A 57,671-nucleotide genomic window follows, 5' to 3' on the forward strand; every position below is an offset into this window, starting at 1 on the left:
TGTAACCGTCGTCCCGTTCAGGGCACGCGCCTTCCGGGTTCCGTCACATTCGCCTACCCTCGTATGGGTTCACTGTGTGTGTTAACGGCTGGAGGTCGGGGTGTCCCGTCGCGTCGTGGGCGTCACGCTGGACAACCTGGAGCATCTCTCCAAGCACAGCAGGACGTGCGTTTTCTGGGAGCTGGCTCCTCACCTGCGCCAACAGGCTGAGGAATACGGCGACACCGAGTTCGAGAAGGAAGCCTGGGTCTCCAGCGTCCTGCTCGAATGGGGTTCCTGCGGCCGGCTCATTTACTGCGATGGCATTCCGGCTGGTTCGGTCTTCTACGCACCACCGGCCGCCGTTCCGCGTAGCGCCGCCTTCCCGACGTCCCCGGTGAGCCCGGACGCGGTCCTCATGACGTCGCTGGACGTTCTCCCGGAGTTCCGAGGGGGAGGACTCGCGCGCGTGCTCGTTCAGGCCGTGGCGAAGGATCTGACGCGTCGTGGCGTGAAGGCCATCGAGGCGTTCGGTGACATGCGCCCGAACGACGAAGAGCCCAGTTGCGTCACGCCCGCGGAGTTCCTCACGAGCGTCGGCTTCAAGACCGTGCGGCCGCACCCGCGCTGGCCCCGGTTGCGGATGGAGCTGCGCAGCTCCATCACCTGGAAGGAAGACGTCGAGGCCGCCCTGGAGCGCCTTCTCAACAGCGTCACCGTCTCCACGGCGGAACCCAGCTTCCGACCGGTCTAAGGCAACAAAAAAGTCCCCTCGCACGGAGCGAGGGGACTTTTTTTGTCAGATCAGCTCTTCGACATCTCGTAGCGCAACAGGTCGTTGAACGTGAAGGTGCCCGTCGGCTGGTCGTCCTTGCCGAGCAGGTAGAGCCGCTTCACCGCCACGAGAATGCCCTCGGCGACGATGTCGCGGAACCCCGGCGTGGCGAGCCGAGCACGGTCCTCGGCGTTCGTCAGATAGCCCACCTCGACGCGGACGGCCGTGCAGCGGGTGAGCCGCAGCAGGTCCCACGTCTTCGGATGCGAACCGCAGTTCGACATCGTCGTGCGGGCCGTGACCTCACGCTGGATGAACCCGGCCAGCGCCTCACCGACGGTCGACGACGTGCCGTTGCCGGTGCCGTAGTGGAACGTCGCCACGCCCTGCGCGTTCGGCGACGAGTTGCCGTCGCTGTGCAACGACAGGATCAGGTCGGCGCCGGCCTCGTTCGCGAACCGGGCGCGTTCCGCCTCGTCCGGGCAGTTGTCCGGACCGCGTGTGAGCAACGCCTCCATGCCGGTGGCGGCCATCTTGCCCTCGAGCCGGCGCGCGAGGTCCAGCATCAGGTCGGCCTCGGACACACCGTCCACGACCACGCCGCGATCCTCACCGCCGTGACCGGGGTCGATGACGATCCGCTTGCCGGACAGGCGCGACCCGGCACTGCGGACCCGCTCCTGCTCGCGCAGCAGCACCGGACGGCCACCGCGGACCTTCGGCTGGAGCTGGCGCAACGCGCGCACGGTGTCCGGGCCGCACATGCCGTCCACGATCAGGCCGTAGTCGCGCTGGAAGTTGCGCAACGCCTGCTCGGTCTGCTGGCCGAACACGCCGTTCGCGCGCCCGGCGTCGTAGCCGAGCTCCAGCAGGCGTTCCTGCAACACCAGCACGTCGTCGCCGGTCGTCTGCTGGGACATCAGGAACGCGAGCGGGCGGTCGCCGAGTGAGAACGTCGCATCGCGCAGCGAGCGGTAGGTCGCCTGGCCCACGATGCCGTCGATGATCAGCCCCCGCTGCTGCTGGAACGCGCGCACGGCGTGCTCGACCTGCTGGTCGAACACCGGCGGCGCCTGTGGGTCGGCCGGCGGAAGCAGTCCAAGCCTGGTCAGAGTCGACCGGATCTCGGCAACATCACTTCCGACGTCCCCGCGGCGGAGCAGCTGCATGCACCCTCGCTCGACTAGGGCGCCGAACTTGGTCGGCGCGTCAGTTGGGAAGCCCTCATTGTGCCCTGCCGCGCTCAGTGATCGATGCAGGGCTACTCACAGTTGTACCGAGATCACGTTCTCGGTACTCGAAACGAACGTGACCCGCCCGTCTTATCGATAGACGGGCGGGTCACGTTGCGCGTTGCAAGGGACTTCTCAGCCCTCGCAACTTTTTCGTCAGGCCAGGACGTCCTGCAGGTCGTTCAGCAGCGCGGCCTTGGGCTTCGCGCCGACGATCTGCTTCACCGGACGGCCGCCCTGGAACAGGATCAGCGTCGGCACGGACATGATCTGGTAGTCACGCGCGATCGACGGGTTGGCGTCGATGTCGACCTTGGCGATGGTGATCTTCTCGCCGTGCTCGGCCGCGATCTCCTCCAGCACCGGCGCAACCATCTTGCACGGGCCGCACCAGGTCGCCCAGAAGTCGACCAGCACGGGCTTCTCGCTGGTCAGCACATCGTCAGCGAACGTCTTGTCGGTCACCGTGACGGTGGCGCCTGCCATGTTGCTCTCCCTAAAAGATCTCGCAGAAGGAACTTCAGTTGCTCTTGCCGTAGCCGCCACCGACGGCCTCGGCGGCGATCTCGGCGTGCTCCTCGCCGTGCTCGGCGAGCCACCGCTCCGCGTCGATCGCAGCGCTGCAACCGGAGCCGGCGGCGGTGATCGCCTGGCGGTACTCGTGGTCGACGAGGTCGCCTGCCGCGAACACGCCGTCCAGGTTCGTGTAGGAGGTCTTGTCCTTCGTCAGGACGTAGCCCTCCTCGTCCAGGTCGACCTGCCCCTTGACCAGCGCCGAGCGCGGGTCGTGGCCGATCGCCAGGAAGAAGCCGGTCACGGGCAGCTCGGACTCGGCACCGGTCTGGGTGTCCCTGACCTTGATCGAGGACACCGTGCCGTCACCCAGCACGTCGGTGACCTGGGTGTTCAGCTGCCACTTGATCTTGTCGTTGGCGCGGGCGCGCTCCAGCATGACCTTGGAGGCGCGGAACTCCTCGCGACGGTGGATGACCGTCACCGACTTCGCGAAGCGGGTGAGGAACGTGGCCTCCTCCATCGCCGTGTCGCCGCCGCCGACCACCGCGATGTCGTGGTCGCGGAAGAAGAAGCCGTCGCACGTCGCACAGGCGGACACGCCGCGGCCGAGCAGCTCCTGCTCGCCGGGGATGTTCAGGTACCTGGCCGCGGCACCCATCGCGAGGATGACGGCCCTGGCCTCGTACTCGACGCCGTTCGCGACGACCTTCTTGACCTCACCGGTCAGCTCGACGGACTCGACGTCCTCGGCACGCAGCTCGGCGCCGAAGCGCTGTGCCTGCTCACGCATCTGCTCCATGAGCTCGGGGCCCATGATGCCGTCGCGGAACCCGGGGTAGTTCTCGACCTCGGTCGTCGTCATCAGGGCGCCGCCGTACTGCGACCCCTCGAAGACCAGGGGTTCCAGCTGAGCGCGTGCCGCGTAGACCGCCGCGGTGTAGCCCGCCGGGCCCGATCCAATGATGATCACGTTGCGCAAGCTCACGGCTCTGCAGCTCCTCGATCTCGTCGTCTGACTCGCTCAACGGATCGTAGGTGCAGCTAATTCCGTGACGTGAGCGACTACCGCGCTCCGATGGTGGTGTTCGCCAGAACACCCTCGGGCTTGTCCGGTCCACAGGTCTTCGGATCGAGCACGACCAGCCGGTACTGCCCGAGACCAGCCGGCAGGATCGCCATCACCGCATCTTTGCCCTCAAGGTCAATCGGGCTGATGCCGAGCGGGTTCCCCGAGCTCGCGATGCCGCCGCCCTTCAGGCACTCGGAAAGGCGGTCCGGGGTCTCCAGCGGGCCGTAGTTCTGCGCCTTGAGCACCTCACCGACCACGGAACCCAGGTCGTCCGACGACACGGCGAGCGGCGGCTCGGCCGACACGCTCGCGCTCGTCGTGGGCCGGTCCTGCGCCGCCGGCGGCGTGTTCGCCTGGTCCCCGCCGGGCGAGACCGCGAACACGATGCCGAACGCGGCGGCCGCGGCGACCAGCACGCCGCCACCGAGGCCGAGCCTGCGGTTGCGGCGCTTGCGGGCCTCGTCCAGCGACACGACCGGTGCGGCGGGACGGGCCTCGGCGGCCAGTGCGGCGTCGATCCTGGCCGCGACGTGGTCGGGCATCGGGATCGGCGGCAACGAACGCAGGTCCTCCAGCGTGGCGTCGAGCGCCTGGAGGATCTCCCTGGCCTCGGCGTCCGCCTCCACCCTCGGGCGCAGCTGTGCGGCGACCTCAGGGGGCAGCACGCCCGCGTGCAGATCCGCGATGAGGTCCACAGACCACGGCGGACCCATCGGCACGCGCTCCATGCCGGTCATCGGCCCTCCCACTGACGTTGCTCTTGCACATTCACACCGTCAGCTGGGACGTTCGCATCTGCGATTCGGTTCCTGAGGTGCCCGAGAACTTTGGCGAGCTTGGCGCGACCCCGCGCGCACCGGCTCTTGACCGTGCCCTCCGCGATGCCCAGGAGCTGCGCCGTTTCCGCGACGGAGTAGCCCTCGACGTCGACCAGCACGATGGGCGCCCTCTGCTCCTCCGGCAGCTCCATCAACGCCTGCTGCACGATGAGGCTCGTCTCCCGGTCGCTCATCGCGTCACGAGGCGCGACGGGCTCGCCGGGGCCTGCCTCGGGCAGCGGCACTGTCGGTCTTGTTTGTCGCCGTCTCATCCGGTCGAGGCACGCGTTCACCACGATCCGGTGAAGCCAGGTGGTGACCTGTGACTCCGCGCGGAACGACGACGCTGCCCGGAAGGCCGAGATGAACGCCTCCTGGAGCGCGTCCGCCGCCTCCTCCGGGTCGCGCAGCGTGCGCAACGCGACGGCCCACATCCGGTCTCGGTGCCGTTTGACCAGCTCCGAGAACGCGTAGGGGTCACCTGCGGCGTGGGCCGAGATGAGATCGGCGTCCGAGCTGGCTGCGGCGGTCACGCTGGGGAGGATAGCGAGAGTGATCACACGTCAGCCGGTCAGGTTCGATCCGGGGGCCGAGCGGGATCGCGAGGTCGCGTCGGTCGTCCGGTCACCCGCTCGTGCCGGAATCGGCGGAGCCCATTTCGGCACGAGCGAGTCGGGCGGACGGCCGACTTCCCGGCGACCTCGCCGCCGCGCCAGCGGCCAATGTCACTGTGCGCGGGTGTAGAGGACCTCTCGGATCTCGGACTGGTTCTTGCCGCCGCCCGCGTTCGACAGCTGCGTGATCCAGATCAGGATGTGCGCGGTCGGCTCGTGGTCGTTGAGCTGGATCTGCGTCTGCCCGTCCGACAGCTCGGCGACCCCGATGACCTTGGTCTCCTCCAGCGGCGCGTCCAGCGAGGACGCGGCCCGGATCTCGACCTTCGTGCCCTTGCTGGGCGACGTGAGGGTGACCGAGGCCAGCTTCACCGGTTCGGCGAACGACGCCATCAGCCCGATGCCCGGCTTCAGGGCCGGGAAGGGCTGGAAGTAGTTCTCGGTCCGCCAGAACGTGTCGGTGTTGGTGTCGACCGCCCGGCTCGCCTGGTTCGCGTTGTCGGGCTGGTTCGTCACGTCGTAGACGCCGATCTGCGCCGGCTGCACCGGACCGGCGGGTGCGGGCGGAGGCGCGGACTGGCCGTTCGACCCCGGCTGGTTGATCACCACGGTCGGGCCGCCGCCCTTGGAGGGCTCGTCGCTGAAGAAGCCGACGATCTGCACGCTCAGCCACACGATCACGGTCAGCGTGGCCACGGCGAGCACCCCGACGCTGATCCACAGCTTCTTCTTCTGCTGCTTGTCCTGCCGTGGACGCTGTGTCGTCCACACGACCTGGTCGTCGTCGTCGCGTGACGCCGCCACGGCCGGGATGAGCGAGGTCTCGGCTTCCTCGGCCGCGATCTGGTCCAGGACCTGCAGGATCGCGGCGGACGTGCGGATGCCGCCCACCGACGTGTCTTCCAGCGACCGCACGGCGACGGACGACAGCTCGTGCGGCAGGTACGGGTGCAACGCGTTCGGTGCGACCACGGTCCCGTCCGGCCCGGTCGGAGCGGCCGGCACGCCGTTCGGACCGCCCGGCAGCGCCCAGCGGCCGGTGAGCAGCAGGTACAGGATCGCGCCGAGACCCTTGACGTCGTCGCGCGCGATCGCGTCCGGCCGGGGACCGGGGAACGCGAGCCGCAGGCGGCCGTCCGACGTGACCCGGATGCGTTGTGGGTGGTCGGCGCCCAGCACGAGACCAGCGTGGTGCGCGCCCTCGATCGCGGCGCCCAGCGGTTCTAGCAGGCGGGTCGCGGCGCCCGCCGGCAGCGGGCCCTCCGCGATCAGGTCCATCAGGTCTGTGCCCTGGGTCCACTCGGCGATGACCATGCCGAGGATGCCCTCGTCGGGCCGGATGCCGGTGCCGGGCGTGAGGACGTCGATCACCCTGGACACGCCGGGGTGCGTGAACGACGCCGCGTGCATCGCGCGTTCGACCGTCCGGCGGGCGCGGGCGGCTGCGTCGTTGTCCGCCAGGTCGCCCAGCAGCACCGTCAGCGCCACGTCCCGGTTGAGCTGACCGTCCCTGCCGCGCCACAGCTCCGCGTTGGACCTGGCGTCCGCCCCGGATTTCGCGAGCAGGCGGTAGCGGCCGTTGCCGATGACGCCGCCGGGAACCAGGGCGGCGTGAACTCCGCTACTCACAGGATCGAGAGTACGGGACGACGGTCACGGGCTGGAGTCATCGCCGCCGCACCAAACGGTTGATCTTCTCGATCGCCGGCTTCATCTCGGGTACCCGGAACGCGGCCAAAAGGCCGAACGCGAGCGGCAGACCGATCAGTGTCACCAGAACGACCTCGAACCAGGCGGCTACAACCGGGTTCGTGAACCCGATCGCGCCCAGGGCCAGCGAGTTCACGCCCTTGGCCACCGCGAAGGCGATCGCGGACGCGACCACCGTGAGGCAGACGGTCCAGATGGTGAAGCCGGTGCGCAGGCGTCCGAGGCGGATGCGCAGCCACACCTGACCGACGACCGCGCCGAAGACGAAGCTGAGCGACATCGCGAGCGACACGCCGACGGCGAGCTGCTCGGGTTCGGACACCGCGAGGAAGAAGTACAACAGGCCGATCCGGACGGCCACGATCAACGCCTGGATCAACGTCGGCGTGCGCGCGTCCTTCATCGCGTAGAAGACCCGCAGCTGCAGCAGCGTGACCGCGTAGGGCACCAGGCCGAACGCGGACAGCGCGAGCGCCAGGCCGACCGCCGTACCGCCGGACACACCCGACCTGCCGAACCCGAAGGCGGCGAGACCGATGGCCACACCGGAGACCGTCATCAGCACGCTGAACGGCATCAGCAGGATCGTCGACATCCGGTTGCCGAACAGCAGGTCGCGCACGATCGAGTCGTTGTCGTTGTTCGCGGCCGCCCGGCTCATCTTCGGCATCAGCGCGGTCAGCAGCGACACGCCGAGCACGCCGTACGGCACCTGGGCGATCAGCCACTGGAAGTTGAACGCCGTCAGCGCGCCGTCGCCGTGCGTCGCCACCTTGGTCAGCACCGTCATGCTCGCGAAACCGAGGATGACGTAGAGCAGCACCCAGAAGGCGAGGCTGCCGAACTCGGCGAGCCGCGAGTCCCAGCCGAACCGCCACTTGAAGCGGAAACCGGTCCTGCGCAGCGCCGGGACCAGCACCAGCGCCTGCACGGCGACTCCGAGCGCGGTGCCGAGGCCGAGCACCAGGACGTGGCTGTCGGTCATGGAGACCGGGTCGAGCGTGATGTCGCCGGGGAGCAGCCAGTAGACGCCCAGGACGAGCATCACGACGAGGTTGTTCAGCACCGGCGCCCAGGTGGGCAGGCCGAACACGTGCCGGGCGTTGAGGACGGCGCCGATCAGCGCGGTCAGGCCGTAGAACACGATGCCCGGCAGCACCAGGTAGGCGAACGCGGTGACCAGGTCGCGGTTCGCGTTCGGCGAGTCCGCGATGAACAGCGAGGTCAGCAGCGGCGCGCAGGCCACCGCGACCACCGTGCCGACGGCCAGGATCGCCGTGCCCATGCTGATCAGCCACTGCGCGTACGACTCACCGCCGTCGCCGTCCTCCTTCTCGGCGCGGACCAGCAGCGGGATCGCCACGCTGGTCAGGATGCCGCCGAGGAGGAGTTCGTTGATCATCGTCGGCAGCGTCGACGCGGCCTGGTAGGAGTCGTTGAGCGTGCCGATGCCCAGCGCCGCCACCAGCAGAACCTTCGACAGCAGGCCGGTGACGCGGCTGACGATGGTCGCGATGGCCATCGAGCCGCTGGCCCTGGCTACCGAGGGGCCTTGCTGCTGCGGAATCTCTGGTTCGGTGGTCGTGGCTGTCTCGCTCACGCGCTCGACTTCTCCGGTGTGACGTTCTCGATGGACGGTGCCGCGCCGTTCTCGCCGTTGCGAGCACGGACCCGCTTGTAGATGCGCCGACCGGAAAGCAGGACGAGCGCGATCCCGGCGATCACGGTGATGATCACCGTGATCGTGCCGTAGGCGGACGACGACACCTCAAGCTTGACAGTGTCACCGAGCGGGACGCCCTCCGGAGTCGTCAGCCGGACGTTGACGGGGAACCGGCCGGAGCGCAGCACCTCGACCGGGACCCGCACGACGCGCTCGCCGCGGGCGGGGAGCACCTGGTCGGCGAGGTCGAGCGCGCGGATGCCGGGGGTGTCGGCGAGCTCGATCCGGACGGTCACGCGGACGTCGAGCTTGTTCGTGATCGTGACCGGGATGGGGCTGTCACCCGAACCGAGCAGGATCGGGCTGTTCGGCTGCGTCACGCCGACCATGCCGGTCAGCGCGTCGATCTCGGCCTGGCTGATCTCGGCCGCGGACCTGGCGCCCTGCTCGTTCGACCGCCAGGCGCCGGACATCGCGCGCAGCAGGCCGAGCCACAGCGGGTCGGCCAGGTCGGCGGGCGAGGCGTGCGCGCTGTCCTCCTGCTGCATGGCCGCGACCAGGCCGTTGAGCTGCACGGTCTGGTTGGTCACCGAGGTCGTGATGATCGACGAGATCTCCCGCGCGCCGGCCTCCGGCGGGTAGGCGACCTTGGCGTTCGTGACCGCCGGGGTGGAGCCGGTCAGCTCCTCGAGCCCGGTCTGGGCCGCGTAGCCGCCGGTCAGCAGCTTCTGGGCGGTGGCGAGGAACTCGGTCATCTCCGACAGTGGCGCGTGCCAGCGGCGGGGCGGCGCGACCAGCACGTTGCGGCCGTCGCCCTGCCACCCGGCGCGGAACACCAGCACCGCCAGCGCGTTCTGCACGGACACCGGCTGGCCCTCGACCGGTGCGGCCACGCCGGACAGCGTGCGCGGGCGTGACTCACTGCCCTGCAGCGCGTCCGAGACCATCGAGTCGATCTTCACCGCGGTCACCGGGTGCTCGCCGCCGATGCCGACGGGAGCGGTGCCCGGCGCGTCGGTCAGGCCGGTCGGGTCGAGCAGGAGCGACTTCACACCGGTGTAGCCCTGGTCCGGCTGCGGGGTGACCAGCTCGTCGAACGTCGACTGGTCCAGCACGCCGTCCTCCGGCCACACCACGTCGGGCAGCGGCCGAACGGACAGGACGTCCTGGATGAGCTTGGGGCCGTCGGTCACCGCGAGCGTGCGCATGGTGCCGAGCTTCGCCCTGTTCAACGCCACAAGGTCGGCGTCGGCGTACGGCAGTGCCACGACGCACCGGCCGGTGACGGCGAGCTTGAGCCGGTCCAGCCACAGCTTGGCCTCGACCATCCCCGTGCCCTCGGCGCCACCGCGCACCTTGTACCCGGTGCTCATGGCCTGCACGGTGCGCAGCAGGTCGGGGTCGATGGCGACGCACATGGCCGTGCTCATCGACGAGATCGCCTGCTCGTAGGCCTGCAACAGGCCGTACAGCCGGCCGTTGACCGAGAGCGACGCCGCGAGCTCGTCGTCGATCAGCTCCGACTGGCCGGCGCCGCCGAGCCGGACGAGCCGGGGGCGGTCCGACATCGGCCACAGCACGGTGAGCTTCGCGGCCGCGCCCGGCTTGGCCTTCGTCTCGCCTCCCGGCACCCCGAGCACGGGCAGCAGCGTGGACAGCGCCGCGAGCCGTGCCTGGCCGCCGTAGTCCGGCTTGCCGTTGACGTTCGCGAGGATCGGGTAGATGCCCGGCTGCTCGATCGCGATGGACGTGGGCTCGGAGCCGCGCAACGGCACCTCGAGCGAGAAGTCCTTCTGCTGGCCGGGCTCGAGCACGGTGGCGACGTTGGTGAACCTGGGCTGCACGGCCTCGGCCGCCGCGGGTTCCCGCAGCGCCTTGCGCAGGTCGTCCTCGGTGTCGAGCGGCTCGCCGCGCTCCAGGCGCAGCACGATGTCGGACACCTTGCGGTCACCGACGTTGACGATCTTGCCGGTGATCTTGACGGTCGACGGCGAGTCGCTCGTGACGAACCGGGGGGTGAGCTGGTCGATGTCGAGCCGCAGGAACTGCTGCTCCTGCTGGCCGGGCTGGGCGGAGAGCGATCTGGTCGCCCACACCTGGGTGGCGGGAGCGGGCAGGAACGGCAGCGCGTCGATCTCGTCCGGCTGGGACTGCTCGACGGCGCCCGCCGGCGGCGTCGCGGTCAGCAGGAACGCGGCTGCAGCGGCTGTGCAGACGAGCTTCTTCAGCCTCACGCCGACTCCGCCCCGTTGCGGCAGCGGCCGGCGAGCAGTTCGACTGCTCGGCGGACCAGGCGGCGCTCGTCGGCATACGCGAGTCGCTCGTCCAGTTCGCCGAGTGGCACCCACGCCACCTCGGTGACCTCCACGTCTTCGTCGGAAAGCTCTCCTCCCAGTGCTTCGAGGAGGAAGTGGTGAACCGTCTTGTGCACCCGGCGGTCGTCCGCGACGAACCAGTAGTCGATCGACCCCAGCGGGCGCAGCACCCTGCTATGAATACCGGTCTCCTCGGCGACCTCGCGCACCGCGGTCTGTTCCGCGGTCTCGCCTGCCTCGATGTGACCCTTGGGCAAAGACCACAGCAACCGGCCTCGCCGGTCAAGTCTGCCGATCACCGCGGCCCGCTGCTCGCCGTCGAGCACCAGGCCACCTGCCGACGTCTCGTCGACGGTCTTGAGCCTCCGGCTCTTGCGCCTCCTCCGGCGGCCCGGCTTCGGGCCTCCTCCGGATCGTGCGGCTGACGGGGGCATACGGCCGATCGTACTTACGAACGTTAAGTACGCTGGTTTCTCGTGTCTCGATCGCTCCAGCAGAATGTGACGGTGGAAGCTCCCGCCATCACTCCAGTCGTCGCTGAGCTCGCCGCTCGGTTCGCAGCCGGCGGCAAGCGCCTCTACCTCGTGGGTGGAAGTGTGCGCGACGCCGTGCTGGGACGCCCGACGAACGACTTCGACTTCACCACGGACGCCCGACCAGCGGAGATCCAGCGGCTGCTGAGCGGCTGGGCCGACGCGCAGTGGGACACCGGCATCGCCTTCGGGACGGTCGGCGCGTCGAAGAAGGGCGAGATCATCGAGATCACGACCTTCCGCGCCGACGTCTACGACGGCGTGACCCGCAACCCCGAGGTGACCTTCGGCGACTCGATCGACGGCGACCTGGTCCGGCGCGACTTCACCGTCAACGCGATGGCGTTCGACGTCGCCGCCCGCGAGTTCGTCGACCCGACCGGAGGCATCCAGGCCGCCAGGGACGGGGTGCTGGACACACCGGCGACCCCGCAGGAGTCGTTCGGCGACGACCCGCTGCGCATGCTGCGTGCCGCCCGGTTCGTCTCGCAGCTCGGCTTCACGGCGGCGCCGCGGGTGGTGGAGGCGATGCGGTCGATGGCAGGCGAGCTCGCCCGCATCACGCCGGAGCGCGTGCAGGTGGAGCTCTCCAAGCTCCTGTGCGGCGCGCACCCGCGCCGCGGCATCGAGCTCATGGTCGAGACCGGGCTGGCCGACATCGTGTTGCCCGAGCTCACGGCCATGAAGCTGGAAATCGACGAGCATCATCAACATAAGGACGTCTTCGACCACTCGCTGGTTGTGCTGGAGCAGGCAATTGATCTTGAAGAAGTTGATCAATCACCCGATCTGGTGCTGAGGATCGCGGCGCTCCTGCACGACATCGGCAAGCCGGCGACCCGGAGGTTCGAGTCCGGCGGCGGAGTCTCGTTCCACCACCACGAGGTCGTGGGCGCGAAGATGGTCCGCAAGCGCTTGCGGGCGTTGCGGTACTCGAAGGAGATCACCGAGGACGTCGCGAAGCTCGTCTACCTGCACCTTCGCTTCCACGGCTACGGCAACGGCGAGTGGACCGACTCGGCCGTGCGCCGGTACGTGACGGACGCGGGCGACCAGTTGACGCGGTTGCACAAGCTCGTCCGTGCCGACTGCACGACGCGGAACAAGCGCAAGGCGAGCCTGTTGCGGCGGACGTACGACTCTCTCGAGGAACGCATCGCGCGTATCGCGGCCGAGGAAGACCTCGCGCGCGTGCGGCCGGACCTCGACGGCAACGAGATCATGAAGCTGCTCGGCCTGCCGCCGGGTCCGCAGGTCGGTGCCGCGTGGAAGTTCCTCAAGGAGCTCCGGCTCGACAAGGGGCCGCTGGACCGCGACGAGGCCGAGGCGGCGTTGCTCGACTGGGCGCGCGACCAGGGGATCACGCCGCCCGCCCCGTGACGCATTGTGAGTGAATGGAATCCCCGCGTTAGCGAAGTGTCAGCGCGGGGAGGCACCATGGGAGTGCGCCAGGGGGGCGCATGGGGGTGGTGCCGATGTTCACTTGGGGACTTTCCACAGGTCCTGCCGTACCTGACCTGGATGAGCTGACCGACTGCCAACGGGTCGTGCTGCGCTGTCTCGCGCGCGGGCACGCCGACCACGAGATCGCGCGGGTGCTCGGCATCGGGCAGCAGCGGGTGGCCGACGAGGTGGCCGACATCCTGCGGCGCCTGGATCTACCCGATCGGGTGGCGGCGGTCGTTTTCGCGCACGAGGCCGGGATGCTGCACCTGCCGTTTCCGCGACAGCAGCGCGAGGTAGGCGGCCACGCCGACCAGGTACAGGGCTGCGGCGGCGAGCATCAGGCCTGGTGAGCGCCCGTCGAGCGGGACGACCATCGCCGTGATGGTCACCGCGGTGACCTGCGCGATGTTGAACAGCGTGTCGTAGAGGGCGAACACGCGGCCGCGCACCTCGTCGCCGATGTCGTGCTGCACCGCGGTGTCCACGCACAGCTTGACGATCTGACCGGCGAAGATGACCACGAAGCTGGCCAGCAAGATCGTCGGCAGCGTCATCGGCAGGCCCAGTCCGACCTGGGCGGCGGCGCTGAGCAGCAGCGCACCGCAGACGGTCCGCGTGGTGCCGAACCTGTCGACGATCCGGTCGGTGAGGATGCCGGCGAGCAGCACACCGGCGCCGCCCGCGACGGCGACCTCGCCGAGCCCGCCGATGCCGGCCTTGAGGATGCCGACGTCCTCCAGGCTGTAGCGCATCAGCAGCAGGGTGAGCATCAGGCTCACGCCGAACGCGGCCCGGTGGGCGAGCACCGCGGCGAGCGCGGCCGTGACGTTCGGGGTGCGCCAGGTGGCCTTCGCTCCGTCGAGCAGACCGCGGGCGACGGCCTTGACCGCGTTGGGCGGCTCGTCGACCTCGTCCGGGCCCAGCACGCCCGCCCTGAACCGGCTGGCGATGAACGCGCTGAGCAGCAGCCCGGCCACGGCGATGCTGGTGGTCAACGCCGACCCGCCGTCCCCGGCGCCGAGGATCGTGCGGAACCCGATCGCGCACGCCGCACCGACCACGGCCATGATCGCGCCGGCCGTCGTGGCCAGCGCGTTCGCCTCGACCAGGTGGTCTTCCGGCACGACGTGCGGCAGTGACGCGCTCAGCCCGGCGCCGACGAACCGGCCGATGCCCATGACGATGAGCGCGGAGACGTAGAGGGGGAGGTCGCTCAGTCCCGCCGCGACCGCCGCGGCGGTGAGCAGGACGAACACGGCCCGCGTGACGTTCGCCACGACGATGACCTTCTTGCGGTCCCACCGGTCGAGTAGCGCGCCGGTGAACGGCCCGATGAGCGAGTACGGCAGCAGCAACACCGCGAACCCGGCCGCGATCGCCACCGGATCGGCCTGGCGCTCGGGGTTGAACAGCACGGCGCCGGCGAGCCCGGCCTGGAAGAGTCCGTCACCCCACTGGGAGGCGAGGCGGGTGGCGAGGAGTCTGCGGTACTCGGGGATGCCGAGGAACCGGCGTGATCCCCAGTGGTGCTTCTCCACCGCAACCGTTCTCACCGTTGCACTGTATGCGCGGGGTCGTGAAAACCACGAAAGCCGGACCTCTCGGTCCGGCTCCCCTGGATCGGATGCCAGGTCGCCTCACGGCGCGGCGCACTACGCGGCTCCAGCCGAACGGTATTCCGCGAAGGCGGTTGTCTGTTGAGCCCGGGGGACACAAAGACATCCGACACTTGAGTCTAACGGGGTGCGGGCCTGAGTTGTTCCGGCGATCACGGGTGATTTCATGGTGACGTGCGTCCCGATGCCGAAGTCGAGCCAGGCTCCCTCTTGGTTGCCGCTCCGAGCCTGAACGACCCGAACTTCATGCGCACCGTGGTCTACATCATCGACCAACGTCCTGAGGGGACCCTCGGCGTCGTCCTGAACCGCCCCTCCGAGGTGGCGGTCCACGACGTACTTCCGCCGTGGGGCACGCACGTCACGAAGCCGCAGTGCATCTACATCGGCGGCCCGGTCGAGCCGAAGACGGCGCTGTGCCTGGCCGCGCTGACGGCGGGCACCGATCCGGCTGCCGTGGAGGGCCTCGTCGGCGTGCAGGGTCCGGTGGCGCTGATCGACCTCGACGCCGAGCCGGACGACCTGATGCCGCTGGTGCGCGGCCTGCGGGTGTTCGCCGGCTACAGCGGCTGGGGCGAGGGGCAGCTCGCGACCGAGATCGAGCGCGGCGACTGGATCGTCGTGACCGGACTCGCCGACGACGTGCTGGTCGGCGCGAACGTCGACCTGTGGGGCCGGGTGCTGCGCCGGCAGGGCATGCCGCTGGCGCTGCTGTCGACCTATCCCAAGGACGTCCGCGAGAACTGATTCACGTGAAACGTCGGGTTACAGCCCGGCGAGCGGGGAGCAGCCACCGCCACCGCAGGCGCAGCCACCGCAGCCCTTGGGCTTGACCGGCTCGGGCAGCGCCTCGGCCGCGCGGGTCCCCACGATTCCGCCGGCGAAGGCGATCGCGAACGCGCCGACCAGTCCGATGATCCCAGCGGTGACGGCCAGGTCGGTCATGACGAACGCCATCGCGCCCGACACGATCGCCACGGCGCCCGCCGCGAGGTTCGGCACCCCGGCGACGCGGTTGGCCAGCGCGAACGTCTCCTCGTCACGCAGCGCGGCGGCCGTGCGCACGCCGGCGAAACGGTTGCGGCGCAGCTTGCCCTGCAGGCCCAGCAGACCGACCGCGCCGAGAGCGACGCCGAGTACACCCAGGACGACCGACAGCACGATGTTCACCCCATGAGGGTAGGACGAATCCTCAGTTCACCTGGCAGTCACCCCGGTCAGGTGTGCTGTGCGCCATGCTCAGACGCCTCCTGCTCGTCCCCGTGCTGCTCGGTCTGTGCGCGACGCCCGCGCAGGCGCATTCCCCCGAAGTCCGGTTCCTCGCCCACCACGTCGTGCCGAAAGGCCTGGTCGTGGGTGGTACGACGGTCGGCGGCATCTCCGGCCTCGACTACGACCGGCGCTCGAGGAAATGGGTGCTGATCAGCGACGACCGGGTGGCGCCCCGGTTCTACGAAGGCAAGCTCTCGCGCAAGGGCGTCGAGTTCACCGAAGTGCACTCTCTCGTGGGACCCAACGGCCCGTACGCACCCGGCACGGTCGACCCGGAAGACGTTCGTGTCGACGCGTGGACCGGTGACCTGCTGTGGAGCCAGGAGGGCGACCGCACGCCGACGACGCTCATCGACCCGTCGGTGCAGTTCAGCCGTCACGACGGTTCCTTCAAGCGCGGACTGCCCACGCCTGAGGACCTGAAGATGAAGCCCGAGTCCGGTCCGCGGCAGAACCAGGCGCTGGAAGGTCTCACGTTCGCGCTCGGCGGCAGCCTCGTCGTCACCGCTCTCGAAGGCCCGCTCCTGCAGGACGGACCGCCCGCGGACGAGAAGAAGGGCGCGGTCTCCCGGATCGTCGTCCAGACGCGCACCGGTCAGGTCGTCGCCCAGTACCGCTACCAGCAGGAGCCGTTGTTCGCCCCGGACGCGAGCACCGGCGTCACGGCGGTCCTGGAGAAGTCCCCCGGCGTCTACCTCGTGCTGGAGCGGTCGTTCAGCCCGACGCTCGGCAACAAGGTTCGCCTGTTCGAGTACCGCCCGTCGCAGCACAAGAAGCGCCTGCTGGCCGACATCGGCACGTTCACCAAGCCCGACAACCTCGAAGGCATGGCCTGGGGTCCGGACGGCACGTTGTGGCTGGTCTCGGACGACAACTTCTCCCCTGCCCAGGTCACCCAGTTCATCGCGCTTGCGGTGCGCTGATACCGTTGACGACATGAGCACGGCCCGCCTGCTCCTTATCTAGCCGCGACGACCCGTTCGCAAGACGGTCGGCGCGGCCACCCTCCATGCCCGTCTGGGCTGGGGGGTTTCGTCATGTCAGGGGCAGGATCGATGGAGAGGGACTCATCAACATGAGCACGGACGCGGCGGAGATCCCCGCCTACCGCTACACCGCCGAGCTGGCGAACCAGATCGAGGAGCGGTGGCAGCGGTACTGGGAGAACAACGGCACCTACCACGCGCCCAACCCGGTCGGCGCGCTCAAGGGTGACGTACCCGCGGACAAGCTGTTCGTGCAGGACATGTTCCCGTACCCGAGCGGCGCCGGCCTGCACGTCGGCCACCCGCTGGGCTTCATCGGCACGGACGTCTTCGCGCGGTACCACCGCATGAACGGCCGCAACGTGCTGCACACCATGGGTTTCGACGCGTTCGGCCTGCCCGCCGAGCAGTACGCGGTGCAGACCGGCCAGCACCCGCGCAAGACCACCGAGGACAACATCAACACCTACCTGCGCCAGATCCGCAGGCTGGGGCTGGGCCACGACGAGCGCCGCCGCATCTCGACGATCGACCCCGAGTACTACAAGTGGACCCAGTGGATCTTCTTGCAGATCTTCAACTCCTGGTACGACGCGGATCTGCGCAAGGCCCGCCCGATCGCCGAGTTGATCTCGCAGTTCGAGTCTGGTGAGCGGGACGTTCCGGGTGGCCACACGTGGTCTGAGCTGTCTTTTGCCGACCAGCAAAGGATCTTGGGCGAATTCCGGCTGGCCTACTTGTCGGAGGCGCCCGTCAACTGGTGTCCCGGACTGGGTACTGTGCTGGCGAACGAAGAGGTCACGGCGGACGGTCGCAGTGAGCGTGGCAACTTCCCGGTGTTCAGGAAAAACCTGCGCCAGTGGATGATGCGCATCACCGCGTACTCGGACCGGCTGATCGACGACTTGGACCGGCTGGACTGGCCGGACAAGGTCAAGGCCATGCAGCGCAACTGGATCGGGCGCTCGCATGGCGCCCGTGTCCGATTTGCGGTGGGAGAAGAGAACATTGAGGTCTTCACGACCCGCCCGGACACGTTGTTCGGCGCGACCTACATGGTCCTGGCACCGGAACACGAGCTGGTGGACCAGATTGCGACGCCCGATCGCGTGGCAGACATCGCCGCGTACCGGCGCGCCGCGTCCCTGAAGTCCGAACTGGACCGTCAGGAGAACAAGGAGAAGACCGGCGTCTTCATCGGGGCGTACGCCACGAACCCGGTGAACGGCAAGGACATCCCCGTCTACATCGCCGACTACGTGCTGATGGGCTACGGCACCGGCGCGATCATGGCCGTCCCCGGCCAGGACCAGCGCGACTGGGACTTCGCGAAGAAGTTCGACCTGCCGATCGTCCGCACGGTCCAGCCCTCGGAAGGCTTCGAGGGCGAGGCCTACACCGGTGACGGCCCTGCCGTGAACTCCGGTTTCCTGGACGGCATGGCGATCGACGACGCCAAGAAGACGATCATTGGCTGGCTGGAGGAGAACGGCCACGGCCACGGCACCGTCCAGTTCAAGCTGCGCGACTGGCTGTTCAGCCGCCAGCGCTACTGGGGCGAGCCGTTCCCGGTCGTCTACGACGAGGCGGGCACCGCCATCGCGCTGCCCGAGTCGATGCTGCCGATCGAGCTGCCGGACGTCGACGACTACTCGCCGCGCACCTTCGACCCGGAGGACGCGAACACCGAGCCGTCGCCGCCGCTGTCGCGCGCGACCGAGTGGACGACCGTCGAGCTGGACCTGGGCGACGGCGTGAAGACGTACCGCCGCGACACGAACACCATGCCGAACTGGGCGGGTTCGTGCTGGTACCAGCTGCGCTACGTCGACCCGGTCGAGACCGAGCGGTTCGTCGACCCGGAGAACGAGAAGTACTGGCTGGGCCCGCGCACGGCCGAGCACGGCCCGACCGACCCCGGCGGCGTCGACCTGTACATCGGCGGCGTCGAGCACGCGGTGCTGCACCTGCTGTACTCGCGCTTCTGGCAGAAGGTCTTGTTCGACCTGGGCCACCTGAGCGGCGACGAGCCGTACCGCCGCCTGTTCAACCAGGGCTACATCCAGGCGTACGCGTACGTCGACCCGCGCGGCGTCTACGTGCCGGCGGACGAGGTCGTCGAGCAGGACGGCAAGTACACGTACAACGGCGAGGAAGTCCGCCGTGAGTACGGGAAGATGGGCAAGAGCCTGAAGAACGTCGTCACGCCGGACCAGATGTGCGAGACGTACGGCGCCGACACGTTCCGGTTCTACGAGATGTCCATGGGCCCGATGGACGTGTCACGCCCGTGGGCGACCAAGGACGTCGTTGGCGCGCAACGGTTCCTGCAGCGTCTGTGGCGCAACCTGGTCGACGAGACCGACGGCTCGCTGCGCGTCACGGACGAAGAGCCGTCCGCGGAAGCGTTGCGGCTGCTGCACAAGACGATCGCCGGCGTCCACGACGACTACGCGAACCTGCGCTACAACACGGCGGGCGCGAAGCTGATCGAACTGAACAACTTCGTCACCAAGCACTACGCCGCCGGCACGCCCCGCGCGCTGGCCGAGCCCATGGTGCTGATGCTGGCTCCGCAGGCCCCGCACGTGGCCGAGGAGCTGTGGGCGAAGCTGGGCAACGACGGCACGCTGGCGCACGGCCCGTTCCCGAAGGCCGACGAGCAGTACCTGGTCGAGGACACCGTCGAGTACCCGATCCAGGTCAACGGCAAGGTCCGCTCGCGGGTCGTGGTCTCGGCGTCCGCGTCGCAGGACGAGATCAAGGCGGCGGCGCTGGCCGAGGAGAAGATCGCCGAGCTGGTCGCCGGTGGCGAACCGCGCAAGGTGATCGTCGTGCCCGGCCGCCTGGTGAACGTAGTTCTGTAGCAACGGGCTGGCGCGGCTACGGCCGCGCCAGCTCCTCCAGCACCTCTCCGAGGTCCAGTGACGGGTCGGCGACCTGTGCCGCCCGCAACGTTCCCGCGAGCACGGTCATCAGCATCTCCACGACCACGTCCTGGTCGAACGGGTGCTCTCCGGCCAGGTAGTCGCGAGCGAGCTGGTCCGCCGCCGTCGCGTACGTCCGCAGCACGGCCCTGATCGCCGGCCGCTCGAAGTCCAGGCCCAGGTTCTCGCACAGCTTCCGGTTGCCCTCGTCCCGGACGTGGTCGAACGTCTCCTCCGCACCCCACGGCCGCAGCACCAGGTTCAATGCCAGGTCGCGATGCGCCGCCAGGTACGCCAGGTGCGCCGCGTGCGACTGGCGGATCCGCTTCCCCATCGGCACGGCCGGGTCGCTGACGTGCAGGTTCAGCACCTCACGCCGGATGGAGCAGAGCACCTCCAGGTAGAGGCCGAGCTTGCTGCCGAAGTGGTGGAACACCAACCCGTGCGCGACGCCGGCCGCGCGGGCGATGTCGGCCGCCTTCACGTCGTCGTACTTCGAGGTGATGAACAGCTCACGTGCCGCGGCCAGCACTTTCTCCTTCGTTGCGGCAGCGGTGGCGGCGCGGTTCATGGCGTCCACGCTAGCACTCGTTGACTTCGAGTCAGTGAGGGGAGTATTCGTTGATTAAGAGTCGCTGACTCAAAGTCAATGGAGGACGGCATGACCAGGACGCTGATCATCGGGGCAACCGGCACCGTGGGTGGCTTAGTGCTCGACGAGGCCGTGCGCAGAGGCGCGGATGTGCGCGCGTTGGTGCGCAACAAGGGACGGGCGAACGTGCCTGACACGGTTGAACTCGTGGAAGGCGACCTGGCCGACCGCGAGGCGGTCCGTGCCGCGCTCAAAGGCGTCGACTCGGCGTTCTACGTGTCGCCGCACGAGGCCAACGAGATCGAGATCGCGACGATCTTCGGTCAGGAGGCCGAACGAGCGGGGGCGCGCCTCGTGTTCGGCGGCTACCACCTCGAGGACCCGGCCGCGCGGCAGGCGGCGGGCCGCGCGATCCCCGCGTACCTGCCCAAGCTGGAGCTGGCGGCGTTCCTGGCGGGCACCGACACCAGGCCGGCGATGTTCAGCATCACCAACTTCGCCCAGAACGACGAGGTCTTCCGGGCGGACATCGAGGCGGGCGTCTTCCCGTCACCGCTGCACCCCGGCGGTGTCAACCGGATCGACCTGCGGGACGCGGCCGAGGTGCTCGTCACCGCGCTCACCGACGGGAGCTTCGCGCCGGGGTCGTACCAGCTCCTGGGGCCGGAGTCGCTGAACGGCGAGCAGAGCGCGCGGATCTGGGCGGAGGAGCTCGGCCGCGAGGTTCACTACACCGGTGACGACCCGCAGTGGCGGGACGCGCTCGCGAAGAGGCTCACCGGGCGCAAGCTGGACGACTGGATCCGCAGCTTCGAGCTGCTCGGCTCGACACCCCTGCCCACCGACCCCGGCGAGGTCGAGATCATGACGAAGCTGCTCGGCCGTCCCCCGCGCACGTTGCGCGACTACGTGCGCGACTCGGTCAGCTGATCTCCTCTTCCGGGAAGCCGATGTCCGTCAGCATCTGGTCCAGCATGCTGTCGAACATCGGCTCCGGGTTGGTCACCGTGAACGGGAACCGCCCGAACACCTCCAGCGCGACGTGCCCGTAGAGCCGGACCCATGACTGGACGATGTGGTGGATCTTGCCCAGGTTCAGCACGTCGTCGCCCACCGTGACGCCGTGGTCGGACACCGCCCCCATCAGCACCTGCTGGAACCGGACCAGGTCCTCGTGCAGCGCCGCGGGCACCTCCTCGTCCACGTGCTTCGCTTCCTGGTTGGACGCGATCAGCGGCCCGGCGAGCTGCAGGAACACCGACCCGAACTGGTCGGCGCCGAGCGGGTCGCGCGGTGAGGCGAAGACCAGCGCGAACTCCTGCGGGTGGACCAGCGCCCAGTGGCGGAAGGCGTGGCACACCGCCCTGACCTTGCATCCCACCTGGCCCGACGTGTCGGCGGCGAGGTCCGCGTGCAGCGCTGCCGCCATGTCGTCGCAGATGTCGTCGCAGAGCTGGCGCAGCAGCGCGTCGTGCGAGTCGTAGTAGCGGTACAGGGCGGGCGCGGTGATGCCTAGTTTGCGCGCGATGGCACGCAGGGTAACCGCGTCGCGGCCGCTTTCGACCAAAAGGGCGCGGGCCGCCTGCCGAATCTCACGCTCGGTTTCAGCGCGGAGTCGTTCTCGGCGAGTGGCCTCGGTCATATGTCACTCCATCGGGTTGTAGACCCTGTCCACGGCCCCGTACGGTTTCGGTGAACGGTGTTTACAAGAGTTCACGGGATTTGCAGAACGGTAACCCAGGAGGCCGTCGCCGATGTTCGCGAAGTGGGGCTGGATCGCATATCGCCGCCGGTGGGTGGTCCTGGTCGCGACAGTGCTGCTCGCCGTCCTGGGTGGCGTGTGGGGCCTGGGCGTGTTCGACAAGCTCAGCCAGGGTGGGTACGAGGCTCCTTCCAGCGAGGCGGCGCGGGCCGACAAGGTAGCCGAGGAGGCGTTCGGGCGGCAGAACGGTGACGTGATCGTCATTTACCGCGGCGATTTCGCGAACCCGCTCGAGCTCAAGAAGATCGCCGACCACATCAGTGGTTTCCCCAAGGACGACGTCCTGCGGACCGTCGGGCCGGTGCCGTCCGACGACAAGCAGCAGGCGCTCGTCGCCATCACGCTGACCAGTGGTGACTCGAACGAGCAGATCAAGCAGTTCCAGGACGTCGAGCAGCAGCTCGCGATCGACGGCTTCAGCCAGCAGGTCGGTGGGCTCGTGCCCACCCAGAAGGCCATCAACGACATGTCCCAGGAGGACCTGACGCGCGCCGAGATGTTCTCGTTGCCGCTGGTCCTGCTGCTGCTCGTGATCATCTTCGGCGGTCTGGTCGCCGCCTCGCTGCCCGTCGTCGTCGGTGGTCTCTCGATCATGGGTGCGCTCGGCGTGCTGCACGCCGTCGCGATCTTCACCGAGGTCAACTCGTTCGCGGTCAACGTGGCGTCGCTGCTCGGCCTGGGCATGGCGATCGACTACGGACTGTTCATGGTCGGCCGGTTCCGTGAGGAGCTCGCCCAGGGACGTTCCACCGAGCAGGCCGTCAGCCGCACGGTCGCATCCGCCGGACGCACGGTGATGTTCAGCGCGACGCTGCTGGTCATCGCGCTGGCCGGGTTGCTGCTCTTCCCGCACGGCTTCCTGAAGTCCCTCGCGTACGGCGGTGTGGCGTCGGTCGCGATCGCGGCGCTGGTCTCGCTGACGCTGCTGCCCGCGCTGCTCGGCGTGCTCGGTCACCGGGTCGACAAGCTCGCCATGCCGTGGCGCAGGAAGGAGCCGAGCGAACGCGGCTGGCGCCGGCTCAGCGGTGCGGTCATGAAGCGGCCCGTACTGATCGCGGTGCCGATCATCGGTGTGCTCATCGCGCTCGGCTCGCCGTTCCTGGGCGTCCAGTTCGGCCAGGTCACCGAGAAGGTGCTGCCCGAGGGCAACGCCGTGCGCGTGGCCACCGAGAACATCAACGAGAACTTCTCGACGCTCTCCAACACCGGCTTCAAGATCGTCGTCAGTGGCGGCGACCAGGCCGCCGTCCAGGAGTACCTGGGCAAGGTCGCGGACGTCCCCGGCGTCGGTGAGGTCCAGCCGCTGGGCGCGGACAACGGCGTCACGGCCGCGTCGGCCGGGCTGGACCACGACGCGCTGAGCGAGGAGTCGAAGCAGGCGCTGAAGGACGTCCGCGCGCTGGAGCCTCCCGTCGGCACCGAGGTGCTGGTCGGCGGCAACACCGCCATGGTCAGCGACTCGCTCGACGCCATCGCCGACGGTCTGCCGTTGATGATCGGGCTGCTGGTCGGCGCGACGCTGGTGCTGATGTTCCTGGCGTTCGGCTCGGTCCTGCTGCCGATCAAGGCGGTGCTGATGAGCGCGCTGTCGCTGTCAGCGACGTTCGGCGTGCTGGTCTGGGTGTTCCAGGAGGGCCACTTCGCCGACTGGCTCGGCGTCACGCCGGGGCCGCTCGAGTCCGGCATCGTCGTGCTGATGGCGGCCATCGTGTTCGGTCTGTCGACGGACTACGAGGTCTTCCTGCTCAGCAGGATGGTCGAGGCCCGCAGCCAGGGCGCGACGACCGAGGAGGCGGTGACCACCGGCCTCGCCAAGACCGGCCGGGTGATCACCTCGGCCGCGCTGCTGCTGATCCTGGTGACCGGTGCGTTCGCGTTCTCGCAGGTCGCGATGATGCGGTTCGTCGGCGTCGGCATGATCCTCGCGCTGGCGCTCGACGCCACCATCGTCCGGATGCTGCTCGTGCCGGCCGTGCTCAAGCTCCTCGGTAACGCCGCGTGGTGGTCACCCGGTCCGCTCAGGCGGATCCAGGAACGCCTGGCGCTTCACGACGAGCCGGTCGACGACCTCGACGACGAGGTCCGCAAGCCGGTCGCCGTCGGCTGACCGGGAGAGAAGGCGATCATGGCCGCGTCGAACTGGCGCGGCCTCGCCTTCTCCAGTTCGCCCGACTTCATCCGGTAGGTCGCCAGGACCGCGTTCGAGCTGTCCAGCACCGTCGTCGTCGTGCCGGTCGCGAGGAAGACCCGCGAGTCACCCGGCGCGATGGCGACGTTCGGCGAGTCGAAGGGCAAACGTTCGCGCACCTTCATGGTCGCCGCGTCGACCACCAGGACCGCGCGTTCCTTCGGCAGCGTCAGGTAGACCGTGTCGCCGTCCGCGGTGACCGCGATGCTGCCCGCTCCCCTGCCGACGCCCAGCGCGCCGACGACCTGGTTCGTCGTCGTGTCGATCACCGACAACGTGCCGGGCGTGGACTCGCCGAGGCGCATTCCGCTCACGTACAAGCGTTTGCCGTCCGGCGAGAGCGCCAGGTGCTGGGGCAGTCCGCCGACCGGCACCGTCGAGGTCTGGAACGCCGTCGCCGTGTCGACCAGCCCGACCGTGCCGTCCTGGGAGTTGGCCACGTAGAGGACCCGGTTGTTCGGGTGCACGGCGAGGCCCTGCGGCTGCCCGCCGACCTTGATGGCCGCGACCAGCCGGAAGTGCTCCGTGTCCACCACCGCGACGCCGCCACCGGCCGAGACGTAGAGGCGCTGCCCGTCCGGGCGCATCGCGGCGTGGGAGAGCTGGACCTGGGTGAAGAGCCGGTCGACGATCGTGCCGGTGTGCGGGTCGACCGCGGTGATCGCGCCGGTCCACCCGTTGATCACGTAGAGGCGCTGCCCGTCGGGAGACACGGCGACACCGGTCGCGCGGCCCGCCGTGTCGGCCTGCGCGAGAACGGAGCCGGTGCGGGTGTCGACGACCTGGACGAGACCGCTCCTGCCCACCACGTACGCAAGCGGTGCCGCCGAGGCGGAAGAGGTGGTCGTGTACTCGTGCCCCTGGTGAACACCCGTCGCCGCGAAGGCCGCTGAGAGCGCTAGAACCGCGGCCACGAGGCGTGGCTTTGCCATACGCCCGATGGGACCACTTCCGGGTGCTTTCGATCAATTTCGGTCACACTGTCGAGGGAAATCTTTGCCTGGTAGTAGTACGACCGTCGCCCGCGACGGCGGCGCGGGCGACGATCGTCGGTCAGCCGGAGTTGTTCAGCCGGCGTTGTTCGCCGACGCCACCAGCCTGGCGTACCGGGTGCCCGCCGTGAGCAGGACCAGACCGGCGCCGAGGAACGCGAGCACGCGGGCGATGCCGTCGAGCGCGGCGAGGTCGAACAGCACGAGCTTCACGACCGCCGCGCCGACGAGGATCAGGCCACAGATCCGCAGCGCCTTGTTGTTGATTCCCCTGACCAGCAGGAACAACGCGGCGACCGTCCACGACACGGTGACCATCGAGTGTCCGAAGAGGAACCCGGTCTCGTTCGGCGACATCAGCAGCGCCGCGCACAGCACCGCCCCCGCCGCGCCGTAGAGCAGCACGAGCCCGGCGGTGATCCACGGGAACGGGTGCTTCGCCGGCTCGCGCAGCACCTGCATCTTCAGTGCGGCCCACGGCACGATCGCGGCGTAGACGGCCAGCACCACCGCCGTGACCAGACCGGCCGCGTAGTCGCCCTGGTCGACGGTGTTGAAGAAGCGGGGCTCCTCCACCAGCCACGTGATCGGCACGGCCTGGCCGATCGCCAGGAAGAACCCGACGACGCCGAACGCGATGGACCCGGCCAGCGCGCTCTTCTTGTTCAGCCGTGCCGCGAGGAACGCCAGCAGCACCGCCTCGGCCAGCACGATCGCCGTGCGGACGTTGCCGTCGAGCGCGATCACCGTGGTCTGGAACAACGCGAGCATGCCCGTCGCACCGGCGGCCGTCGTGAACGCGCGGGGCAGGTCCGGGACCATCCAGATCGCCAGCAGGACCGCGGCGACCGCACCGGCGAGCACGGAGTTGACCGGCGCCTCCAGCAGCGTGGTGGCGAACATCGCCGCCAACGGTGAGCCCGCGACCAGCGCGATCGCGACGATGTCGTCCGGGCGCTTCCGGATCGTCAGCAGCGCGACGAGGATGCCGACGACGGTCGTGGCGGCCGCGACGCCGACCACGGTCCACTCGTAGGAGCGCGGGATGGCGTTCGCGGTCGTGAGCAGCGAGGCGAGGATCGGCGGGAAGCCGCCGGCGATCGCGAGACCCGGCCAGTTGCGCTGGATCTGGACCGGCGTGCTGGCCATCTTCAGCACCAGCAGGAAGCCGACGAGCAGGACCGTGAAGCCTTCGGTGATGATCGGCGAGCACACCGCACAGGCTGCGACGACGCCGACCGCGAGCGCTTGCGAGTTCCAGCGCAGCGCGAGCACGACACCGGCCGCCGCGACCCCGAGGCCGACGACCAGCCCGACGCCCTCCGGCAGGTACCCGTACAGGCTCGTGGCCGCGATGACGTCGAGGTAGAGCCCCGCGAAACCGGTGGCGGCCAGCGCGAACGCCCCGGTGCGCCCGGCCGGGTTGCGGTGCAGCCACATGCCGATGCCGACCAGCGCGCCGCTGAACACCGCGCCACCGATGACGCGCGGCATCGGGCCGAGCCAGCCGCGCTGGATGGCGAGGATCAGCAGCAGCACGAACCCGAGCACGGTGATCGCGCCACCGACCCAGGCCAGCAGCTTCGCGCCGGCGCCGTCCTTGCCGAGCTTCTCGAACAGCGTCTCGCGCGGCTGCGGCGCGGGCCACGGCTGCTGCGGCGGCTGTTGTGGCCACTGCGCCTGCGGAGGCGGCGGGAAGTGCGGGCCGGCCGGGGCCTGCTGCGACCACGGGTTGGGCGGCGCCTGCGGTGGTGCCTGCTGGGGCGCCTGCTGTGGCGGCGGAGCCTGGACCGGCACGTTCACCGGGGCCTGGGGAACCGGCGGTGGGGCGGCCACCTCCGCCACCGCGGTCGCCGCGGCCGAGACCGAGGCGGAGTGCTCGCGCATCTCCGAGCTGATCGTCGTCAGCCGCTGCCCGATGGCCGCGAGCTCCAGCGCGAGGCGCTGCTCGTACCCGAGGCGGTCCTGTCCGTCCATGTGATCAGGGTGAGGCAGCACACGCCCGGTTACATCCGTACACCTACTCATCCAGCTTGACTGGATCCATGTGTAATCGATTAACTACGGCCTCGTGACGACCATGAAGGACGTCGCGCAGCACGCCGGCGTCTCGACGGCCACCGTGTCGCGCGTGCTCAACGGCCATGCCGCGCCGACTCCCGAGACGCGTGTGCGCGTGCTCGCCGCGATCGAGGAGCTCGGCTACCGGCCCAACGCCCTGGCGCGGTCCCTCAGGACCACCAGCACCCAGACCCTCGGTCTGGTCATCAGCGATCTGCTGAACCCGTTCTTCGCCGAGATCGCCCGAGCGGTCGAGGACGAAGCCCGGTCACACGGCTACTGCGTCGTGATCGGGAACGCCGACGAGAGCGCCGAGCAGGAGGCCACCTACGTGCGCACCCTGCTCGACCGCCGGGTGGACGGCCTCCTGCTGTGCCCCGCGACCGACGACCCGAGTCTGGTCCGCGAAGTGAGCGCAGGCGGCGTACCGCTCGTCCTGCTCGACCGGACGGTCAGGGGCGCGACATGCCCCGTCGTCCGCGCCGACGGCAGCGAGGCATTGACCGCGCTCGCCCGGCGGCTCGTCGGTGCCGGCCACACCCGCATCGGAGTGATCGCGGGCCCGCCGAACACCTCCACTGGAAGAGAACGAACCGACGTGCTGACCGGCGCGCTCGGCGGCCTCGCGCAGGTCGTGCACGGCGACTTCCGGCAGGAGAGCGGCAGCCAGGCCGCCGCCAGGCTCCTCGACGACGGCGCCACCGCGCTGGTCGCGATGGACAACCTGATGGGCCTCGGCGCGCTCGGCGAGATCAGGGCCCGCGGCCTGCAGATCCCGCACGACATCGCGCTCGCGGTGTTCGACGACCAGCCGTGGTTCCCGCTGCTCGACCCGCCGATCACGGTCATCGCGCAGCCGACCGTGGAGATGGGCCGAGCCGCCGCGCGCAGCCTGCTCGCCCTGATCGACGGCCGGCAGCCCGACGACGTCCGCCTCACCGCGAAGCTCGTGCTGCGCGGCTCGCTCGGGGAGGCCGAGCTGTGAAGACCCTCATCACCGCCCGCGGCATCACCAAGCACTTCGGCACGACCAAGGCGTTGGACGGCGTCGACCTCGACATCAACGCGGGTGAGGTCCACGTCCTGCTCGGCGAGAACGGCGCGGGCAAGTCCACGCTGGTCAAGGTCCTCGCGGGCATCCACAGCCAGGACGCGGGCACGATCGAGGGCGACGCCAGCCTCGCCGTCATCCACCAGGAACTGGCGCTCGTCCCGGAGCTGTCGGTCGCGGAGAACCTGTTCCTCAACCGGCTCCCGCGCAGGTTCGGCTTCGTCGACCGCGCCGAGATGCGTCGCCGGGCCCCGAAGCTGCTCGACCGCGTAGGCCTCCACGTCGACCCGGACGCCAAGGTCCGCGACCTCGGCATCGCCCAGCAGCAGATGATCGAGATCGCCCGCGCGCTCGACAAGGACGCCGGCGTGCTGATCCTCGACGAGCCGACCGCGGTCCTCACCGACACCGAGACCGACCGGTTGCTGCAGATCATGGCCCAGCTGCGCGACAACGGCGTCGGCCTCGTCTTCATCACGCACCACCTCGACGAGATCCAGCGCATCGCCGACCGCATCACGATCCTGCGCGACGGCAGGTCGGTCGGCGTCCTCGGACCGCGCGCCACCACCCGGCACATGATCGAGCTCATGGTCGGCCGCCCGATCGACGAGCAGTACCCGCGCGCACAACAACGCCCAGGTCAGCCCCTCCTCAGCATCTCGGGCCTGACCAAGCGCGGGGTCTTCCACGACATCAGCATCGAGGTCCACGCGGGTGAGGTCGTCGGCATCGCCGGCCTGGTCGGCGCGGGACGAACGGAAGTCGCGCGCGCCGCGTTCGGCGTGGACGGCTACGACCACGGCTCGGTGGTGGTGGACGGGAAGCCGTTGCGCCGCGGCGACGTCCAGGCGGCGATCAAAGCCGGCCTCGGCCTGGTCCCGGAGGACCGCAAGGGCCAGGGCCTGGTCCTCACCGCGACCGTCGGCCGGAACCTCGAACTCGTGACGCTCGGGAACCGCGACTCCGGGCGCCTGCACGACATCGCGGGCAAGCTCCGGATCAAGGGCCGCGTCGAGCAGCCGGTGAAGGAGCTCTCCGGCGGCAACCAGCAGAAGGTCGTCATCGGCAAGTGGCTGCTGGCCGACCCGAAGGTGCTGATCCTCGACGAGCCCACGCGCGGCGTCGACGTCGGCGCCAAGGTCGAGATCTACGAGCTGATCAACCGCATGACCGCGCAGGGCCGGGCCGTGCTGCTCGTGTCCAGCGACCTGCCCGAGGTGATCGGGATGAGCGACCGCGTCGTCGTGATGGCACACGGCCGGGTGGCCGGTGAGCTGCCGAAGGGCGCGACCCAGGACCAGGTGATGGCACTCGCCGTGCAGGAGATTTCGGCATGACCACGATCAGCATCCGCAAGTACGCCAGTGAGAACGGAGCGCTGGCCGGGCTTCTGCTGCTCGCCGTGGTCATCGCGATCATGCAGCCGGCGTTCCTCAACGCGCAGAACCTGCTCAACGTCGGCGTCCAGGCCGCGGTCATCGCGATCATGGCGTTCGGCATGACGTTCGTGGTCGTCGCGGGCGGCATCGACCTGTCCGTCGGCAGCATCGCCGCGCTGGCCGCGATGGTCGGCGCGCTCACCGCCGGGCCGCTCGGCCTGGTCGTCGGCGCGCTGTGCGGCCTCGTCAACGGCGCGCTGATCAGCTACGGCAAGCTGCCGCCGTTCATCGCGACGCTGGCCATGCTGAGCGTCGCCCGCGGACTCACGCTGGTGTTCTCCGAGGGCCAGCCGCACGAGACCGACGCCGTGGTCACGTTCCTCGGATCGAACCTCGCGCCGATGCTCCCGTTGCCGCTGCTGCTGATGCTGGCGTTCTTCGGCATCACCGGCCTGATCCTCACCCGCACCAACCTCGGCCGCCGCATGTACGCGATCGGCGGCAACGAGGAGGCGGCGAAGCTCAGCGGCATCGACGTCCGCCGGCAGAAGCTCTGGATCTACGCGCTTTCCGGCCTCTTCGCCGCCGCCGCGGGCCTCGTGCTCGCGGGACGGCTCGGGTCCGCCGGACCGCAGGCGGCGGTCGGCTACGAGCTCGACGCCATCGCCGCCGTCGTCATCGGTGGTGCGTCGTTGTCCGGTGGCGTCGGCCGCGCCACCGGGACGTTGGTCGGCGCACTTGTGCTCGCCGTCCTGCGCAACGGCCTGAACCTGCTGCAGGTGCCGCCGTTCTGGCAGCAGGTCGTCATCGGCGCGGTGATCGCTCTCGCCGCGCTGCTCGACTCACTACGCCGTCGCTGAGAAAACCCGCAACAGGTAAGGAAGACACCAATGAAGGTGACCCGACGGATCGCGCTGACGCTCGGTGCCGCAGCTCTCGTGGCGACCGGATGCAGCGGAACTGGGGCGTCCGGAGACATCACCATCGGCCTCGCGGTGTCCACTTTGAACAACCCGTTCTTCGTGGAACTGCAGCAGGGCGCGCAGGAGATGGCGGACAAGCTCGGCGCCAAGCTGACCGTGGTCGACGCGCAGAACGACGCGACGAACCAGATCAACCAGGTGCAGACGCTGGTGACGCAGGGCGTCAAGGCGATCATCCTGAACCCGGTCGACTCCAAGCAGTCCGCACCGGCCGCCAAGGCCGCCGAGACGGCGAACATCCCGCTGATCTCCGTCGACCGCTCGGTCGAGGGCAAGGTCGCCGCCGAGGTCGCCTCGAACAACGTCTCGGGCGGCAGCCTCGCGGCCATCGAGCTCGGCCGCGCCACGTCCGGCGAGGTCGCGCACCTCAAGGGCATCTCGGGCGCGTCGGCGTCGCGCGACCGCGGCCAGGGCTTCGAGCAGGGCCTCAACAGCGGCAACATCAAGGTCGTCGCCTCGGCCGTCGCGGACTTCGACCGCGCCAAGGGCCTCAACGAGACCACGAACCTGTTGCAGGGCAACCCGAACATCAAGGGCATCTTCGCCGAGAACGACGAGATGGCGCTCGGTGCGATCAAGGCCCTCGGCGCCCGCGCCGGCAAGGACGTCCAGGTCGTCGGTTTCGACGGCACGCCGGACGGCCTGAAGGCGGTCCAGGACGGCACGCTCGCCGCGACCGTCGCGCAGCAGCCGAAGCTGCTCGGTTCCAAGGCCGTCGAGCAGGCCATGCACGCCGCCAAGGGCGAGCCCGTTCAGCAGGTCGTGGACGTCGAGGTCAAGGTCATCACGAAGCAGAACGTGGCAGAGTTCATCAAGTGACGAACACGCTGCTCGTTCTCGGGTCCGCCAACGCCGACCTCGTGGTCGAGGTCGGCAGGCGGCCCACCGGCGGTGAGACCGTACTCGGCGGCGACACCGTCGTCCTGCCCGGCGGCAAGGGCGCGAACACCGCCGTCGCCGCCGCTCGCCTCGGCGCTTCCGTCGCGCTCGTCGGCGCCGTCGGTGGTGACGGGTACGGCTCGCTGCTGCGCGAGTCGCTGGAGTCGTCCGGCGTCGGCACGTCGCTGGTGAAGACTTCCGCGCGGCCGACCGGGATCGCCTACATCACCGTGACTCCGGACGGCGAGAACTCCATCGTCGTCTCGCCCGGCGCCAACTTCGACGTGTCTCCGTCCGATGTGGACGGTCTCTCGTTCGCCGGTGTGAGCGTGCTGACCTGCTCTTTGGAAGTACCGCTGGAGACGGTGGTCCACGCGATCGCTGTCGCTTCCCGCGAGGGGGTCCGCACGGTTCTCAACCTCTCGCCGGTCGCCGAACTGCCCGCGGCGACGTTGCGGCAGCTGAACGTGCTGATCGTGAACGAGCACGAGGCCGCGCAGCTCGCTTCGGAGTGGGGCGACCTGCTCGCGCTCGGTCCGAGCTCGGCGATCGTCACGCTCGGCTCGCGCGGTGCCGCCGTGGTGGAGCCGTCGGGCATCGTCGAGGTGCCCTCGGTCGAGGTCGACGAGGTGGTCGACACGACGGGTGCCGGTGACGCGTTCGCCGGAGCGCTGTCCGCCCGGCTGGCCGAGGGCGACTCCCTGGTCCAGGCCGCGAGATACGCCGTGAAGGTCGCCGCCTTGTCGGTGACGAAAGCGGGGGCGCAGCCGTCCTACCCGACGGCCGCCGAGGTCGGCTGACAGCGCTTCCGGCCGGAATTGGTCACACTGTTGTGTCCTGGGTTACCGGTCGGAGGGTATGGTCTAGACCATGTCGAGCACGCGGCTCAGCGGTGTCGGTGTCAGCAGCGGCCGGGCTTCCGGTCCCGTGGTGAGGGTCGCGGAGGCCCTGCCGGAACCCCCGGCGGGTCCCCGGCCTGCGGACACAGCCGCCGAGGCCGCGCGCATCCGCCCCGCGACCGAGATCGTGGCGCATCGCCTGATGGAGCGCGCGAAGACGGTCGAGGGCGACGCCCGCGCCGTGCTGGAGACCACGGCGACGATGGCCGGCGACCCGTCGCTGATCAAGTCCGCCGAGAAGCTCGTCGCCGACGAGTCGCTGCCCGCCGCCCGCGCCGTGCACCAGGCCGCGGCCAAGTTCATCTCCGCACTCCAGGCCGCCGGTGGCTACATGGCCGAACGCGCCCGCGACGTCCAGGACGTCCGCGACCGCGTGGTGGCGGAGCTCCTCGGCCTGCCCGCGCCCGGCGTACCCGACCTCGCGTCGCCGTCCGTGCTGGTGGCGCGCGACCTCGCACCCGCCGACACCGCGGGCCTCGACCCGTCGAAGGTCCTCGCCCTCGTCACCGAAGAGGGCGGCCCCACCTCCCACACCGCGATCCTCGCGCGGTCACTGGGCATCCCGGCCGTCGTCGCGTGCCGCGGCATCCTGGCGTTCGAGGGCACCTCTCTCGACGTCGACGGCGACACCGGCCACGTCCGCGAGTCGGACGGCAAGATTCGCACGGCCGGCTCCGGCAAGAAAGCTGAGTGGAACGGCGTCGGCATCCTCAAGGACGGCCTCCGCGTGAAGGTGCTCGGCAACGTCGGCTCCCCCGCGGACGCCGCCGCCGCTGCCGCCGCGGGTGCGGAGGGCGTCGGCCTGTTCCGCACGGAGTTCTGTTTCCTGGACGCCGCGGAGGAACCGACCGTTGCTGAGCAGACTGCTGCTTATGAGGCTGTACTGGCGCCGTTTGCGGGCAAGCCCGTCGTGGTGCGCACCCTCGACGCGGGCGCGGACAAGCCGCTGGCGTTTCTGAACCCGGACCCCGAGCCCAACCCGGCCCTGGGCGTCCGCGGCCTGCGCGTCGCCTTCGACCGCCCCGAGGTCCTCGACCGCCAGCTCGAAGCCATCGCCGCCGCCGCAACGTCCTCGGGCGCCGACGTCTCGGTCATGGCCCCGATGGTCGCGACCGCCGCCGAGGCAGCCTGGTTCGTCGAACGCGCCCGCGCGGCAGGCATCCAGCGCGCCGGCGTGATGGTCGAGGTCCCGTCCGCCGCCCTGTCGGCACGCGAGATCCTGCAGGTCGTCGACTTCATCTCGATCGGCACCAACGACCTGGCCCAGTACGTCTTCGCCGCCGACCGCCAGCTGGGCGGCGTGGCCGCGCTGAACGACCCATGGCAGCCCGCGCTGCTGCGCCTGATCGCCCTGGTCGGCGAGGCGGCGACCGCCACCGGCAAGCCCGTCGGCGTCTGCGGCGAGGCCGCAGCCGACCCGTTGCTCGCGTGCGTGCTCATCGGCCTCGGCGTGACGTCGCTGTCGATGAACCACACGGCCCTGTCCGGCGTCGGCGCCCGGCTCGCGACGTCGAGCATGGACATCTGCCAGCTCGCGGCACGCGGCGCGCTGGCGGCGGGCGACCCGGCCTCGGCGAAGCTAGCGGCCCGCGCCCCGCACTAAGGCTTCACCTGGTCGTGTGATCGACGTGAGGGCGATGCCCTCACGTCACCTCGCGGCACCCGTCAGCGAGCAGCAGTTCGTCGAGGTTGCCAGCTCACAGTGGGCGGCCGCTCGTCTGCGTTCATCGCGAACTCCGCACATGTAGTCGAAGTGGACCAGATCGTCCTTGGCCTCGGCGCCGCCGTTCCAGCTGTGGCAACCGTCCTCAGCCCGGTTCGCCTGACACGTGTCATCCCCCCGTCTGGTCGGCTGGCGGTGTCTCCCGCGCGGATACTTCAGCCGAAGTCCTCGAGCAGTTGTTCGGCGCGGCTCGTCTGGTGCTCGTCACCGGCCTGGCGAGCGTGGCGCAGGCCTTCCTCGATGCGGACGCGAGCCGCGCTGTGGTCTCCTGCCGCTCGGAGCGCCTCTCCCAGATCCACCAGGACGATGCCGGTCATCGTCGGATCGTCCACGCGCCGGCTGATCTCCATCGAGGTCTCGAGCAGCGCGACGGCCGTCCGGTGGTCTCCCCGGTGACTGTGGACGGCCGCGATCTCCTGAAGCACCAAGCCTTCGTCGCTGTCGTCACCGCTTCGGCGGGCGGTGTCCAGCGCCGATTCGAGACAGCGCAGTGACGCCGTGAGATCACCCAGCTCTCTGTGCGCGATGCCCATGATCCGCGTCGCGTGCGTCTGGGCACCGAGGTCATTCGACCTCTGCGCGAGTGCCAGCGCCCGGGATCCGGTCGTGAGAGCGGCGTCGTGGCGGCCCACCATGTTGTGCACCGCGGCGAGGTTGGTCACGACGATCGACTCGTTGCGTTCGTCGCCCACCGCGGCAAGGATCCGCACCGCTGCCTCGTAGTGGTCCGCGGCCTCGGTGAGGGCGCCCATCCGGTGGTGGACCGTGCCGAGGTTCGCGAGCGCCACCGCTTCGCCGTGCGTGCTCCCGACGAGGCGATGCAGTTCCAGCGCGCGTTCGTGGTGGACGATGGCCTCGGACAGCCGGGCGGTGTTCGCGTAGGCACTGGCGAGGTGGGTGTGAGTCTCGGCCTCGGCGACCGGATCGGCCAGCCGGACGGCGCAGGACAGCGCGGCTGTGCCGGTGGTGATCCAGTCGTCGATGTGGCGGGCCCGCAGGAAGTAGCGGTTGAGGGTGTGCGGCAGGTACCAGCCCTCCGGCAGGTCGCGGGCCGCGGCGTAGCGGCACACCGCGACCAGGTTCGCGCGCTCGGTCTCGAGCCACGCCAGGGCCTCGTCCTCGGTGGTGGGTAGGGGATAGCGCTCGGTGTTCCCGCCGGCGGGGGGTTCGGCCTTGCGGCGATGGGGGTCCACGAGGTTCATGCACGTGGTCGCGGTGGCGCAGTACCAGTCGATGGCACCTCGCACGTCGGCGTCGCCTGCGAGCTCGGCTGCGTAGGAACGCAGCAGGTCGTGCAGTTGGTATCGGCCGGGGCGGTGTTCCTCGACGAGGTGGGCACGGACGAGCGTGTCCATGGTGCGGCGCGCCTCGCGGATCGATGTGCCCAGCAACGCCGCCGCGGTGCGGATGTCGGCGTCGGTGCCGGGACAGGCGCCGAGCAGCCGGAACGCCGACGCCGGGCCCAGTTCGAGCACGCGGTAGGACCAGGAGAACACGGCGCGCACGGCGCTGTCGGGGTCGTCGCCGTCGAGCAGGTCCAGGGTCGTGTCGTCGAGCAAATCGTCCGGCGACCGCCTGGTCAGCCGCTCGGCGGCGACGCGGAGTGCGAGCGGCAGGTGCGCGCAGCGGCGCGAGAGGTCCTCGAACAGCATCATGTCCTCCTGCACCGCTTCCGGACCGAGGACCCTGCGGAAGAGTTCGACCGAGTGCTCGGGGGTGAAGCGGCCGACGACGATCCTGCGCGCGCCGTCGCGGGCGACCAGACCACCCAGGTCGTGCCGGCTCGTGACCACGACCAATCCGCGCGGTGACCCTGGGAGCAACTGCCGGACCGTGGCGGGTTCTCGCACGTTGTCCAGCACGACCAGCACCTGCTTGTCCGCCAGCAGAGACCGGTACAGCGCCGAGGCCTCCTCGGCGGAAGCCGGAACACTGTCCGCCGGCACGCCCAGAGCGCGCAGGAACCGGCCGAGCACTCCGATCACCGGTTCCGGCTCCTCGCGGCTGTAGCCGCGGAGGTTCGCGTACAGCACGCCGTCGGGGAAGTGATCGGCCAGCTCGTGGCTCCATCGCACGGCCAGCGCGGTCTTGCCGACCCCTGCCGACCCGGTGAGCAGGACCACGGCAGTCACCGGGCAGTCGCGTGATCTCCATTCGTCGAGCACCGCCGCCAGCTGCTTGCCTTCGACGTCGCGGCCGACGAAGTCGGCGATGCCAGGCGGCAGCTGAGCGGGCACCGGAGGTCCGGCCTGCTGCTCGGACGCAAGCGCGGAGACCAGCCGCTCGAGCTCCGGCCCGCCCCTCACGTCGGCGAACGGGCGTCCGCGCCACAGCCCAGGCTCCGCCGTGTCGCGGAACAGGTGCAGGTCGACGAGTTCACGCGGCAGATCGAGGCGATAACCCGACGCGGTGGTGGTGATCGTGACGCCGGGCTCGTCGCGCAGCAGCTTGCGCAGTCGCGACACGTACACCTGCACGGTGCCGCGTATGTTCGACGGCGCCGCGTCGCCCCACAGGTACTCGGCCAGCCGCTCGGTCGGCACGATGGTGCCCGCGTGCACGGCCAGCAGCCCGAGCAGGGCGCGCTGTTGCGGGCCACCCGCCCGGTGCCCGCGCACCTCGACAGGACCCAGGACCCGGATCAGCACGTCGCGACGGGTGGTGGCGGGCGCGTCGAGTTCCGGATCCGCCGCCAGTACAGCACGATGCAGGTCCCGTAGCGCCGGCGTCACGTCCAGTCCCAGCTCGTCGCGGCGCACCCGGCGCGCGTCGTCGAAGACGCTCAGCGCCTCGGCCTGCCGGCCACAGCGGTGCAACGCGAGCACCAGCCGGTGCGGGAACCGGTCGTCCATCGGGTGCTCAGCTGTGAGCACCCGCAACTCCGGCAGTAGTTCCTCGTGATGTCCCAGGCGAAGTTCGGCGTCGATCCACGAGCACAGAGCCGACAGACGCCGTTCGACCAGACCGGGAACCACCGCGTCGCGGAGCTCGTCGGTAACCCCGCCCAGCACGGGCTCGGACCACAGGTCCAGTGCCGCGCGCAACTGTCTCGCCGCGTGCCCGTCGTCGCCAGTACCGGCCGAACGGACCCGTTCGTCGAACTCCGCCAGATCCAGCTCGCCAGGCCCCACGTCGATCCGGTAGCCATGCGCTCCGCCCTGGACACCCGGTACACACCCGCGCAGCGCGGACACGTGGTTGTGCAGCTGGGCACGGACGGATGCGGGCGGCCGCGGTCCCCACAACAGGTGCAGCAGGCGGTCGACGGGAACCAGCCGCCCCGATGACAGCAGGAGCGCGGCGAGGAGGGTTCGCCGTTTGCGACCTGTCACCGGTATCGGCACGTCCGCACGCCGCACTTCGACAGGCCCCAGCAACCGGTATCGCACTCGTCCCCCTGAGCACCGCGGTCCACCGATGCTAGGGCGCCATCGCAGTCGCGCCAATCGGCTGTTCGGCGACCGTTCAGGATCCGTTCAGCGACCGAGGTTCCCGCAGGTCAACGGTAGTAGCGAGAACGGGAGCCCCATGTTGGTGGCGTGGTGGAGATTTGTTGTGTCTTCAGGAAGAACTCGAAGGGGGAAACGAGTGAGTTCCAGTGGAATCCGCGTCGCGACCGTGGTTCTCGCCGCGCTGGCCGCGGCCGGAGGCGTTGTGGCCGGCACCGCGTCGGCGAGTCCGGTGAGCACGTTCAGCCAGGACGCCAACAGCGACCTGATGATCAACAACCGGTTCGTGGCACGCACGGAGTTCAAGTCCTACGGCGACAGCTTCACCGTCACCAAGAAGTCCAACTACCACGACGGCGTGCCGTACGTGGAGTACGAGTACATCAAGATCAACGGTCAGTTGCAGACCGGCGTGCACTACGGCTCCGCCGAGGTCGGTGTGCGGGTGAAGTTCGACCACAACTTCGGTGAGAACCGTGCGGTCAAGTTCCGTACGTGCATTTCCGAAGCGTGGCTCGACGACTGCGACGAGTGGCGGACCGGCTATGCCTAAACCTCCGCGTGCCTCGACTTTCTCGAAATACTCGAAGGGGAGACGACACGTGAAGACCATCGGAGTTCGCGTGGCGGCCGTGGCCTTCGCCCTCGCGGCCGCCGCCGTCGGCGCCGGCACCGCGTCGGCGAGCCCGGTCAGCACGCTCAGTCAGGACGAGGTCAGCGACCTGGTCATCGACGGCCACCTGGTCGCGCGCACGGAGTTCAAGGCCTACGGCGACAGCTTCACCGTCACCAAGATGTCCAACTACCACAGCGGCGTGCCGTACGTGGAATACGCCTACATCAAGAAGAACGGCCAAGCGCAGCACGGCACGCACCGAGGCTCGGCCGAGGTCGGTGTGCGGGTGAAGTTCGACCACAACTTCGGTGAGAACCGGGCGGTCAAGTTCCGCACCTGCATCGAGGAGGCGTGGTTCGACGACTGCGACGAGTGGCGGACCGGGTACGCCTAGCCGGTCCGGTGGTTGGGCGGCCTCGGCCGCCCAACCATGTCACCAGAGAGTTCTTCAGCCGTTCGGCAGCACGGTTTTCGGAACTGGTCCAAGTCAGCTGGAGACGGCGGTCACCCGAATCTCGATGCGCATTTTCGGATGCCCAAGTGCGACGACTCCGCTTTCCGTCCAAATAGGAGCACGGTCACCCATGCGCGCACGGAACTGTTCGACCATAACGCGGTTGTGGTCGTCGAACGAGTCGTCGCCGAGCACGTGGTACGAGTTCACGTGCACGACGTCGGCCCAAGTGGAGCCCGCCGCGACAAGGGTGCGCTCGACGTTGTCGAACGCGCGCACGATCTCGTCTTCGAGCGACTCGGGGAACTCGAAGTCGTCGTCCCAGCCGCCCTGACCTGACGTCTCGACGCGGTCGCCGATGCGTACGGCCTGGCTGTAGTGCAGGTTCTTCAGCTGCGTCTCGCCGTATCCGGGCGTGGCGAAGAACTGCGGCTTGCTCATGAGTTGTTCCCTTCGATCACTTCACGCTTGAAGTCAACGCTAGCACGACTTCAAGCGTGAAGTAAGCTGCGGCGCATGGAGTGGCTGAACGCCGAGGAGAAGGAGGCCTGGACCGGGCTGGTCTCGTTGCTGCTGCTGATGCCCGGCCGGCTGGAGGCGCCGCTGCAGCAGGAGTCGGGGCTGAGCCTCTTCGACTACCTGGTGCTCAGCCACGTCTCGGAGGCGCCGGACCGCCGCATGCGGATGAGCGAGCTCGCGCACCTGGCGAACGGGTCGCTGTCGCGGTTGTCCAACGTGGTCAAGCGGTTCGAGCAGCGTGGCTGGGTCGTGCGGTCGCCTGATCCCGACGACGGCCGCTACACCGTCGCCGAGCTCACCGACGCGGGCTTCGAGGTGGTCGAGGCGGCCGCGCCCACGCACCTGCGCACGGTCCGGGAGTTCGTGCTCGACCCGCTCAGCGCCGCCGATCGCCAGGCGTTGACGCGCATCGCGGCCAAGCTGCGCGTGACGATCCCGCCGCCCTGAACCTCACTGCCGCCCTAGCCCGGCCGCAGTTCTCCGAGGACCGCGCTGATCAACGGGTGGTCCTCCGACCCCCGGCGCACGGCCGCCACCACCCGGCGCAGCGGCGCGACACCGGCCACCGGGACACCGCGGACGGCGTTCCGGGGTGCCAGCGCCACCCCGGCTCCCGCCGCCACCAGCGCCTCGATGGCCCGGAAGTCGTCGGACGTGTGCCGGATCCGCGGGGTGAAGCCGGCTTGCGCGCACGCCATCTCCACGACGTCGCGCAACGGGTTGCCGGGCAGTGTGACCACCCAGTCCTCGCCGGCCAGCGCGGCCAGGTCCACCGGGCCGGTCAGGGGGTGTCCCGGCGGCAGGACCACGTCGAAGGGCTCGGTGTAGAGCGGGAAGCGGGTGAAGCGGTCTGTGGTGCGGTGCTCCTCGGTGATCGCCACGTCGATCTCGCCGTCCAGCAGCAGCCGCACGCTCTCGTGCCCCTCGGCGTCGCGCACGGACAGTTCGATCGACCGCTTCTTCAACGCCGCCAGCGCGGGCGCCACCACCTGCGTGATCGCCGAGGCGAAGGCGGCGACCGCGACCCGGCCGGACGAACCCGAGGCGAGAGCGTCCAAAGTGGCCTGTGCGCGTTCCAGCTCCGCCGCGACGACGTGGGCGTGCGCGACCAGCAGCTCACCGGCCGGGGTCAGCGACACGCGGCGGCCCTTGCGCAGCAGCAACGGGTGCCCCGCCTCGGACTCCAGGGCCGCGAGCTGCTGCGACACCGCCGACGGCGTGAGGTGCAGGGCGGCGGCCGCGGCCGTCACCGTGCCGTGGTCGGCGAGTGCGCGCAGCACGCGGAGCCGTCGTGGGTCGATCACCGCTCAATGATGGGGGATTCCACTCCGGCGTTCACGGGGACGTCCTGGGGCACGATCGGGTCGATGGACGTCCGGTCCAGCAGCAGGTACCTCTCCTCGGAGATGAACATGCCCGCGGGCAGGCCGTACTGGGGTGTGGTGATCACGTCCCGCTTCACGACCGGCAGGCCGGTCTCCGGGTTGATCACCAGCTGGGTCTCGACATCGGAGAACTGGAAGGCCGTCGGCGCGGCGATCGCCACGCCGACGCCCCAGTCGTCCTCGCGCACCGGCACCTCGCCGAGGAACCGCACCCCGTCGAGCGTCTTGAGCAGCTCGAACACCGCCTGCCGCTGGGCGTCGCTCACGTTCGCGGCCATCAGCCCCATCGCGAGCGTCGCGACCCGGTACGCGTCCTTGCCGACGAGGGTTTCCAGCGTCTTCCTCAACTCCACCGGGTCCGCGGGCAGCGAGTCGAACGAGTCCAGCCGCACGGGGCTGTGCATCGACATCTGGAACCCGGAGACGGCGGTCTTCTGCACGGCGGGTTTCATCGGCCCGATGCGCACGGAACGGCTGCCGCCGACCTGGGGTGCCGTTGCCGGCCTGCCCGCCGTCTCCCACTTGGCCTCGTCGAGATGTGAGTAGGGATCCACGTTGCCGTCCTTCTGGACGACCGCGACCTCGGTGCCGCTGGTCACCCAGCGGTCGGTCTTGGAGTCGAACGACACGAGGTACGGGTTCGCCGGGTCGCCGACGAGCATCAGCGACCGCTGGTGGGTCAGCACGTGCCACCACTGCGGCGGCGCGGCGGGCTGAACGGGCGGAGTGGGCCGGGGCAGCAGGACCACCACGAGCGCTATCACCCCGGCCGCGACCAGCAGGGGGGCGAACCGCCGGTAGAACTGCGGCCTGGACCGCGCCGGCCGTGGCATCGAGGTGATGCGCACCAGGTCGCGTTCCATCCGCTCGGAGTCGACCTCGGGAGTGCGCGGCTTGGCCTGCGCCAGGTTCTTCAGGAGGTCTTCCATGACTCCCTCGCACGGTCGTGGGTCGGTGTCGAGAGAGCGGTGCGCAACCGCCGTCGGGCGCGGTGAAGGCGCACGTAGAACGTTGCACTGGTGCAGCTGAGCACCTTCGCGGCCTCGACCGGCGTCAACCCGTGCCACGCGATCAGCGTGAGGACTTCCTGATCGACCTCGGACAGGCTCGCGAGAGCCGCCCGCAGCTCGATCACGGCGTAGTCGTCGTCCGCCGCGACGTCGGTGAGCTCGTCGTGCCACACCTGGCGCCGGGAAGCGCGAACCAGGTTGCGCGCGATGCCGAGCAGCCACGGCAGCGCGTTGGCGGGCATCTGGTCGAGCTTGCGCCAGGCGATCGTGAAGGTCTCGCTGGTGATGTCCTCGGCGAGCCTGGTACCCGCGTGGCTCGCCGCGTAGGCGAGCACCCGTGGGTAGCACTCGCGGTAGACAGCTGAGAAGTCCTCCACGACCGCCCCCTCCCTCTTCACGAGGTAGTGCGCCGATCGCCGGAATTCTTACTGAGAAGTGATCGGGGTCACATCTTGGCGCGTGCGGCGACGAACGCGTCGACCGCCCGGTTCACGTCCTCCGTGGTGTGCGCGGCCGACATCTGCGTGCGGATCCGCGCCTTGCCGTGCGGCACGACCGGGTACGAGAAGCCGATCACGTAGATGCCCTGCTCCAGCAGCAGGTCCGCGAGCCTGGCCGCCTCGGCCGCGTCACCGATCATCACCGGGATGATCGGGTGCTCGCCGGGCAGCAGGTCGAAGCCCTCCTCGGTCATGCGCCGGCGGAACAGCTCGGTGTTCTCCCTGAGCCGGCCGAGCAGCTCGGAGGAGTTCGACAGCATGTCCAGCGTGGCGATCGCGGCGGCGGTGATCGAGGGCGCGAGCGAGTTCGAGAACAGGTACGGGCGCGAGCGCTGGCGCAGCAGTTCGACGATCTCCGCGCGACCGGACGTGTAACCGCCAGACGCGCCGCCCAGCGCCTTGCCGAGGGTGCCGGTGACGATGTCGACGCGGTCCTGCACGCCGAACAGTTCCGGGGTGCCGCGGCCGGTCGGGCCGGTGAAGCCGACGGCGTGCGAGTCGTCGACCATGACCAGCGCGTTGTAGCGTTCGGCCAGGTCGCAGATCTCGTCCAGCGGCGCGAGGTAGCCGTCCATCGAGAACACGCCGTCGGTCGCGATCAACCGGTAGCGCGCGTCGGCCGCGTCCTTGAGCTGGCGCTCCAGGTCGTCCATGTCGCGGTTCTTGTAGCGGAACCTCTTGGCCTTGGACAGCCGCACGCCGTCGATGATCGACGCGTGGTTCAGCTCGTCGGAGATGATCGCGTCCTCGGCGCCGAGCAGCGTCTCGAATAGGCCGCCGTTCGCGTCGAAGCACGAGCTGTAGAGGATCGTGTCTTCGGTGCCGAGGAACTCGCTGAGCTTGCGCTCCAGTTCCTTGTGCGGCTCCTGGGTGCCGCAGATGAACCGCACCGAGGCCATGCCGAAGCCCCAGTCGTCGAGGGCCTTCTTGGCCGCCTCGATCAGCTGCGGGTGGTCGGCCAGACCGAGGTAGTTGTTGGCGCAGAAGTTCAGGACCTCGTCACCCTGGCCGACCCGGACGGTGGCGTTCTGCGGGGTGCCGATCACGCGCTCGGACTTGTAGAGCCCGGCCTCCCTGATCTCCCCGATCGTCTTGACCAGGTCGTTCTTCAGCTCGCCGTACATCAGGCTCCCGTCCAGTCGAGGATGACCTTGCCGCACTTGCCTTCGCGCGCGGTGGCGAACGCCTCCGCGTGCCGCGTGTGGTCGTACCGGTGGGTGATGACCGGCGCGAGGTCGAGGCCGCGCTGCAGCAGCACGGTCATCGAGTACCAGGTCTCGAACATCTCGCGGCCGTAGATCCCCTTGATGTGCAGCATCTTCAGCACGACGCTGCTCCAGTCGACGCCGAACTCCTCCGCGGGCAGGCCCAGCATCGCGATGCGACCGCCGTGCGCCATGTTCGCGATCATGCTCTGGAGCGCGACCGGCTTGCCGGACATCTCCATGCCGACGTCGAAGCCCTCGGCCATGCCGAGCTCCTGCTGAGCCTGCTCGATCGTCTTCTCGGCGACGTTCACCGCGAGGTCGACGCCGACCTTGCGCGCGAGGTCGAGGCGGTGCTCGGAGATGTCGGTGATCACGACGTTGCGCGCGCCCGCGTGCTTGGCGACGGCGGCGGCCATGATGCCGATCGGCCCGGCGCCCGTGATGATCACGTCCTCGCCGATGACCGGGAAGCTCAGCGCCGTGTGCACGGCGTTGCCGAACGGGTCGAAGATGGCGGCCACGTCCAGGTCGACGGCCGTGCGGTGCACCCAGGCGTTCTGCTCGGGCAGCACGACGTACTGCGCGAACGCGCCGTTGGAGTGCACGCCGAGGCCACGCGTGTTGGCGCACAGGTGCCGTCGGCCGGCCTTGCAGTTGCGGCACGTCCCGCACACGAGGTGGCCCTCGCCGCTGACCAGGTCGCCCACCTTGACGCCGGTGACGGCGGCGCCCACCTCGACGACCTCGCCGACGAACTCGTGCCCGAGGACCAGCGGTGCCTTGATGTTGGCCGCGGCCCAGTCGTCCCACGAGTCGATGTGCAGGTCGGTGCCGCAGATGCCGGTTCGCAGCACTCTGACCAGCACGTCCGTCGCTCCCGGGGTGGGGTCCGGGACGTCGGTCAGTTCGAGGCCAGGCCCAGCGGCGACCTTGACGAGAGCCTTCATGCGGGAAGTGTCACCCTCGCCGCTTGTGTAGTCCATCGGGACTTTCTGAAGTCCTTGTGCAGTTCAGCTTTATAGGTGAACTTCTTCGATCAGCGCTTCCGCTTGATCACCACGGTCCCGCCGCGCACCGCGCCCTTGAGCTGGAAGTGGGGGTTGCCGACGGCGTTGCGGACCTTGTCCTTGAGGTCGCCCGCGGTGATCTCCACGGCGTTGGTGTCGACCGACGAACCCGCTGGCAGCAGGAGCTTCACCGAACCGAACGACACGTCGAGGTCGACGTTGACGACCGGCGGCACGTCGGCCGCGGTGAAGTCGAGGTTCGTGGTGCCGAGGGTGTTCCGGATGACGAGCTCGCTCGGCACGATCCAGTGGCCCTTGCGAGTGGTGGTGCCCATCGTGTTCTTCAGTTCGGTCCGCGCGTGCGCCAGCTCGTTGTTGACCATGCCGGGCAGGTCGACCAGCACGGCGTTCAGGTCGGCGCGGGTCTTCGCGCTCAACGCGGTGTCCGTGCGGGAGGTGAACTCGTCGAGCGTGATCATGCCGCGGCCCACCGCCTTGTTCAGCAGGGTGACGACGTGCTCACGTTCCGCGTCGGACACGCGTAACACTCTGGGATCTGTCATTTCTCCGCCTCCGGTTCGACGTCGAGACCGTGCTCGATTGCATAACGCGCCAACTCCACCCGGTTGTGCAGTTGGAGTTTCCGCAACGTCGACTGGACGTGGTTCTCGACCGTGCGGTGGGAGATCACCAGGCGGTTCGCGATCTGTCGTGCGGTCAGGCCCTTGGCCACGAGCCGCAGCACCTCGGTCTCCCGATCGGTGAGCTGCGGCTTCTCCTCCGAGTCGTCGGGTGCGGCGGCCATGCGCCGGTACTCGCCCAGCACCAGGCCCGCGAGGCCGGCGGTGAACACGGCGTCGCCGGCGGCGGTGCGGGACACGGCCTCGACGAGCTCCTCCGAGGACGCCGACTTCACCAGGTAACCGGACGCGCCCGCCTTCACGGCCTGCAGCACGTCGTCGTGCTCACCGGACGCGGACAGCACCAGCACGCGCGTCTCCGGCAGCTCACTGGTGATCATCAGGGTGGCGTCGACGCCGGAGAGCTCACCGAGGTTGAGGTCCATCAGCACCACGTTGGGCCGCACGGCCTTCGCGATGCGCACGGCCGAGGGCGCGTCGCCCGCGGTCGCCACGACGTCGAACCCGCGTTCCTGGAGATCGCGCGCCACGCCTTCGCGCCACATCGGGTGGTCGTCCACGACCATCACCGAGACCGTCATCCTGCCGCCCCCTTCCTGAACACTCGAACCTCCCATTCCGTGCCCTCCCCCGGCCCGGTCTGGAGCTCCAGCGTGCCGCCGAGCGACTCCACCCGGCCTTTGATCGACTTCTCGATGCCCATCCTGCCCTCCGCGGCGGCGTCCGCGATCCGGCCTTCCGGGATCCCCGGTCCATCGTCCCTGACGCTGAGCACGACCTCTTCCCCGAGATCCTCCAGCAGCACCCACGCCCTGGCGTCCTCGCCGGCGTGCTTGTCCACGTTGGACAGTGCTTCGCGGACCAGCGACGTGAGCTCACCCGCGGCCGTCGCCTTCAGCATGACCTGGGTGGCCGGTGTGGACACCTGGATCCTGGGCGTGGCGAGGAGCTGCAGGCCGGGCCGCAGGTCGATCTCCCCGTCCACAGTGGAGTCGGCAGGCGCGGCGGCCACCAGGTTGCGCAGCGCGACCTCCTGCTCCCCCGCCAGCCGGGCCAGTTCGGCGGCCTCGCCACCGGCCTCCAGGCCGCGCTTGCGCACGCGGGCGAGGACCTGCAGCACGCTGTCGTGAATCGACCGGGCGAGCCTCTCGCGTTCCGCCGTCGCCGCCTCCGTCCTGAGTGCCTGGGCGAGCCGCACCGCCGAACGCCGCGCGGTGGCCGAGGCCATGCCGACGACCATGCCGGCGCCGGCCAGCAGCACGACGTCGCGCAGCAGGTCGAGGCTCGGCACGCCCTTCGACAGGTAGGTGAAGAGGCCGACCGTCAGCCCGCCCGCGAAGCCGGCGGCGGCTCCGCCGAGCGCACCGAGCGCGACCGCCGGAACGCACGCCCAGATCGTCGTGATCAGCGGGACGTTCAGGGTCAGCAGCTGGTGGTCGGACATGATCAGCGGCGACAACGACATGAGTCCGCAGGTCAGGGCCAGGTCGACCAGCACGAGCGGCCACCGCCTGCCCCACGTCGTGCTGTACGCGCGGCTGGTGAAGACGGACCACAGCGCCATCACGCCGAGCGTCGCCCACGCGAGCCACGGCCGGACGAAGCCGGACTGGTTCGCGATCACGTTCGCCGCCGCGAACAGGAATGTGACTATGCGTAGCGCAATCGTCCCGCGCCACAGGGGCGTAGCCGGGTCGTCGATCACCTTCGTCACACGTTCGGCAGGCTCTTTGCGCACGCTGTGCTCCCTTCGGACACCATCCTGCCGTGTGAACGTGTCCTGGCTAACCCCCAGGTGGCCGTCTTCTGCCGAACGGAGGAATGTGCGACGCTCTCGGGGTTCGGGGGAGGGCGATGCAGGGTGCGCGACTGGCCGGTGTGGAGGTTGCGGCGGCCCGCGCTCGGCTACTGGTTGTTCATCGACGTGGCCGCCCTCGCCACCGTCACCTACGCGATCCTCTCCTCCGAGACGCCGTCACCGTCCGAAATCGCCAGGTTCGGCGCGATCGCCGGCACCGCGGGCGCGGTGATCATCTGCAGCTCCATCTACAGCCACCGTCTCGGTGAGACCGAACGCAACCCCTGGGCAGCCCACCTCTCCTACCTGACGGCCGGCATCATCGCCCTGCCGCCGAACCTGATGGTGCTGCTCCTCTTCGGACCCGCGCTGCACTGCCTGCTCGCGCAACGCCCCGAGACCCACCGCTGGCTGTTCACCCTGAGCGCCACGACGGTGGCCGTCTTCGGCACCCGCTACCTGCTCGGCTGGGCCGACCCGCACGCCAACCTGCTGGTGATGGTCCTGGGCGCCGCCGTCCTGCTGGCCGTGCGCGCGGCGTTGATCGCGTTCGGCCTGAAGCTGCGCACCCCGACCGCCACCTTCGAGGAGAACGTCGGCGAACCCATCGACGTCATCCTCGGCATCGTCGCGGTGTCGATCGGCGGCCTGATGGGCTGCGTGGCGCAGTCGAACGCCGTCCACGCCCTGATCGCCGGCCCGCCCCTGGCCCTGCTCGAACGCGCCGCCCAGCTCCCGCAGTGGCGCCGCTCGGCCCAGCGCGACGCCAAGACCGGCCTCGCCAACGCCGTGCACTGGGACAGCCGAGCCCGCTACGAACTGGCCAAGGGCTCCGGCCGCACCCGCCCGATGGCCGTGATGCTCCTCGACCTCGACCACTTCAAGAAGGTCAACGACGAGGTCGGCCACCTGGCGGGCGACGCAGCCCTCGCCGCGATCTCCCTGCTGCTGCGCGGCACCGTCCGCCGCGGCGACCTTGTAGGTCGGTTCGGCGGCGAGGAGTTCGTCGTCCTGCTCCCCGAAGCCACCCCGGACGAAGCCGAGCACGTCGCCGAACGCGTGCGCAAGGCCGTGGCGGCCCTCCGCGTGCCCACGATGGCGACGGACGGCAAGCCGCGCGAGCTGCGCGGGCTGACCGTGTCGATCGGAGTGTCCACCACGACCCGGTTCGGCTACGAGCTGCCGGACCTGCTGGTGGCGGCGGACGCGGCGTTGCTGGCGGCCAAGGCGTACGGCCGCAACCTCGTCTCGATGGCCTAGCGTTCGTCGAGTTCGCCGGAGCCAAAGCAGAGGCCGCACTCCTCCTCGTCGTGCGCAGGTTCTCGGCCAGTCCTGTCCGGGCACTCGATCCGGTCGATGTACCACGGCCGCAGCTTGCTGTTCGTGTCCATGACCCGGACCGTGCGGGCCTGGTGTCACCGGACTTTCGCTCCGAGCATCCCCGGCCGAGCGGTCGAGCCGTGTATGTACGCGGCGGTGTTACGTGGCCTGCGCAGCTGTCGGCGCAACCTCGTCTCGATGGCCTAGCGTCGGCTTGCGCGTCGAGGGCTGGGTTAGAGCTCCTCCACCCGCTCGCTCGTGTCGTCCTTCGGCGCCGTGTCCTGCGGGTTGAGCACGTCCACCTGCTCAGGCTTCTGCTCCGCGTCCGCGTCCGAGATCAGCGACCGGATCCCGGAGTTCAGCACCGCCAGCAGCGGCACGGCCAGTAGCGCCCCGGCGATGCCGCCCACGACCAACCCGCCCGCGATGGCGAGCACCACGGCCAGCGGGTGCAGCTTGACCGCGCGGCCCAGCAGCAACGGCTGCAGCACGTGCGACTCCAACTGCATCACGCCGATGAGCACGGCCAGCACGATCAAAGAGGCGATGGGCCCGTTGGTCACCAACGCGACCAACACCGCCACGGCACCGGTGAACACGGCACCGATGATCGGGATGAACGCACCGAGGAACACCAACGCCGACAGCGGCACCACCAGTGGCACGCCGATGATCGCCAGCCCGATGCCGACACCCACGGCGTCGACGACCGCCACGGCCGCCGTCGCGCGCACATAGGAAACGAGCGAGCTGAACCCGCGTCGGCCTGCCACGTCGACACGTCGGCGCACGTCGCGAGGTACCGCACGGGTCACGAAGCGCCAGATGCCATCGCCGTCGTGCAGGAAGAAGATCAACGTGAACAGGGCGAGCAGCAGGCCCGTCAGCAGCTCGCCCAGCGTCGCGGCGGTGGTGAGCGCGCCGGACGTGATCTCGGCCTGGTTCTCCTTGATCGTCTGCACGATCTCGTCGATGTAGGTCTGCAGCTGCTGGTCGGACAGGTGCGCGGGCCCGTCCTTGAGCCACTTCTGGATCGTGTCGAGCGACGCCGCCACCTGCGACTGCAGCTCGGGGAGACCGCGGGAGAACTCACTGATCACGAACGTCAGCACGCCGCCGAGCACACCGATGCCGATGATCATCATCACCGTCGTCGCCACGCCCCGCGGCACCCGCCACTCGACGAGTTTCGCGACGCCCGGCGACAGCAGCGCGGCCAGCAGCAGGGCGATTGCGACAGGGATCACTATCGACGCGAGGAAACCCAGCACGTACGCGACCACGTACAGCGCGGCCACCACGACGACGAACCGCCAGCTCAGCGCGGCACTTACCCGTAGCAGCAGCGGAACTCGGCTGCTGATCTGCGACTCCGGTGCGCTCACGGAACTCACGTTAACCGTTCGAACCCTCGCCAAGCCGGAACATCAGCAGGGATGATCCGATTCGTCAGGGGGAGGACGAAGTGATCAAGCCGGAAGACTTGACCGAGGTCGAGCGCCAGGTCGCGGGCGCCTATGCGGGCGGCACCGAGTTCGACCTGACCGGGCAGAGCGTGCGGGGCGAGGTGCTCACCGGTCTGCTGACCGGCATGTACCGCGTGCCGCGCAAGGGACTACCCGCTCTGCGCCTCCGCAACGCGCGGATCACCGGCAGGTTCGAGCTGGAGGGCACCCGTGTCACGCGGGTCATCGACCTCACCCACTGCACGTTCGAGCAGCCGCTCGACCTCCGGATGGCCCGCCTCATCGGGCTCAGACTGCGCGGCACCCGCGTTCCCGGGCTGCAGGGCCGCAACCTCCGGGTCTTCAGCGACCTCGTCCTCGAGGCCGGCTTCACCTGCACCGGCACGGTCGACCTCACCGACGCCGCCGTCGACGGCACGCTCCGGCTCGCCGGTGCGGTGCTGCGTTCCGAGACCGCGCACGCGTTCCTCGGCGCCCGCCTGCGGGTCAGCGGATCCGTCCAGGCCATCGCCATGCGCGCCAACGGAGAGGTCAGGTTCCGTGGCGCCACGATCGGCGGCAGCGTCCACCTCGGCGGCGCGCGGCTGATCAACACCGGCCAGGACGCGCTGGAGGCGTCCGGACTGGTCGTCGCCGGCAACGTCTTCTGCAACTCCGAGGGCGGCCGCTTCACCGCGGACGGGCGGGTGCTGCTCGACGGCGCCCGCGTCGGCGGCAACCTCGAGTTCACCGGCGCCCGCCTGAACTCGAGCCACCGCGTCGACAACCAGGTGCTGGTCCTGCCGCACGGGCTGGCCGACGAGGCGGCGACGCTGGTGGCCGACCGCGTCAGGGTCGAGGGCAACGTCGAGCTCGACAACGGCTTCACCTCCAACGGCACGGTCCGGCTGCCGAACGCGATCGTCGGCGGTTACCTGAGGCTGTCCGGCGCGGTGATCGGCCCGCGCGACATCGCCGAGGAACTGGCCGGCGACGTCACCAACCGGATCCCCGTCGCCATCCACGCGGACGGCATGCAGGTCAGAGGTGACGTCGAAGCCCGCAGCGCGGCCAACAACGGAGGCTCGCGCACCCCGCCGTTGCAGACCTACGGCCAGGTCCGGTTGTCGAACGCGCAGATCCAGGGCAGCGCCAGCATGTCCGGCGTCTCGCTGCACGGCCCCGGCATCGACGTGCTGTTCGCCGACCGCCTCCAGATAGGCGGCACCCTCTTCCTGCGCGAGCTGAAGGCCAAGGGCTCGATCCGGCTGCAGAACGCGACCATCGGCTCCACCCTCGACATGTCCGGCGCCGAACTGACGCTCCCGCGGTTGCGAGGGAACGGCACGCAGAAGCCGTCACTGGACGCCCGCGCCATCACGATCGGCAAGGACCTCCTGTGCAGCCGCGGGTTCACCGCGGTCGGCGGTGTGCGGATCCGGCTGGGCGAGGTCGGCAAGATGGCGACGTTCAGCGACTCGCACCTCGGCTCGACCTCCGCGGACATCGCCCTGAACGCGTACGGCCTCACGGTGCACCAGTTCCGCCTGCACATCCCGGAAGGCCAGCAGCCCAAGGGCAAGGTCGTGCTGAGCCGCCTCAAGGCCGTGTCGGTGACCGACGGGCCGGGGCTGTGGGACGCCGAGGGCGGTGTCGCCGTGGACGACTTCGAGTTCGCCGGCATCACCGCCGACCCGGACGTGCCGGTGGAGACGCGGTTGAGGTGGTTGCTCAAGGTGCAGCCGGACTTCGCGCCCGGACCGTACGAGCAGCTCGCCGCCGTCTACCAGCAGGGCGGCGAGGAGGAGCTCGCGCAGAAGGTCCAGCTGGAGAAGCAACGCCGCCGCTACTCCGAGCTCGGCAAGGCGGGCCGGGTCTGGGGCGCGGTGCAGCGGTGGACGGTCGGCTACGGCTACCGGCCGTGGCTCGCGATCTGCTGGCTCGGCGTCTTCTGGCTGTTCGGCGCGCTGTGGTTCAACTGGCATCCGATGGTCAAGCTCAACTCCGACGAGGACCCGGTCTGGAACGCCTGGCTGCTCGCGCTCGACCTGCTGATCCCGATCATCGACTTCGGCCACGACGGGAAGTGGCAGTTCACGGGCGCCTCGCAGTGGATCTCGTCGCTGCTCGTCGCCGTGGGCTGGGTGCTCGCGTCGACCGCCGCCGCGGGAGCGGCCCGCGTGCTGAAACGGGTCTGAGCCCAGGCGGCCGCGTTCACACGATGTAGTTAACCGAGCGCTCAGAGCGTGCATTCGCGGCCGAGGGACTGGCAGAGTCGCCGACGTCGACTTGATCAGCTTGATCGTCGGCGAATCCCTTGAGTGCCACCGAGTAGTGAGGTTCCTGCCTTGTCCGCTGGTCTGCGAGCGAAGACGGGAGCGAACGGCATCCGCCGGTTCGCCACCCGAGCGCTGCTCGCTGTCGGCGGTGCGATCGCGGGTACCGCAGTTGCCTGGGCGCTCACGACGTCCTCGGCGCAGGCCGCGGAAGACGCGCAGCAGTTCGACGTCGTCAGCACCCTCGTCGCCAGCACGGACGAGAAGCTGCCGGCCGTCGTTCCCGCTGCCGAGGCAGTGCACAAGATCGACGAGTCGTTGCGCGCCGAGCACCAGAAGGCTCGCGCCGCACTGCCGGACATGCAGGTCCCCCAAGCGGTCGAGAAGATCGCCGAGCGGATCCTGCCCCAGGTCACCAGGGTCGGTCAGTCCGAATCCGCCGCCACTGAGCGGGCGATGGACGTGACGTTCCCGGAGATCCCGGCTCCGGCCACCAACGCCGGGCAGTCGCCGGCACCGGTGGCCTCGAAGCTCGCCGGCCCCACCGGTGCTTCGTGGACGGATCTGTTGGAGCACAACGACTTCGTTGTGCCCTCCGAGCAGAGTCCGTCCTTGCCCAGCAACCCGTTCCCGAAGCTGCCCGTCCCGGCCCCCGCGCCGGTGCACTGCACTTCGTGCTCCGACGGTTCTGGCTCTGCCAAGGGCAGCATGTTCGCTGCCCTCGCTGCGTCCGGCAACGCTCACGGCACCTCGGTGGCGCGCGCTCTCGCGCCGTCCACCGACGAGGTCACCGTGACGCCGGGCAAGCAGCCCGGTATCAACCCCGACTGATTCCAGCGCGCGGTCCGCGACAGCCCTCTCCCCTGGCTGTCCGGAAGTCGACCGTCGCGCTTTTTCTTGCGCTCCTTCCGGTCGATCACCGCGTGCGACTCCCCCGGTGATGACGCGCCCTCCCCTGCGCGTCCGGCCTCGCCCCATGAACACCCGTCGTCGAGACGGGAAATTCGAAGAAGGAGATCTAATGCAGACCTGGGCAAAGCGCGGACTTCAGACCGCGTTTGTCACTGGTGGTTTGCTGATGCTCGGTACGGGCATCGCTTCTGCTCAGGAGAACGTCGACCCGGACGCCGCCCCGTCGCCGGTCGACATCGCGGCCTCGGTTCCGATCAAGGCCGACCAGAACAAGCTGGCGACGCCGGCCAGGGAAGTCACGGTCCCGAAGGTCGACCGGACCGTCAGCACCAACCACGTCACCGACATGGTGCCCACCCGCACGGCCGCACCCGCCGCCCACCCGCTGATCCGCCAGGCAAGCAATCGTGTGCAGGGCACCGCGATGCAGAACACGGTGCGCGGCAACAGGATCCAGGGACACCTCGATGTCCCGATCAACATCTGCGGCAACGCGATCGCGGTTCTCGCCAACACCGAGGCGTCCGCTGACTGCTCGCAGCCCATGCACCGCAACGGCGTCATCGTCACCGACGGCGCGGGCCAGTCCCTCGCCGGCAACGTCGTCGCCGTCAACCACGCGCTGCCCGTCCAGATGACCGGCAACGCGGTCGCGGCCGGTGGCAACGCCCGCACCAACACCACCGCCGAGCAGACGTCCACGACCGGCGGCGACATCACCACCAACGGTGAGAAGGGTGCCCTCGCCGGCAACGTCATCGCCGAGCAGGGCGCGACCCCGGTCCAGGTCACCGGCAACGGTGTGGCCGCGGTCGGCATCGCCGAGGCCCACTCGGCCGCCAACACGTTCTCCTCGGCCGAGGGCAAGATCCTCACCGGCGGCAAGAGCGGTTCGATCTCCGGCAACGCCGTGCCGATCCCGCTGGCCCCGCTGTTCGAGGTCAACGGCAACTCGGCCGCCGCCGGCGGCAACGCCACCACCGACTCGGTGCAGACCGGCACCGCCATCGCGGGCGGCAAGACCGCCACCAACGGCGACCCCGCCACGCTCGCCGGCAACGTCCTCGCGCCCGCGCTCGCCGGCCCGATCACGGTCGACGACAACGCCGCCGCCGCCGGCGGCAACGCGACCGCCGTGAGCGACACGTCCAACTGGTCGGACGCCGGTGGCGTCATCTACACCACCGGTCACGGCTCCACGGCGTCCGGCAACGTCGGCGGCGTGCCGATCTCGCTCCCCGCTTCGGTGGGTGGCAACGGCGCGTCCGTGGTCGGCAACGCGCTGACCGACCACACCAACGAGGCGAACTCGAACGCCGGTGGCGACGTCTTCACCCTCGGCGACAAGTCGGTGCTGTCCGGCAACATCGCCGACGTTCCCCCGGCCACGGCCGTGGACGGGTGCGGCAACGGTGCGACCGTGGCCGGCCAGGCCGCGGGCACCTGCATCAACGACGTCAACTCCAAGACCGGCGGCTACCAGGGCACGTCCGGCAACGACTCGGTCCTGTCCGGCAACCTGGCGCAGACCCCCCTTGCCACCCCTGCCGAGGTCTACGGTGTCGCCGGCGCGGTCGGCGGCCAGGCCTCCGGTTCGGCCGACGAGACCAAGGACGTCCGCTCCAGTGGTCAGCCGAACACCCAGGACGACCACGGCACGGTCTCCAGCAACATCGTGACCGTCCCCACCGCCGCCGCGCCGCAGGTCTTCGCGGTCACCGCCGGCGTGGTGGGCAACACGTCGTCCGACACGTCGAACGACACGTCGGTCATCGCGGGCGACGCGCCCAAGGCCTACGGCAAGAAGAGCTCGGCGTCGGGCAACATCGTCCAGGTCCCGACCTCGACGCCGGCCCAGGTCTTCGCCGACGGTGTCACCCTGGTCGGCAACAACGTCACCACGGGCGACAACGCCACCAGCATGAAGGCGGGCGGCGACGCTCTCACCACCGGTGAGCAGGGTTCCATCGCCGGCAACGCGATCTCGACTCCGGTCGCGACCGGCACCCAGGTGCTCGGCTGGTCGGTCGGCGGCGGCAGCAACGTCGACGCCTTCTCCACCAACGACCTCGACTCGGTCGCCGGTGGCAACGTCAAGAGCAACGGTGACGGCGGTTCGGTCGCCGGCAACCTGATCGGTGTGCAGCCGGCCGTGCTTCCCGCGGTTCCGGGCAACACCTTCTCCGCGGCGGGCATCACCAACTCCGACGTGGTCAGCGACACCAAGGTCGTGTCCGGCGCGGACAGCCAGACGAACGCCGACGACGCGTCCCTCTCCGGCAACCTGGTCCACGTCCCCGCCAACGCCTTCGCCGGCGCTTACGCGAACGCGGTGGCGCTGGCGGGCAACGCCACGACCATCACCGACGAGACGTCGCACACCGAAGCGGGTGGCGACATGGTCACGGACGGCAGCGGACCGCTGACCGCCCGCGAGATGACCGTTCCGGTCGAGACGGCGTTCGAGCTCGCGCGCATCCCCGTCGAGGTCGTCGGCCAGGCGACCACGCTGGGCACGAGCGACGACACCCAGCTCACCGGCGAGGACGAGGGCACCCTGCGTGCCACGCAGCTCAAGGGCCTCGAGCTCCCCAAGGGCGTCGACAGCCTGATGAAGGCCAACGAGGTTCCGGCGTTCCACGGCCTCAACACGCTGCCCTTGAACCAGCTGCCTCTGGGCAAGCTGCCCATTGGTCAGCTGCCCATTGGCCAGCTCCCTGTCGGCCAGCTTCCGGTTGGCCAGCTCCCTGTGGGTCAGTTGCCCATCGGCCAGCTGCCCGTGAACAAGCTGACCAGCCCGACCGGTCTCAAGAGCGTGACCGGCCAGCTGCCCGTGGGCCAGTTGCCGGTTGGCAAGCTGCCCGTCGGCAAGCTGCCCGTTGGTCAGCTGCCCAGCCCGGCCGGCCTCAAGACCGTCACCGGCAAGCTGCCCACCTCGGCTCTGCCCGGTGCGGCGCGGGAGCGTTCCTCCCTGCCGCTGAACGGTGGCACCGCCGGCATCACGCCGAACGTCCAGGGTCTGCCCCTGGGCCAGGTGCTGGACGCCGTGACGCGCCTGGTCCCGGCCGGCGCCACCCAGCGCTCGCTGCCGTCCCTCCCGGTGACCGCCCCGGCCCTGCCGGTGCCGGTGCAGCTGCCCGCTCTGCCGACCGAGCGTTCGCTGCCCGCGCTGCCGATCGACGGCCCGGCCTCCCTCTCGGGCCTGAGCGTGAACCCGACCCAGGGCCTGGTGCCGCAGGCCGGGGAGCGCTCGCTCCCGCAGCTGCCGATGGACGCTCCGGCGCTCGCCATGATCGACCCGGCCAACCTGTTCCAGAAGGTGACCGGCTCCCTGTAACACCCCGCTGGTTGTAACACCCTCCCCGGTAAGAAACTGAGCCCCGGCGACACACCCGTGTCGCCGGGGCTCAGTGCCGTGTGGGGGGTGTCTCCGCTGTCGCGAGCACCTCGCCCGGTTCCGCGTCACCATCGCTCGTGACCCAGTGGACGTGCGGACCTTCTCCGACCAGTTGCCTGATCAACTCCGCGACCGGCGACCCGTCCCCGAAGTCGTGCTCGGCCAGGACCGCCAGAACCGAGTCGCCGTACCGGGCGACCGTGAAGTCCGGCCGCAACCCCGCGCGCAACACCTTCGCCGCACCCAGCACGTCGGCAGGTCCCGTGACCAGAACCAGCGTCACGAGCGTGCCGCGCGTGCGGGCGCGGATCAGCGACTGCTCCAGGCGGTCGAGCAGCAGCGCGTGTCCGGGCAGGCCCGTGAGCGGGTCGTGCAGCACAGTCCGGTTCTAGCCGAGGCGTGGCCCGTTGACCAGCACCGCACGGGTGAGGCCAACCGACCTTATGAGCATCAGTCGCCTCGCTCAGGCCACCGGCGCCGGAACGGCCTTCTCGGCCGCGCGACTGGTCTCCTCCCAGGCGGCCCAGGTCTCCATGCGCCGCCGCGAGATGTCGAACGCGACGTCGTAGACCATGCTGCCCAGCAGAAGCCGCAGCGGCGGTTCGTCACTCGCGACCAGCTTCATCACCGCCTCGGCGGCCAACCGCGGTTCGCTGTCGACCGACCCTTCCGCCCACTGCTTCTCCAGCTCCGCACGCAGACCGTCGTAAGCGGGGTTCGGTTCGGTCGCCCTGCTGCTCGTGTACAGGTCCGTCCAGTAACCGCCCGGCTGGACGATGGTGACCTTGACGCCGAACTGCGCGGCCTCCGCGGCGAGCGCTTCGCTCATGCCCTCCAGCGCGAACTTGCTGGCGCTGTAAAGCCCGGTGCTCGGGAAGCCACCGAGCGCGCCGATGCTGGAGATCTGCAGGACGTGCCCGCCCTTGTTCTTCCGCAGGTGCGGCATGACCGCCTGACTGACCCACAGCGCACCGAAGAAGTTGAGCTCCAACTGAGCGCGCGCCTCGGCTTCACTGAACTCCTCCACCATCCCCGCGAACAACGCCCCGGCGTTGTTGACGACGACGTCGAGCCGGCCGAAGTGCCCGACCGCCTCCCCGACGACGTCGAACACCTTCGCCCGGTCGGTCACGTCGAGGCTGATCGCGAGCAACCGCTCCGGGTGCTGTGCGACGAGATCGTCAAGCGGCCCGACATCGCGCGCCACACCTACGACCCGGTCACCCGCGGCGAGCGCGGCCTCGGTGAAGGCTCGGCCAAGACCACGGCTGGCACCAGTGACGAACCAGACCCGTGAGCTCCTTGAGGCTTCCAACGTCTTCCCCCATCGTCGCGAGACGAACCGTCTCGTCTCGTCTGAGCGATAGGATGCACCGCCGCTGGTGCCGTGTCAAGACGGACCGTCTCGTCTCGTCATGGGCTAAATTCATCCCGTGCCCACGAAAGCCGTCCCAGACCCCGGCCGCCGCAGCGAGACCGCGCGCCGAGCCATCCTCACCGCCGCCATCGACCTGGTCGGTGAGGTCGGGTACAAGAAGCTCAGCATCGAAGGCATCGCCCAGGCCGCCGGAGTCGGCAAGCAGACGATCTACCGCTGGTGGTCGTCGAAGGGCACGCTGCTCTTCGACGCCTTCCTCACCCTCGCCGGCGAGGGCGAAGCCGCCGCTCTGCCCGACACCGGCGACCTGGCAGCCGACCTGAAACTCGTCCTGCGCGCCACGGTCGACGAGCTGAACGACCCGCGCTTCGAC

The 57,671-nt window shown here is 69.5% G+C and carries 50 protein-coding genes and 1 pseudogene (1 of these 51 only partly in view); 22 read left to right on the top strand and 29 right to left on the bottom strand.

What is annotated here, in order from left to right:
* Positions 1 to 100: 100 nt before the first annotated feature.
* A complete protein-coding gene (locus ACRSBM_RS40370; protein ID WP_434451975.1) occupies positions 101 to 733 on the top strand; it encodes a GNAT family N-acetyltransferase in 633 nt (210 codons plus the stop codon).
* A gap of 50 nt (positions 734 to 783) precedes the next feature.
* On the opposite strand, the gene ACRSBM_RS40375 is transcribed toward ACRSBM_RS40370, so the two are convergent.
* From ACRSBM_RS40375 to ACRSBM_RS40415, 9 genes are all read right to left on the bottom strand, one after another.
* Positions 784 to 1,923 (bottom strand): N-acetylmuramoyl-L-alanine amidase, encoded by a 1,140-nt coding sequence (locus tag ACRSBM_RS40375; RefSeq protein WP_434451976.1) that lies wholly within the window; start codon positions 1,921 to 1,923, stop codon positions 784 to 786.
* A 219-nt stretch (positions 1,924 to 2,142) separates the two neighbouring features.
* On the bottom strand, positions 2,143 to 2,472 hold the full coding sequence (gene trxA / locus ACRSBM_RS40380; RefSeq protein ID WP_434451977.1) for a thioredoxin: 330 nt from the start codon (positions 2,470 to 2,472) through the stop codon (positions 2,143 to 2,145).
* Between the two features lie 34 nt (positions 2,473 to 2,506).
* Positions 2,507 to 3,487 (bottom strand): thioredoxin-disulfide reductase, encoded by a 981-nt coding sequence (gene trxB, locus ACRSBM_RS40385; protein ID WP_434451978.1) that lies wholly within the window; start codon positions 3,485 to 3,487, stop codon positions 2,507 to 2,509.
* Between the two features lie 77 nt (positions 3,488 to 3,564).
* Entirely contained in the window at positions 3,565 to 4,308 is a 744-nt protein-coding gene (locus ACRSBM_RS40390) for a hypothetical protein (protein ID WP_434451979.1), read from the bottom strand.
* Complete coding sequence (gene sigM, locus ACRSBM_RS40395) at positions 4,305 to 4,922, bottom strand: RNA polymerase sigma factor SigM (RefSeq protein ID WP_030465635.1); 618 nt, start codon at positions 4,920 to 4,922, stop codon at positions 4,305 to 4,307. The genes ACRSBM_RS40390 and sigM overlap by 4 nt, the downstream gene beginning before the upstream one ends.
* 192 nt (positions 4,923 to 5,114) lie before the next feature.
* Positions 5,115 to 6,632 carry a protein kinase family protein gene (locus ACRSBM_RS40400; RefSeq protein ID WP_434451980.1) on the bottom strand — a complete coding sequence of 506 codons (1,518 nt, stop codon included), beginning with the start codon at positions 6,630 to 6,632 and terminating at the stop codon, positions 5,115 to 5,117.
* Positions 6,633 to 6,669: 37 nt separating this feature from the next.
* Complete coding sequence (gene murJ / locus ACRSBM_RS40405; RefSeq protein ID WP_434451981.1) at positions 6,670 to 8,313, bottom strand: murein biosynthesis integral membrane protein MurJ; 1,644 nt, start codon at positions 8,311 to 8,313, stop codon at positions 6,670 to 6,672.
* Complete coding sequence (locus ACRSBM_RS40410; RefSeq protein ID WP_434451982.1) at positions 8,310 to 10,610, bottom strand: DUF6049 family protein; 2,301 nt, start codon at positions 10,608 to 10,610, stop codon at positions 8,310 to 8,312. Before ACRSBM_RS40410 ends, murJ begins: the two co-directional genes overlap by 4 nt.
* Complete coding sequence (locus tag ACRSBM_RS40415; protein ID WP_434451983.1) at positions 10,607 to 11,125, bottom strand: NUDIX hydrolase; 519 nt, start codon at positions 11,123 to 11,125, stop codon at positions 10,607 to 10,609. The genes ACRSBM_RS40410 and ACRSBM_RS40415 overlap by 4 nt, the downstream gene beginning before the upstream one ends.
* 72 nt (positions 11,126 to 11,197) lie before the next feature.
* Between ACRSBM_RS40415 and ACRSBM_RS40420 the strand changes: the two genes are divergently transcribed.
* Both ACRSBM_RS40420 and ACRSBM_RS40425 read left to right on the top strand, forming a co-directional pair.
* Positions 11,198 to 12,604, top strand: a complete 1,407-nt coding sequence (locus ACRSBM_RS40420) for a CCA tRNA nucleotidyltransferase (protein WP_434451984.1) — start codon at positions 11,198 to 11,200, stop codon at positions 12,602 to 12,604.
* A gap of 95 nt (positions 12,605 to 12,699) precedes the next feature.
* Positions 12,700 to 12,855: pseudogene (locus ACRSBM_RS40425) on the top strand (hypothetical protein); the annotation flags it as partial.
* A 27-nt stretch (positions 12,856 to 12,882) separates the two neighbouring features.
* Here the strand turns inward: ACRSBM_RS40425 and ACRSBM_RS40430 are convergent.
* The gene (locus ACRSBM_RS40430) at positions 12,883 to 14,223 is read right to left on the bottom strand and encodes an MFS transporter (protein ID WP_434451985.1); all 1,341 of its coding nucleotides are present in this window, start codon (positions 14,221 to 14,223) and stop codon (positions 12,883 to 12,885) included.
* A 237-nt stretch (positions 14,224 to 14,460) separates the two neighbouring features.
* Here ACRSBM_RS40430 and ACRSBM_RS40435 point away from each other — a divergent pair, with 237 nt between their 5' ends.
* A complete protein-coding gene (locus tag ACRSBM_RS40435; RefSeq protein WP_434451986.1) occupies positions 14,461 to 15,033 on the top strand; it encodes a YqgE/AlgH family protein in 573 nt (190 codons plus the stop codon).
* An 18-nt stretch (positions 15,034 to 15,051) separates the two neighbouring features.
* On the opposite strand, the gene ACRSBM_RS40440 is transcribed toward ACRSBM_RS40435, so the two are convergent.
* On the bottom strand, positions 15,052 to 15,456 hold the full coding sequence (locus tag ACRSBM_RS40440; protein ID WP_434451987.1) for an SdpI family protein: 405 nt from the start codon (positions 15,454 to 15,456) through the stop codon (positions 15,052 to 15,054).
* Between the two features lie 65 nt (positions 15,457 to 15,521).
* On the opposite strand from ACRSBM_RS40440, the gene ACRSBM_RS40445 reads away from it, so the two are divergent.
* Positions 15,522 to 16,481: an esterase-like activity of phytase family protein gene (locus ACRSBM_RS40445; protein ID WP_434451988.1), complete on the top strand. Its 960-nt coding sequence runs from the start codon at positions 15,522 to 15,524 to the stop codon at positions 16,479 to 16,481.
* A gap of 152 nt (positions 16,482 to 16,633) precedes the next feature.
* Positions 16,634 to 19,411 (top strand): leucine--tRNA ligase, encoded by a 2,778-nt coding sequence (leuS, locus tag ACRSBM_RS40450; protein ID WP_434451989.1) that lies wholly within the window; start codon positions 16,634 to 16,636, stop codon positions 19,409 to 19,411.
* Between the two features lie 16 nt (positions 19,412 to 19,427).
* Here the strand turns inward: leuS and ACRSBM_RS40455 are convergent, their stop codons facing one another.
* Positions 19,428 to 20,042: a helix-turn-helix domain-containing protein gene (locus tag ACRSBM_RS40455; protein WP_434451990.1), complete on the bottom strand. Its 615-nt coding sequence runs from the start codon at positions 20,040 to 20,042 to the stop codon at positions 19,428 to 19,430.
* Positions 20,043 to 20,132: 90 nt separating this feature from the next.
* Between ACRSBM_RS40455 and ACRSBM_RS40460 the strand changes: the two genes are divergently transcribed.
* Entirely contained in the window at positions 20,133 to 20,993 is an 861-nt protein-coding gene (locus ACRSBM_RS40460; protein WP_434451991.1) for an SDR family oxidoreductase, read from the top strand.
* Here ACRSBM_RS40460 and ACRSBM_RS40465 read toward each other — a convergent pair.
* The gene (locus ACRSBM_RS40465) at positions 20,986 to 21,705 is read right to left on the bottom strand and encodes a TetR/AcrR family transcriptional regulator (protein WP_434451992.1); all 720 of its coding nucleotides are present in this window, start codon (positions 21,703 to 21,705) and stop codon (positions 20,986 to 20,988) included. The two genes, ACRSBM_RS40460 and ACRSBM_RS40465, sit on opposite strands and share 8 nt — an antisense overlap.
* A gap of 112 nt (positions 21,706 to 21,817) precedes the next feature.
* Here ACRSBM_RS40465 and ACRSBM_RS40470 point away from each other — a divergent pair, with 112 nt between their 5' ends.
* A complete protein-coding gene (locus ACRSBM_RS40470) occupies positions 21,818 to 23,932 on the top strand; it encodes an MMPL family transporter (protein ID WP_434451993.1) in 2,115 nt (704 codons plus the stop codon).
* Here ACRSBM_RS40470 and ACRSBM_RS40475 read toward each other — a convergent pair.
* Together ACRSBM_RS40475 and ACRSBM_RS40480 are read right to left on the bottom strand one after the other, a co-directional pair.
* Positions 23,872 to 24,945: a hypothetical protein gene (locus ACRSBM_RS40475; RefSeq protein ID WP_434451994.1), complete on the bottom strand. Its 1,074-nt coding sequence runs from the start codon at positions 24,943 to 24,945 to the stop codon at positions 23,872 to 23,874. The genes ACRSBM_RS40470 and ACRSBM_RS40475 overlap by 61 nt on opposite strands.
* Positions 24,946 to 25,080: 135 nt before the next feature.
* Positions 25,081 to 26,982 (bottom strand): DUF2339 domain-containing protein, encoded by a 1,902-nt coding sequence (locus ACRSBM_RS40480; protein WP_434451995.1) that lies wholly within the window; start codon positions 26,980 to 26,982, stop codon positions 25,081 to 25,083.
* A gap of 103 nt (positions 26,983 to 27,085) precedes the next feature.
* Between ACRSBM_RS40480 and ACRSBM_RS40485 the strand changes: the two genes are divergently transcribed.
* The 6 genes from ACRSBM_RS40485 (at position 27,086) to ptsP (ending at position 33,863) form a co-directional block, all read left to right on the top strand.
* Complete coding sequence (locus ACRSBM_RS40485; RefSeq protein WP_434453432.1) at positions 27,086 to 28,051, top strand: LacI family DNA-binding transcriptional regulator; 966 nt, start codon at positions 27,086 to 27,088, stop codon at positions 28,049 to 28,051.
* A complete protein-coding gene (locus ACRSBM_RS40490) occupies positions 28,048 to 29,457 on the top strand; it encodes a sugar ABC transporter ATP-binding protein (protein ID WP_434451996.1) in 1,410 nt (469 codons plus the stop codon). The genes ACRSBM_RS40485 and ACRSBM_RS40490 overlap by 4 nt, the downstream gene beginning before the upstream one ends.
* Entirely contained in the window at positions 29,454 to 30,359 is a 906-nt protein-coding gene (locus tag ACRSBM_RS40495) for an ABC transporter permease (protein ID WP_434451997.1), read from the top strand. The genes ACRSBM_RS40490 and ACRSBM_RS40495 overlap by 4 nt, the downstream gene beginning before the upstream one ends.
* 30 nt (positions 30,360 to 30,389) lie before the next feature.
* Entirely contained in the window at positions 30,390 to 31,301 is a 912-nt protein-coding gene (locus ACRSBM_RS40500; protein WP_434451998.1) for a substrate-binding domain-containing protein, read from the top strand.
* Positions 31,298 to 32,161 carry a ribokinase gene (locus ACRSBM_RS40505; protein ID WP_434451999.1) on the top strand — a complete coding sequence of 288 codons (864 nt, stop codon included), beginning with the start codon at positions 31,298 to 31,300 and terminating at the stop codon, positions 32,159 to 32,161. The genes ACRSBM_RS40500 and ACRSBM_RS40505 overlap by 4 nt, the downstream gene beginning before the upstream one ends.
* A 70-nt stretch (positions 32,162 to 32,231) precedes the next feature.
* On the top strand, positions 32,232 to 33,863 hold the full coding sequence (gene ptsP / locus ACRSBM_RS40510) for a phosphoenolpyruvate--protein phosphotransferase (RefSeq protein ID WP_434452000.1): 1,632 nt from the start codon (positions 32,232 to 32,234) through the stop codon (positions 33,861 to 33,863).
* A gap of 275 nt (positions 33,864 to 34,138) precedes the next feature.
* On the opposite strand, the gene ACRSBM_RS40515 is transcribed toward ptsP, so the two are convergent.
* Positions 34,139 to 37,315: an AfsR/SARP family transcriptional regulator gene (locus ACRSBM_RS40515; RefSeq protein WP_434452001.1), complete on the bottom strand. Its 3,177-nt coding sequence runs from the start codon at positions 37,313 to 37,315 to the stop codon at positions 34,139 to 34,141.
* 256 nt (positions 37,316 to 37,571) lie between these two features.
* Between ACRSBM_RS40515 and ACRSBM_RS40520 the strand changes: the two genes are divergently transcribed.
* The gene (locus ACRSBM_RS40520) at positions 37,572 to 37,985 is read left to right on the top strand and encodes a hypothetical protein (protein WP_434452002.1); all 414 of its coding nucleotides are present in this window, start codon (positions 37,572 to 37,574) and stop codon (positions 37,983 to 37,985) included.
* Positions 37,986 to 38,034: 49 nt separating this feature from the next.
* Positions 38,035 to 38,442, top strand: coding sequence for a hypothetical protein (locus ACRSBM_RS40525; RefSeq protein WP_434452003.1), 408 nt, complete (start codon positions 38,035 to 38,037; stop codon positions 38,440 to 38,442).
* 93 nt (positions 38,443 to 38,535) lie between these two features.
* Here the strand turns inward: ACRSBM_RS40525 and ACRSBM_RS40530 are convergent, their stop codons facing one another.
* Complete coding sequence (locus tag ACRSBM_RS40530; protein ID WP_434452004.1) at positions 38,536 to 38,943, bottom strand: RidA family protein; 408 nt, start codon at positions 38,941 to 38,943, stop codon at positions 38,536 to 38,538.
* Positions 38,944 to 39,018: 75 nt separating this feature from the next.
* On the opposite strand from ACRSBM_RS40530, the gene ACRSBM_RS40535 reads away from it, so the two are divergent.
* Positions 39,019 to 39,468 (top strand): MarR family winged helix-turn-helix transcriptional regulator, encoded by a 450-nt coding sequence (locus ACRSBM_RS40535; protein ID WP_434452005.1) that lies wholly within the window; start codon positions 39,019 to 39,021, stop codon positions 39,466 to 39,468.
* A 14-nt stretch (positions 39,469 to 39,482) separates the two neighbouring features.
* On the opposite strand, the gene ACRSBM_RS40540 is transcribed toward ACRSBM_RS40535, so the two are convergent.
* The 8 genes from ACRSBM_RS40540 to macS all read right to left on the bottom strand — a co-directional run bounded on the left by ACRSBM_RS40540 (position 39,483) and on the right by macS (position 46,510).
* Positions 39,483 to 40,325, bottom strand: coding sequence for a LysR family transcriptional regulator (locus tag ACRSBM_RS40540; protein WP_434452006.1), 843 nt, complete (start codon positions 40,323 to 40,325; stop codon positions 39,483 to 39,485).
* A complete protein-coding gene (locus ACRSBM_RS40545) occupies positions 40,322 to 41,335 on the bottom strand; it encodes a hypothetical protein (protein WP_434452007.1) in 1,014 nt (337 codons plus the stop codon). The genes ACRSBM_RS40540 and ACRSBM_RS40545 overlap by 4 nt, the downstream gene beginning before the upstream one ends.
* Positions 41,320 to 41,793, bottom strand: coding sequence for an RNA polymerase sigma factor (locus ACRSBM_RS40550; RefSeq protein ID WP_434452008.1), 474 nt, complete (start codon positions 41,791 to 41,793; stop codon positions 41,320 to 41,322). Before ACRSBM_RS40550 ends, ACRSBM_RS40545 begins: the two co-directional genes overlap by 16 nt.
* Positions 41,794 to 41,861: 68 nt before the next feature.
* On the bottom strand, positions 41,862 to 43,040 hold the full coding sequence (locus ACRSBM_RS40555) for a glycine C-acetyltransferase (protein ID WP_434452009.1): 1,179 nt from the start codon (positions 43,038 to 43,040) through the stop codon (positions 41,862 to 41,864).
* A complete protein-coding gene (gene tdh, locus ACRSBM_RS40560) occupies positions 43,040 to 44,071 on the bottom strand; it encodes an L-threonine 3-dehydrogenase (RefSeq protein ID WP_434452010.1) in 1,032 nt (343 codons plus the stop codon). Before tdh ends, ACRSBM_RS40555 begins: the two co-directional genes overlap by 1 nt.
* Positions 44,072 to 44,160: 89 nt before the next feature.
* Positions 44,161 to 44,670 (bottom strand): DUF1707 SHOCT-like domain-containing protein, encoded by a 510-nt coding sequence (locus ACRSBM_RS40565; RefSeq protein ID WP_434452011.1) that lies wholly within the window; start codon positions 44,668 to 44,670, stop codon positions 44,161 to 44,163.
* A 20-nt stretch (positions 44,671 to 44,690) separates the two neighbouring features.
* The gene (locus tag ACRSBM_RS40570; RefSeq protein ID WP_434452012.1) at positions 44,691 to 45,353 is read right to left on the bottom strand and encodes a response regulator; all 663 of its coding nucleotides are present in this window, start codon (positions 45,351 to 45,353) and stop codon (positions 44,691 to 44,693) included.
* Complete coding sequence (gene macS, locus ACRSBM_RS40575) at positions 45,350 to 46,510, bottom strand: MacS family sensor histidine kinase (RefSeq protein WP_434452013.1); 1,161 nt, start codon at positions 46,508 to 46,510, stop codon at positions 45,350 to 45,352. The genes ACRSBM_RS40570 and macS overlap by 4 nt, the downstream gene beginning before the upstream one ends.
* A 123-nt stretch (positions 46,511 to 46,633) precedes the next feature.
* Between macS and ACRSBM_RS40580 the strand changes: the two genes are divergently transcribed.
* Positions 46,634 to 47,830, top strand: coding sequence for a diguanylate cyclase (locus ACRSBM_RS40580; protein ID WP_434452014.1), 1,197 nt, complete (start codon positions 46,634 to 46,636; stop codon positions 47,828 to 47,830).
* Here the strand turns inward: ACRSBM_RS40580 and ACRSBM_RS40585 are convergent.
* A complete protein-coding gene (locus ACRSBM_RS40585; RefSeq protein ID WP_434452015.1) occupies positions 47,827 to 47,961 on the bottom strand; it encodes a hypothetical protein in 135 nt (44 codons plus the stop codon). The two genes, ACRSBM_RS40580 and ACRSBM_RS40585, sit on opposite strands and share 4 nt — an antisense overlap.
* A 162-nt stretch (positions 47,962 to 48,123) precedes the next feature.
* A complete protein-coding gene (locus tag ACRSBM_RS40590) occupies positions 48,124 to 49,275 on the bottom strand; it encodes an AI-2E family transporter (protein WP_434452016.1) in 1,152 nt (383 codons plus the stop codon).
* A gap of 80 nt (positions 49,276 to 49,355) precedes the next feature.
* Between ACRSBM_RS40590 and ACRSBM_RS40595 the strand changes: the two genes are divergently transcribed.
* From ACRSBM_RS40595 to ACRSBM_RS40605, 3 genes are all read left to right on the top strand, one after another.
* Positions 49,356 to 51,533: a hypothetical protein gene (locus ACRSBM_RS40595; RefSeq protein WP_434452017.1), complete on the top strand. Its 2,178-nt coding sequence runs from the start codon at positions 49,356 to 49,358 to the stop codon at positions 51,531 to 51,533.
* Positions 51,534 to 51,683: 150 nt separating this feature from the next.
* Positions 51,684 to 52,442 carry a hypothetical protein gene (locus ACRSBM_RS40600; RefSeq protein ID WP_434452018.1) on the top strand — a complete coding sequence of 253 codons (759 nt, stop codon included), beginning with the start codon at positions 51,684 to 51,686 and terminating at the stop codon, positions 52,440 to 52,442.
* Between the two features lie 190 nt (positions 52,443 to 52,632).
* Positions 52,633 to 55,860 carry a chaplin family protein gene (locus tag ACRSBM_RS40605; protein ID WP_434452019.1) on the top strand — a complete coding sequence of 1,076 codons (3,228 nt, stop codon included), beginning with the start codon at positions 52,633 to 52,635 and terminating at the stop codon, positions 55,858 to 55,860.
* Between the two features lie 70 nt (positions 55,861 to 55,930).
* Here the strand turns inward: ACRSBM_RS40605 and ACRSBM_RS40610 are convergent, their stop codons facing one another.
* Positions 55,931 to 56,299, bottom strand: coding sequence for a hypothetical protein (locus ACRSBM_RS40610; protein ID WP_434452020.1), 369 nt, complete (start codon positions 56,297 to 56,299; stop codon positions 55,931 to 55,933).
* Positions 56,300 to 56,383: 84 nt separating this feature from the next.
* The gene (locus ACRSBM_RS40615; protein ID WP_434452021.1) at positions 56,384 to 57,235 is read right to left on the bottom strand and encodes an SDR family oxidoreductase; all 852 of its coding nucleotides are present in this window, start codon (positions 57,233 to 57,235) and stop codon (positions 56,384 to 56,386) included.
* A gap of 118 nt (positions 57,236 to 57,353) precedes the next feature.
* On the opposite strand from ACRSBM_RS40615, the gene ACRSBM_RS40620 reads away from it, so the two are divergent.
* Positions 57,354 to 57,671, top strand: partial view of a TetR/AcrR family transcriptional regulator gene (locus ACRSBM_RS40620; RefSeq protein ID WP_434452022.1) — the 5' portion only. Its footprint extends 285 nt past the window's final position; only the first 318 of its 603 coding nucleotides appear in the window; its start codon is at positions 57,354 to 57,356; the stop codon falls past the right edge of the window.

Source organism: Lentzea xerophila, assembly GCF_051094245.1.
GTDB classification, from domain to species: Bacteria; Actinomycetota; Actinomycetes; order Mycobacteriales; family Pseudonocardiaceae; genus Lentzea; species Lentzea xerophila.

Coding starts and splice junctions, on each gene's coding strand:
- ACRSBM_RS40375 (WP_434451976.1), bottom strand. CDS start 1,923: ATGCAGCTGCTCCGCCGCGGGGACGTCGGAAGTGATGTTGCCGAGATC.
- trxA (WP_434451977.1), bottom strand. CDS start 2,472: ATGGCAGGCGCCACCGTCACGGTGACCGACAAGACGTTCGCTGACGAT.
- ACRSBM_RS40390 (WP_434451979.1), bottom strand. CDS start 4,308: ATGACCGGCATGGAGCGCGTGCCGATGGGTCCGCCGTGGTCTGTGGAC.
- ACRSBM_RS40415 (WP_434451983.1), bottom strand. CDS start 11,125: ATGCCCCCGTCAGCCGCACGATCCGGAGGAGGCCCGAAGCCGGGCCGC.
- ACRSBM_RS40445 (WP_434451988.1), top strand. CDS start 15,522: ATGCTCAGACGCCTCCTGCTCGTCCCCGTGCTGCTCGGTCTGTGCGCG.
- leuS (WP_434451989.1), top strand. CDS start 16,634: ATGAGCACGGACGCGGCGGAGATCCCCGCCTACCGCTACACCGCCGAG.
- ACRSBM_RS40455 (WP_434451990.1), bottom strand. CDS start 20,042: ATGAACCGCGCCGCCACCGCTGCCGCAACGAAGGAGAAAGTGCTGGCC.
- ACRSBM_RS40460 (WP_434451991.1), top strand. CDS start 20,133: ATGACCAGGACGCTGATCATCGGGGCAACCGGCACCGTGGGTGGCTTA.
- ACRSBM_RS40465 (WP_434451992.1), bottom strand. CDS start 21,705: ATGACCGAGGCCACTCGCCGAGAACGACTCCGCGCTGAAACCGAGCGT.
- ACRSBM_RS40470 (WP_434451993.1), top strand. CDS start 21,818: ATGTTCGCGAAGTGGGGCTGGATCGCATATCGCCGCCGGTGGGTGGTC.
- ACRSBM_RS40475 (WP_434451994.1), bottom strand. CDS start 24,945: ATGGCAAAGCCACGCCTCGTGGCCGCGGTTCTAGCGCTCTCAGCGGCC.
- ACRSBM_RS40480 (WP_434451995.1), bottom strand. CDS start 26,982: ATGGACGGACAGGACCGCCTCGGGTACGAGCAGCGCCTCGCGCTGGAG.
- ACRSBM_RS40485 (WP_434453432.1), top strand. CDS start 27,086: ATGAAGGACGTCGCGCAGCACGCCGGCGTCTCGACGGCCACCGTGTCG.
- ACRSBM_RS40495 (WP_434451997.1), top strand. CDS start 29,454: ATGACCACGATCAGCATCCGCAAGTACGCCAGTGAGAACGGAGCGCTG.
- ACRSBM_RS40500 (WP_434451998.1), top strand. CDS start 30,390: ATGAAGGTGACCCGACGGATCGCGCTGACGCTCGGTGCCGCAGCTCTC.
- ptsP (WP_434452000.1), top strand. CDS start 32,232: ATGTCGAGCACGCGGCTCAGCGGTGTCGGTGTCAGCAGCGGCCGGGCT.
- ACRSBM_RS40530 (WP_434452004.1), bottom strand. CDS start 38,943: ATGAGCAAGCCGCAGTTCTTCGCCACGCCCGGATACGGCGAGACGCAG.
- ACRSBM_RS40535 (WP_434452005.1), top strand. CDS start 39,019: ATGGAGTGGCTGAACGCCGAGGAGAAGGAGGCCTGGACCGGGCTGGTC.
- ACRSBM_RS40545 (WP_434452007.1), bottom strand. CDS start 41,335: ATGGAAGACCTCCTGAAGAACCTGGCGCAGGCCAAGCCGCGCACTCCC.
- ACRSBM_RS40555 (WP_434452009.1), bottom strand. CDS start 43,040: ATGTACGGCGAGCTGAAGAACGACCTGGTCAAGACGATCGGGGAGATC.
- tdh (WP_434452010.1), bottom strand. CDS start 44,071: ATGAAGGCTCTCGTCAAGGTCGCCGCTGGGCCTGGCCTCGAACTGACC.
- ACRSBM_RS40570 (WP_434452012.1), bottom strand. CDS start 45,353: ATGACGGTCTCGGTGATGGTCGTGGACGACCACCCGATGTGGCGCGAA.
- ACRSBM_RS40585 (WP_434452015.1), bottom strand. CDS start 47,961: ATGGACACGAACAGCAAGCTGCGGCCGTGGTACATCGACCGGATCGAG.
- ACRSBM_RS40605 (WP_434452019.1), top strand. CDS start 52,633: ATGCAGACCTGGGCAAAGCGCGGACTTCAGACCGCGTTTGTCACTGGT.